This is a genomic window from Planococcus chinensis, assembly GCF_042681545.1.
Classification (GTDB): Bacteria; Bacillota; Bacilli; order Bacillales_A; family Planococcaceae; genus Planococcus; species Planococcus chinensis.
The window spans coordinates 1-51380 of sequence record NZ_JBHUFW010000023.1 but is presented as its reverse complement, the minus strand read 5'-3'; the positions used below and the strand labels follow the sequence as shown (position 1 = coordinate 51380).

Here is a 51380-nt window from a genome sequence, read left to right as displayed (position 1 = left end):
GGTAGTTGGGGGTTTCCCCCTGTGAGAGTAGGACGCCGCTGGGCACATCGAAAGCCGTTACCTGAAAAGGTAGCGGCTTTTTTTGTGTTGTTCTTTATAAGTCGGCCGAATTTCGGCAAACGCACGCCGCTCTTTATTCATGAAGAGGGGTTATTTTCGATATAATGAATTTAAGTAAAAATGTGAGGGTGGAATATATGACATACCGAAGACCTTTAGTGGATGCCTTGATCCATTTTCAGCAGCAGCAGCCGATTTCGTTCCACGTGCCCGGCCATAAGAATGGGCAGCTGTCGGCTTTGCCGGAAGCCATCAAATCCGCCATGGCTTACGACGTCACTGAACTTTCCGGCCTGGATGATCTGCATTACCCGGAAGAAGTGATCGGGGAAGCGCAGCAGCTCCTGGCAGAAGCGTACGGCGCGGACGAAAGCTTCTTCCTGGTCAATGGCTCGACTTCAGGAAATCTGGCGATGATCCTGGCTGCTTGCGAGGAAGGAGATGCGGTTCTCGTCCAGCGCAATTCCCATAAGTCGGTTTTCCATGCCCTTGAACTGGCCAAAGTACGCCCGATCTACGTAGCGCCTGAATGGGACCGGGCTTCGTTGACGGCAACGGCCTTGCGCTTGGAAGACGTTGAGGCAGCATATGCGGCGTATCCGGAAGCGAAAGTGCTGGTCGTGACATACCCCAATTATTACGGCATGGCTGGCGCTGATCTGGAAGCAATCATTTCATTTTGCCACGATAAGGGAATTGTTGTGCTTGTCGATGAAGCGCACGGCGCCCATTTTGTATTGGGCTCCCCGTATCCGCCGTCTGCGCTGGGTCTTGGAGCAGACGCAGTTGTACAGTCTGCACACAAAAGCCTGCCGGCGATGACCATGGGATCATTTTTGCATGTGCAGGGACAGCTGCTGGACGCCGGGAAAATTAGAAAGTATTTGCGGATGCTGCAGTCGAGTAGCCCTTCCTACCTTATAATGGCCTCGCTTGATGATGCACGGTCATTTGTGCAGACTTATTCCCAGCCCGATAAGCGGAGCTTTGAAGACAAGCGCAGGCAGTTTCTCAGCGGGTTGAAGACCATTCCGAAACTGGAAGTGTTCGAACCGGATGATCCGTTGAAACTGATGCTCCGCGTCGGCCATCACAGCGGCCCGCAATTAAAAAAGCAGCTTGAAGAAACCGGAATCCATGCCGAATTGGCCGACCCCCATCAAGTGCTGCTGATTTTGCCGTTGCTGAAGCATGTGCATTCCTATCCGTTCGCGGAAATCCGCAGCCGCATCAAAGAAGGGGTGCGGGGGGTCCTGCAGGAAGAGCGGCTGTCGGTGGACATCAAGGTGCCCGTGCAGCAAATGATTGAAATGCCAGAGCTCTCCTTTGAAGAGCTGGAAGTCGGGGAATTTGAATGGCTGCCGTATCCGAAAGCCTACGGGCGGATTTCGGCAGGCACGGTGGTGCCGTATCCGCCTGGAATTCCACTGATATTGCCCGGCGAAAAGTGGACGCTTGAAAAATTGGAGAACTTGGCGGACTGCCTTGCCACGAATGCCCAGATCCAAGGAGACCATCGCTTGAGCGAAAAATTAATCCGCGTGCTGCCTCGGGGTAGATAACTTCGGGAAAAAGGGTATGGTAGGAGTATGTTGAAATTTATAGTGTCAGGATGTGGGGAATTATGATGAATCAGGAGAAATATGCCATTGTCGATATCGGTTCGAATACCATGCGGCTCGTGGTCTATAGCCGCGACAAGAGCGGCAGGCTGACCGAAGCTGAAAACGTGAAAGCAGTCGCGCGCTTGCGCAGTTATTTATCGGCATCGGGCCGGCTCGAGGACGAAGGGATCGATATTCTGGTCGAGACCTTGCAGAGCTTCCAGGAAATTACGCGGCACCATCAGCTTGAAGAAGTGAAATGCGTCGCTACGGCAGCCATCCGCCAAGCCAATAACCAGCAGGAGATCTTGGACCGGGTGGCAGAAGAGACCGATTTCAAAGTGCGGATTTTATCGGAATATGAAGAAGCGTATTACGGCTATTTGGCCGTCGTTAACTCTACGCCGTTTTCGAGCGGCATCACGGTGGATATCGGGGGAGGGAGTACGGAACTTACCCTTTTTGAAGATCGTAAACTGGTCTATTTCCATAGTTTTCCTTTCGGGGCATTGTCGCTGAAGGAGCAATTCATCAAAAATGACATGCCGACTCCGCAAGAATTGAAGACGCTTCGCACCTTTTTGAGCAGCCAATTCCAGACGCTCCCATGGCTGAAAGGCAAGGGGCTGCCGCTCATCGGAATCGGAGGGAGCGCCCGGAACATGGCACAGATTCATCAGGAATTCATCGAGTATCCGCTTGCGGGAATCCATCAATACAAGATGACTGCGAACGACGTCAAAGAAATCGATTCAATGCTGCTGTCCATGGATTTTCAGGAGGTGCAGCGCGTTGAAGGGTTGTCAAAAGATCGGGCAGACATCATCATCCCGGCGATTGAAGTGTTCGCGAACCTGATGGGCCTTATCGGGACAGAGGTGTTCGCATTGAGCCGCAAAGGCTTGCGGGACGGCGTATTTTATGAGGAACTGACAAAGGACTTTGAACTGTCGGTGTTTCCGAATGTCGTAGAAGAGAGTTTCTACGAACTTGCCATCGACTATGATATCAATCTGACCCATGCAGCCCAAGTAAGCACGAATGCCATGATGATTTTGCATGAGCTCGAAAAGCAGGGGATCTTGAATGTGACGCCGAAAGACGAGAAGTTCATCCGGCTTGGGAGTGCCGTCTATAACCTAGGCACCTATATCGATGCAGAAGCAAGCCACCAGCATACATTCTATCTATTGGCCAACCGGACGATTGACGGACTTTTGCACAAGGAGCGCCTGATTCTTGCGCTGATCGCTTCTTTCAAAAACAAGGAATTGTTCAAGCGGAACACGGCGCTTTACCAGGAATGGTTCACGAAAGAAGAAATCGCTAAATATAGCCTGTTCGGTGCAATTGTCAAATTGGCCTATAGCTTGAATGCCACAAAACGGAATGTCATTGATTGGATTGGGCTCGAACTTGAAGGCGATGCACTGAAGTTTAATATTTATTGCCGGGGGGACTGGAAACCCGAGCAGTACCAAGCGGAAAAGCAGAAAAAGCATCTTGAAAAGCAATTAAAGAAACCGATTCAGCTTCATTTTATCGAACAGGAATAGAGATGGGAAATTGCATGTAAAAGGTGGCGGAAACGTTGAATACAAAGATGAAGCATGCCGTTGAACTGAATAATCCTTCTTTTTACAATAATAGGGAACTGAGCTGGCTCGCGTTCAACGAGCGGGTCTTGCAGGAAGCGCTCGACGAACGGAATCCGCTCCTGGAACGCATGAAATTCCTGGCGATTTTCAGTTCCAATTTAGATGAATTTTTCATGGTGCGCGTTGCCGGGCTGCAGGATCAAGTGAAGGTGGGGTTCAACAAGCCGGAAAACAAAGCTGGGATGACGCCTGCCAGGCAATTGAAGGAAATCGCCAACAAGACCCACCAATTAGTGGAACAGCAGTACCGGGCGCTGCAAGACGAATTGCTGCCGCAAATGAAACAGGAAGGCGTCAGGTTCCTGAAGATGGAGGATTTGAATCCGGCCGAATTGAAGGAAGTGGAAGCGCATTTTGATGAGCAGATTTTCCCCGTATTAACGCCCATGGCTATCGATGCCTACCGCCCTTTCCCGATGCTGCTCAATAAAAGCATCAATTTGGCAGTCGTGCTGCGGGATAATGATGAAGAGGCGGAAAACCCGTTCAAGACGGCCATTGTCCAGATGCCTTCGGTTCTCGAACGGCTCTTCGTGCTGCAAGGGAAGTCCGGAAAAGAACGGATTGTTTTGCTCGAGGACATCATCAGTTATTTCATCAGCAAGCTGTTCCACGGCTTTTCTGTCGTCTCAGTAGCAGTGTTTCGCATCACCCGCAATGCTGATATGACGATCCATGAAGAAGGTGCCCGTGATTTATTGAAGGAAATCGAAAAAGAACTGAGGAAACGGAAGTGGGGAGCGGCTGTCCGTCTCGAGGTCCAGAAAGAGGGGCTCGATCCTCAAGTGCTAGCGTATTTGATGGATGAGCTGGAAGTCCTCAAGAAAGATGTCTATGAAATCGAAGGCCCGATCGATTTGACACTGTTTTTCGGGTTTTACAAGCGTATGGCCAAACCACATGCCAAATTGGTTTATGAAAGCCGCATATCTCAGCCGCCGCGGAGCCTAGCGTTCCATGAAGACATTTTCGAAAAAGTGATGGATCAGGACATTTTTCTGCATCATCCGTATGAATCCTTTGAGCCGGTGGTCGAATTCGTGTCCGAAGCGGCAGATGATCCCGAAGTGCTGGCCATCAAGCAGACGCTCTACAGGGTCAGCGGAGACTCGCCGATCATCAAAGCCCTGAAACGGGCGGCGGAAAAAGGCAAACAAGTCACCGTGCTGGTGGAGTTGAAAGCGCGTTTCGATGAAGAGAACAACGTCCAATGGGCAAAAGAGCTGGAACAGGCCGGCTGCCACGTGATTTACGGCATGACCCATTTGAAAACCCACAGTAAAATCACGCTGATTGTCCGGAAAAAGGCGGATCATATCGACCGCTTTGTCCATTTGGGTACAGGGAATTACAATGACCAGACAGCGAAGCTATATACGGATATGAGTCTCTTCACATCCAAAAAGGAATTTGGCGTCGACGCCACCAATTTCTTCAATTACTTGAGCGGCTATACGGAAAAACCGGAATTCCACCATTTGTCCGTTGCCCCTTTCACCATCCGGAGAGATTTCATCAACCTTATTGAAGCGGAAATCGACTGCCAGAAAAAGTTCGGCAACGGCCGCATCATTGCAAAAATGAATTCTTTGACCGACAAAGCAATTATCCGGCGGCTGTATGAAGCTTCGATTGCCGGCGTCCAGATTGATTTGATTGTGCGCGGCATCTGCTGCTTGCGTCCGGGCATCAAAGACGTCAGTGAAAACATACGCGTCCGGAGCATCGTCGGGCGGCTGCTAGAACATAGCCGAATCTATTACTTCCACCATAACGGCGAGGAAAGGACATTCTTGTCTTCGGCAGACATGATGACACGAAATATGGAAAACCGCATCGAAATCCTGTTCCCGATTTACGACAATGCCATCAAAAAACAAGTGAAGCACACGCTGGAGCTGGCACTCGAAGACAATGTCAAAGCGAGGGAACAGGACGCCAAAGGACAGTACCATTACGTGAAAAGAAAAGAAGGCGACCCCGAGATCAACAGCCAGCTGGTGCTGTATAACGAAGCATACCAAGTGGCCGAAGATGAGGATTAGGTTAGATAAAAGCACCTGAGGGGCGCTTTTACTCAATTCGCTGAGAAAACTAAAATCAACACAGAAACAATACTGTTCTTTTTACTGATTTGTTCCATATCTCAGATAGGACAAGGAAGATAATAGGTGCTGCCTGTAGTCAATGAGCTAGCTAGAGACGAAGCTAGCGAAGCGATGCAAGAGCAGGAAGGTTTTATAAAGAGGCGGGTGTTCTTTTAGGCTCCTGACGGAAGCCATGACCAAAGCGGCCAAGCGGCGTAAAAGGTTCGCTTCTTTTATTAAATTATTTAGAAGGATTCTCGAAAGCCAGGATAAAAGCGCCTTGATGGGCGCTTTTATTGTGGGTTCGCGGGCGCAAAAAGGGCCGGAATCCTGTATAGTAAAAGGAGTTTACAACACTAAGAAAACAGGTGAATGAGAAATGGGTTATTTGATTACATTAGAAGGCGGGGAAGGGTCGGGCAAAACCAGCGTCCTGAAACTGGTCGCTGATGCGCTCAAACAGCAGGGCCATTCCGTCGTCTGCACGAGGGAACCGGGAGGCATTGATATTGCCGAACAGATCCGGGAAGTTATCCTGGACCGCAGCAACACCAACATGGACCCCCGGACCGAAGCGCTGCTGTACGCGGCAGCCCGCCGCCAGCATTTGGTTGAAAAAATCGTGCCGGCGCTTGAAGCAGGGGAAATCGTGCTGTGCGACCGCTATATCGACAGCAGCCTGGCTTATCAAGGGCATGCCCGCGGGCTCGGCATCGATGAAATCTTTACGGTCAATAAATTCGCAATCGATCATTATATGCCGGATATGACGTTGTATTTTGATGTGGAACCGGCAATCGGGCTTTCACGCATCGAAAAGGATGCCGGGCGGGAAGTGAACCGCTTGGATATCGAATCGGTCAAGTTTCATGAAACCGTCCGGGAAGGCTATAAGCTGCTTGTCAGCCGCTATCCGGAGCGCATCCGGGTCATCGATGCCTCAGACAGCCTGGCTGCCGTATTCGAGAGCGCAATGGCTGAAATCACCGGTTTTATTGAACAAATGAAGAAATGAGGCATTGGAAAGATATACAATATGCGCCTTTATTCATGGTATACTTATATAGAAGAAACAATGAAAAGGGAGTGAGTGCTGATGAAACTCGTCGTAGCAGTCGTGCAGGATCAAGATAGCAACCGTTTATCCAATGCGTTAACAAAAAATGATTTCCGGGCTACCAAGCTTGCCAGTACGGGAGGGTTTTTGCGCTCAGGAAATACCACTTTCTTAATCGGGATCGAAGACGGCCTGGTGCCGAAACTGATGGATTTAATCCGTGATAACTGCCGGGCGCGCGAGCAGATGGTGGCCCCTGTTTCACCGATGGGCGGGAATGCCGATTCGTATATTCCTTATCCGGTGGAAGTTGAAGTCGGCGGCGCGACGATTTTTGTCTTGCCGATCGAGCAATTCCATCATTTCTGATAAACGCAGCAATCCCAGACATATGATGCATTAACTGCCCGTGTTCCGCTATGGATCACGGGGTTTTTTACAAAGGCTGATTGAAGGTGAAAACATGCAAAAAACAACCCAACAACTCCAGGAGCTGCAGCCGGTCGTCATGAAGCGGCTGCAAGGCGCATTTAAAAAAGACCGGCTTGCCCATGCCTATTTATTTGAAGGGCCGGCGGGGGCAGGCCTGACGGAGATTACTCACTTTTTCGTCAAGCTGCTGCTCTGTGAGAATCCTTCGGAAAATGTTCCATGTGAAACATGCCGGAGCTGTCATCTCTATAATACAGGGAACCATCCGGGCATCGTTTTTATCGAGCCCGATGGTCAGAACATCAAAATCGACCAGATCCGCGAGTTGATTTTTACGATGAATAAAACCGGTTTCAGTTCAGGCCGGAAAATATATGTGATTGAAGAAGCTGACCGGATGAACAATTCGTCCGCCAATGCATTGCTGAAGTTCCTCGAAGAGCCGGAGGTTAATGTCACCGCCATCCTGCTGACGGAACGGCTCAATGCCATTATGACGACCATCCGCTCACGCTGCCAAATCGTCTCTTTCCAGCCGCTGTCGCGTCCGCAAATGATTGATACGTTATTGGCCGGGGGCATGACGGCCTCTATGGCCAACACCGTCAGCATGTTGACGCAAAGCGTGGATGAGGCTGTGCTGTTGAGTGCCGATGAAGCTTTTCTTCAACAGCGCAAAATTGTGTTAAAATTGGTAGAGGCGGTCAGCAGCAATGTCCACGAAGCGCTTTTGCTGATCCAAGCCGAGTGGCTGCCAATATTTAAAGAAAAAGAAGATGCCGAAAGAGGGCTCGACATGTTATTATTTGCATATCGGGACATCGCTTCGGCAAAAGCAGGCCTTGAGACTGCACGAACGTATCCGGATATGGAACAAACTTGGAAGCAGATGGCGCTTCATCGTTCTTTTGCGGTGCTTTCGAAGCAATTGCAGGCGATATTACAGGCCAAACAGCAATTGCCCCGCAATATGAACCGAACGCTGCTGATGGAGCAGTTAATGCTGAATCTGCAGGAGGGGTAGACGAGTGTATAATGTCATAGGTGTCCGCTTTAAAAAAGCGGGTAAAATATATTATTTCGACCCGGGCGAGTTTGCAATCGAGAAAGACGATTACGTCATTGTCGAAACAGCCAGAGGAGTCGAATACGGAAAAGTTGTTGTGCCGGTGAAGGCGGTCGATGAGAACGATGTGGTTCTGCCGCTGAAGCAAGTGCTGCGCGTAGCAAACGACCGCGACCGCCAACAGGTGGAAGAAAACCGGCTTGAAGCCGGGCGTGCTTTTGAAATGGGTACGGACAAGATCGAAGAACACCGGTTGGAAATGAAACTGGTGGATGTGGAATATACATTTGACCGCAATAAAGTCATTTTCTATTTCACGGCGGAAGGGCGCGTCGATTTCCGCAACTTGGTAAAAGACTTGGCGTCGATTTTCCGGACGCGCATCGAGCTTCGCCAGATCGGCGTGCGCGATGAAGCGAAAATGCTCGGCGGCATCGGTCCATGCGGGCGCATGCTTTGCTGTTCAACGTTTTTAGGCGATTTTGAACCGGTATCGATCAAGATGGCAAAAGACCAGAACTTGTCGCTGAATCCTTCGAAGATTTCAGGCTTGTGCGGACGGCTTATGTGCTGCCTGAAATACGAGAATGACGAATACGAAACCGCCAAGAAAGAGATGCCGGATGTCGGCACACGCGTATCGACGCCGGACGGCGACGGGCGTGTCGTCAGCATGAATATCCTGGAGCGTGTCTTGAAAGTACGGCTGGCTGAGCAGGAACAGACACTTGAATACGCATTAAGTGAGATAATGGACCAAGGAACGAGAGCGTGAGGTGGTTTAATTGAAGGATAAGAACTTTTTAGACACGGTGATGGATTTTGAACAGCAATTGGAGTCCATGCAAGAGCAATTCCGGGAACTGAAAGCGGTCGTGGCCCATACGATGGAAGAGCATCATGCGCTCCAGTTGGAAAATCACCATTTGCGTGCGCGCTTGGATGAGCTCCATCAGAAAGTCCCGGAAGCGGTGGCAGCCGATCCGGTGAAGCTGAAGAAAGCTGTAATGGACATCGGCGAAGGCTATGACAACTTGGCGCGCCTGTACCATGAAGGCTATCATGTATGCAATGTTCATTTCGGCAGCTCGAGAAAAGGCGACGATTGCCTGTTCTGCCTGTCATTCCTGAACAAACAGAATTGAAAAGCAGCAGAGGCCGTTTCACCGTCCATCAGCCAGCCTTATGGAAGGGCCTGATGGGCCGGGATTTCGGCAGCTGCAATTAAGAATAAAGGCTTCCGACACTCCGTGTGGCGGCGGCCTTTTGTTATGTAAGAGGAGTTGAAACCATGTTATTGGACGATGAACGTTTGGATTATTTGCTGGCGGAAGATTTGCGGATCATCCAGAGCCCGTCGGTATTTTCGTTTTCACTGGATGCCGTGCTGCTCGCCCGGTTTGCCTATGTACCGCTGAAACGCGGGAAGATTGTCGATCTGTGTACAGGCAACGGCGCCATTCCGCTGTTCCTCAGTGCCCGCACCGAAGTTCCCATCATCGGGGTGGAGCTGCAGGAGCGCCTCGCACAGATGGCCACGCGGAGCATTGCATACAACAACCTCAGCGACCGCATTTCTGTCATTCAAGGCGACGTCAAAGAAATCCCGGCGCAGCTCGGTTTTGAAAAATACGATGTCGTGACATGCAATCCGCCTTATTTTCCTGCCCACGAAATGAGCGATAAAAACATCAGCGAGCATATGGCGATTGCCCGGCATGAACTCCATTTGACGCTCGATGAATCGGTGGAAGCGGCGAGCAAGCTATTGAAGCAGGGCGGCAAGGCGGCATTTGTCCACCGGGCAGGCCGGCTGATCGACATCATCACCGCGATGCGCGCCAACCGCCTCGAGCCGAAACGGGTCCGCCTTGTCTATCCGAAGGCCGGCAAAGAGGCGAATACGCTGCTGATCGAAGGCATCAAAGACGGCAAACCGGATCTGAAAATCCTGCCGCCGCTGATTGTCTACGGCGATGACGGGGAATACACAGAAGAAGTGAGAGCGCTGCTTTATGGAAACAGCTAAGCATTTCTTCTATGTGCTCGAATGCGCAGACGGCTCTTATTACGCCGGGTATACCAACGATCTCGGCAAGCGCCTCGATGCCCATAACGCCGGGAAAGGTGCAAAGTATACCCGCGCCAGGGGACCTGTCGAATTGATCTATCAGGAAACCTTCCCTACGAAACCCGCAGCAATGAAGGCGGAATATGCTTTCAAACAATTGTCCAAACCCCAGAAAATCCGCTATATTGCTGAAGGAAAGGAAGATGGCGAATGAAATCGCAAAAAAGCTTTCAGGAACAAGGAGCGACGCTGTATCTGGTGGCGACGCCGATCGGCAATCTCGAAGACATGACCGTCCGGGCCATCCGGATCTTGAACGAAGTGGATGTCATTGCAGCGGAAGACACCCGCAATACGAAAAACCTCTGCAATTATTTCGACATCCAGACGAAACTGGTCAGCTACCATGAACACAACCAGGAAAGCGGCGGCTACAAGATTCTGTCGTACCTGCAGGACGGAAAATCCGTAGCGCTGGTCAGCGATGCCGGCATGCCCTGCATTTCCGATCCCGGCGAAGACATCGTCAAAAAGGTGTTGGCGGAAGGCTTTCCGGTCGTGCCGATTCCAGGGGCGAACGCGGCGCTGAGCGCATTGATCGCTTCGGGGATCACCCCGCAGCCGTTCCTGTTTTTCGGCTTTCTGCCGCGCGGCAAGAAAGAACGGCAAAGCGAACTTGATGTGCTCAGCCAGAAGCAGGAGACACTGATTTTCTACGAGGCGCCACACCGCCTGAAGGACAGCTTGAAAAGCATGCAAAAAGCGTTCGGGGCGGAGCGGCAGATCGTCCTCGCACGGGAAATTACGAAAAAATTCGAAGAATTCCTGCGCGGAACGGTGGAGGAAGCGGCCGCATGGGCAGACGCCAATACGATCCGCGGCGAATTTTGCATTGTGGTGGAAGGGAATGCGTCCCCAGATCCGGTAGAAGCCGAAACCTGGTGGGAGCACCTGTCGATTGCTGAGCACATAGAGGCCGTGATGGAAAAAAAGAACCTGTCCTCCAAAGAAGCGATCAAAGAAGTAGCGAAAGAGCGCGGCTTGCCGAAGCGCGACGTCTATCAGGAATACCATGTATAAAAAAAGCGCCAGCGCCCGTTAAAGCCGGAAGCCTGCGCTTGTGCAGAAAAAACCCCGGAACGCCATGGCGCTCCGGGGTTAAACTATATCAGAATTTATTTTTTTAGGTTGCTTTGAATTTCTTTTACGAGCATCTCTGCGCCTTCTGGGCTTAGAATCAATTTACCGCCGACAAGCTGCATGTTTTCATCCGAAACTTCTCCGGTTACTGCACATGTCATGTTCGGCAAGTATTTTTTCAAGATAATTTTATCGTCGTCTACGTAAATTTCCAATGCATCTTTTTCTGCAATTCCCAATGTACGGCGTAATTCGATTGGAATTACCACACGGCCCAATTCGTCGACTTTACGGACAATACCTGTTGATTTCATATTCATTCTCTCCCCTCAAATTTGTCGGATGTTTTCGTCAAAATTCGACAATTACCACTTCCTGTCATAAATCATACCAAGTACTGGCAATTAGGTCAATAAAAAACTATCCCATTCATAATATTTTTTGCGAATTTGTGACATCAATCTGCTATTAATATTGATTTTCTCCTTCTAATTCCCAATGACACTAAAAATAGGGAGGGAATATACAGAAAATAACTATTCCGAATAATGAGATTTTGTCGAAAACCATCTTGTGAATTGAAAGATTGTACAAAAAGGGGGACTTCGTTAAAATAAGAACTATACCAAAAAACTGGAGGAATTTTTCGTGACTGCTAAAACCAATACTTTCTATTTAACGACTCCGATTTATTATCCAAGCGGAAAATTCCATATCGGAACGGCTTATACGACTGTGGCTTCTGATGCGATGGCACGTTACAAGCGGCTGAAAGGCTTTGATGTCCGGTTCTTGACGGGCATGGATGAACATGGCCAGAAAATCGAGGAAAAAGCGCAGGAAGCCGGAAAGGATCCGCAAACATATGTTGATGAAATGGCAGAAGCTGCGAAAAGCGTCTGGTCGGTCATGGACATTACGTATGACGATTTTATCCGTACAACAGAAGAGCGCCATAAAAAGAGCGTCGAAAAGATTTTCCAGACGTTTCTGGACAATGGCGATATCTATAAAGGGGAGTACGAGGGCTGGTATTGCACCCCTTGTGAATCGTTCTATACGGAAGGCCAGCTCGTGGACGGCAATTGCCCGGACTGCGGCCGCCCTGTGCATAAAGTGAAAGAAGAGTCGTATTTCTTCAATATGAAGAAATATGCCGGCCGCCTGCTCGATTATTACGAGAACCATGCCGAGTTCATCGAACCGGAATCGCGCAAAAACGAGATGATCAACAACTTCATCAAGCCGGGGCTGGAAGATCTTTCGGTATCCCGTACATCATTCGATTGGGGAATTCCGGTCCCTGGAGATCCGAAACACGTCATCTATGTGTGGGTCGATGCATTGTCGAATTACATTACGGCCCTCGGATATGGATCGGAAAACGAAGAGCTGTTCAACCGGTACTGGCCGGCGGATGTCCATGTCGTCGGCAAGGACATCGTCCGTTTCCACACCATCTACTGGCCGATTTTCCTGATGGCGCTTGATTTGCCGCTGCCGAAGAAAATCTTCGCCCACGGCTTTATCATGATGAAAGACGGCAAGATGTCGAAATCGAAAGGCAATGTCGTCTATCCGGAAATGCTGGTGGAACGTTACGGCTTGGATGCGACGCGTTATTTCCTATTGCGCGAGCTGCCATTCGGTTCAGATGGCGTATTCTCGCCGGAATCCTTTATCGAGCGCACGAACTATGATTTGGCCAATGACCTCGGGAATTTATTGAACCGGACGGTTTCGATGATCAATAAATACTTCGGCGGAGAAATCCCGCAAATCGACGGATATGTGACTGAATTTGATGAGACACTCCAGAAAGTGGCGAAGCAAACAGTCGAAGTGTACGAAGAGCATATGGAAAAAATGCAGTTCAGCATCGTCTTGAGTGAATTATGGACGCTGATTTCACGGACCAATAAATACATCGATGAAACGCAGCCGTGGGTGCTTGCAAAAGATGAGGAACTGAAAGGCCACTTGGCTTCCGTGATGGGGCATCTGGCAGAAAGCTTGCGCATGACAGCGGTTATGCTCCAGCCATTCTTGCCGAATGCGCCGAAGCAGATTGTTGAGCAGCTTGGCCTGACGCAGGATGCGCTTGCATGGGAGACGCTCGGGCGCTTTGGCCAGATTCCTGCTGGCACTAAGGTAGCAGCGAAAGGGACGCCGATTTTCCCGCGCTTGGAAGTAGAGCCGGAAGTGGCATATATCCGCGATCAGATGCGCGGGACACCAGAACCTGCGGAAACCGAGAAAGCGGAGAAGGCGGCGCCTGCGAAACCAGACGTGCCGGAAATCTCCATCGAAGAATTTATGAACGTCGACCTTCGCGTGGCAACCGTAACCGCGTGTGAAGCGGTGCCGAAAACCTCGAAGCTGCTGAAGCTCCAGCTGGATATGGGCTATGAGGAGCGGCAGGTCGTCTCCGGAATCGCCGAGCATTACAAGCCGGATGAGCTGATCGGAAAGAAAGTGGTGGTTGTCGCCAACTTGAAACCGGTCAAGCTGCGCGGGGAATTATCGCAAGGGATGATTCTTGCGGGTGAACAAGACGGGTATCTGACGCTTGCCGCTGTGGATGAAAAATTGCCGAACGGCGCAAAAATAAAATAAAGCAAGGCTTAAGCCGTCCTCCTTTTTAAAGGAAGGGCGGTTTTTTAATTGGATTTTTTTGGACTAAATATGACCGCGTGCAGGAAAAATGATATACAAAAAACATGTTTTGTTATGTAACTGTAATGTAGGTGTGAAGAAAGACACGGAATAAAACATTAAAATAAGGATTAATGTGAGGAGAATGCGTAATGTTCATAGATACCCATGTACATTTAAATGCAGACCAGTACGATGAAGACTTAAACGAGGTTATCGACAGAGCTTTAGAAAACAATGTTACAAAAATGATTGTCATTGGGTTTGATCGCAAAACGATCCAACGGGCCATGGAGCTTGCCGAGAAATACGAGTTTATATACGCAGTGGTCGGATGGCACCCGGTGGATGCCATCGACTGCACAGAGGAAGACCTGAAATGGATTGAAGAGCTGGCAGCCCATAAGAAAGTGGTCGCCATCGGGGAAACCGGATTGGATTACCACTGGGACAAATCGCCGAAAGAAGTTCAGCAGGAAGTGTTCCGCAAGCAGATCCGCTTGGCGAAAAAAGTGAAATTGCCGATTATCATACATAATCGAGACGCAACAGAAGACGTCCTCCGCATTTTGAAAGAAGAAGATGCAAAGGAAGTCGGCGGCGTAATGCATTGCTTCGGCGGCAGTGTAGAAACAGCGCGTGAAAGCATCGCCATGAACTTCATGATTTCACTTGGCGGACCGGTCACATTCAAGAATGCCAAAAAGCCGAAAGAAGTGGCGGAAGCCATCGGCCTTGAACATCTTTTGATTGAAACGGACGCACCTTATCTTGCTCCCCACCCTTATCGGGGCAAGCGAAATGAGCCATCTTATGTTCCCCTTGTCGCGGAAGAAATTGCTCGGCTGAAAAACATTTCAGTGGAAGAAGTGGCAGAAGCCACTACACGAAATGCAGAACAGTTTTTCAAGTTAACAGACAACGCAGCAGAATAACCGCAATCGTTTGGTTTGACACCTTGAATTCGAGACTTTATAATCACTCAAGTGAATGAGGAGGAGTTATTTTTGACAAAATTAACAAATAATAGAAAGTCTATTATCGTTACAATCGCAACTGTATTGATGTTCGCAGCGGTTTTGACGTTTGCAATTTATGAAGGTACGAAAAATACCGTCACAATGACAGCCAATGGAGAAAAGACCGAAGTGAAGACGCATGCTGAAACGGTCGGAGACTTTTTGGAAGAGCAGGAAATTGAAGTTTCCGAGCATGATTTCCTGAGCCAACCTGCAGATGCTGCGATTGAGGAAGATGTCGCGCTCGAATGGGAAAAGGCCAAAGAATATACGATCAATATTGACGGCAAAAAGACTGCTGCTTGGACGACAGACGACCAAGTGAAGGATATCCTGGCCAAAGCGGATATCAAAACAACGGAACATGATAAAGTATCACCTGGATTAGACGAAAAAGTAGATGCGGATACAGCCATTTCTGTAGAAAAAGCATACGAGGTAACAATCTTGGATGGTTTGAAAAAGAAAAAGGTATGGTCCACTTCGACTACGGTCGCTGACTTTTTAAAGCAGAACAAGATTTCTTTAGGCGAACTTGACCGGGTTGAAAATGGAATGGATGAAATGGTCGTTCCAAATTCCGAAGTAAAAGTGGTTCGTGTAGAAAAGGTCACCGATGTAGTTGAGGATTCTGTAAAATTCGCTGAAGTAACGAAGAAGGATTCTTCGATTCTTAAAGGGAAAGAAAAACTTGTCCAAAAAGGTGAAAACGGCGTTGTTGCCAAAACTTTCGAAGTGGTGAAAGAAAACGGCAAAGAAGTAAAACGTGAATTGAAAAGCGAAAAAACAGTGAAAGAAGCAAAGAAACAAGTGAAAGCTGTCGGCACAAAAGTAGTCGTAGCAAGCGTATCGCGCGGAGCGAAACAACCGGCTCCGAAAGCGGCGACGGCATCAACCAGCAAAGCGGCGCCAGCGCCGCAGCAGGCAGCAGCACCTAAACAAGCAGCACCGGCTCCGAAAGCGGCGGCAGCACCAGCAGGGGAGCCGGCAGGCAGAGAACTTTACGTGTCCGCTACGGCATACACAGCATTCTGTGCAGGGTGTTCAGGCATTACGGCAACCGGCATCAACTTGAAAGCGAATCCGGGCCTTAAAGTCATCGCCGTGGATCCAAGCGTCATTCCGCTCGGCTCGAAAGTATGGGTGGAAGGTTACGGCTATGCAGTAGCCGGAGACACTGGCGGAGCGATCAAAGGCAACAAAATCGATTTGTTCATGCCGAATAAATCGGATGCTCTCGCATTCGGACGCAAACAAGTAAAAGTCAAGATTCTTAATTGATAAGAGGCGCGAAAGGCTTTCTTGGGGATTCCCGGGAAAGCCTTTTACATATTTGCCGCCCGGCGTGTAGAATGAAACAAGAAGTGCGTGAAATGAGGAAGACAGATGAAAATAAGCGAAATTATAGTAGTTGAAGGAAAAGACGACACGGTGGCAGTCAAACGCGCCGTCGAAGCGGACACGATTGAAACGAACGGATCGGCGATATCCAAGTCGACGCTCGAACAAATCGCCCATGCCCAGCAGAAGCGGGGCGTCATTGTTTTTACCGATCCCGATTATCCCGGCCAGCGGATCCGTGCTATTATTGAAGAACATGTGCCGGCCGTCAAGCATGCCTTTTTGGCGAAAGAAAAAACGATCGCCAAAAACGGCAAAGGGCTGGGCATCGAACATGCAGCAGATGAGGACATCCGGGAAGCGCTGGCGTCCGTCTATACGCCACTCCAAAGGGAGCGCGAAGTGGACATTACGATGGAAGACTTGATCGATGCGGCGCTTGTAGCGCATCCTCAGGCGAAACAGCGGCGATCCCGTTTGGGCGAAATGCTCCAAATCGGCTACACCAACGGCAAACAGCTGCAGAAGAGACTCCATATGTTCGGCATCTCGAAACAGCAATTCATAGAAGCAGTAATGGCTTTAAATCAGGAGGAACAGCAATGAACAAAGATATAGCCACACCGATCCGCACACAGCAGATCATGGCGAAACACGGGTTGACGGTGAAAAAAAGCCTCGGGCAGAACTTTTTGATCGACCCGAATATATTAAGGAAAATTGTCGGCAAAGCGAACCTGACAAAGCAGTCGGCAGCCATTGAAATCGGCCCAGGAATCGGCGCTTTGACGGAACATTTGGCGCGGGATGCGGGAAAAGTGCTGGCCTTTGAAATCGACCAGCGGCTTTTGCCCGTCCTGGCCGATACCCTATCCCCATACGATAATGTTTCAATCATCCATTCGGACATCTTAAAGGCTGACGTACGGGCAGCCATTGAAAGCGAACTTGCCGGCTATGACGACATTATGGTCGTGGCGAACCTGCCTTATTATGTGACCACGCCGATCATCATGAAGCTGCTCCTTGAAAAGCTGCCGATCCGTGGATTGGTGGTCATGCTGCAGAAGGAAGTGGCAGAGCGCATTACCGCAAAACCCGGCACAAAAGCATACGGTTCATTGTCCATCGCGATTCAGTACTATACAGAAGCCGAGATGGCGCTGACCGTGCCGAAGACCGTCTTTATGCCGCAGCCGAACGTCGATTCTGCCGTCATCCGCATGATCAAGCGCACCGAGCCGATCGTCAAAGTCATCGATGAAGATTTCTTCTTCACCGTCACGCGCGGGTCGTTCGTCCAGCGGCGGAAAACCATTTTGAACAATCTGCAAAGCGCCATGCCGAACGGCAAAGAAAAGAAAGAACTGATCTTAAAAGCGCTGAAAGAAGCGGGCATCGACCCGGCAAGACGCGGCGAAACCCTGTCCATCCAGGAGTTCGGGCTGTTGTCCGATAAATTGCATCCTTATTTTAAGGAATAAAGCAATTTTTGTAACAAAAGTGGCACATCTTGCTTTGTTTCGCTGTTATTTCGAATAAAAAAATATTGACATTAGCCTAAGAACGCTGATAAAATTAGAAATTTGCTTGACGAAATGGTCAAATTCTGTTAAACTTTGTCTATAGTGAGGTGTAGACAAATGCCCAAAACTTTGGCGGATATTAAAAAATCGTTAGACCTGCATTTAGGAAAGCGATTGCTTTTGAAGGCAAATGGAGGACGCAAGAAAACGGTCGAACGTGCCGGAATCCTGCGCGAAACGTACCACTCCGTGTTCGTGATCGAGCTTGACCAAGATGAGCATGCATTTGAACGCGTGTCTTACAGCTACGCAGACATCTTAACAGAAGCAGTAGAAATTACTGTGTATGAAGGAACAGAAGACGCACTTGTTGTTAAATAATGAACTATATTGATATTCTTAGTTGAAAAACTCACCGCCTGTACCCACAGACGGTGAGTTTTTTGGTTTCTGCAGAACGGCAGCTGTGTTAGCTTGAATGCTTGGCTGTCGAACCGGTACGGCCGTTTCCGCTTTTCTTGATGTCCAGCTCCGGCGCCTAGGCCCTCGAGTCGCTTCGGTCTTGACCCGAATGGCAAAGAGCGCCATTCACGCCAAGCCCTCCAGCGCTTGTCGGGCCTATCAAGGCGCCTGCGCTTTTCTATTGTCCAGACTCCGGCAGCCAGCCCCTCGAGGTCGCTTCGGACCTGCTGCGAACGGCAAAAAGCGCCGTTCACTGCAGATCCTCCAGCGCTTGTCGGGGCTAGATGGCTGCCTGCGCTTTTCTTCTTTATATTGCGCCATTCGTCCCGCGGCGGCTGTCGTGTGTTAAAATAGTTTTCATTAGACTATAAAAGGAGGCAGTGGGATGCTCTACGTAAAAGCACCTGCCAAAATCAATTTAACTTTGGATGTTTTATATAAGAGGCCGGACAACTATCATGAAATCGAAATGATCATGACAACTGTGGACTTGGCTGACCGCATCGGCCTGAAGGCCACAGAAAGCGGCATACATATTGAATCGGCCGACCGTTTCGTGCCGAATGATTCCCGCAACCTAGCTTATCAGGCGGCCAAGCTCTTGAAAGATACTTTCGGCATCAAATCCGGAGTCATCATTTCATTGGAGAAGCAGATTCCTGTGGCCGCAGGGCTTGCCGGAGGGAGCAGCGATGCAGCAGCGACTTTGAAAGGCTTAAACCAGCTGTGGCAGTTGAATCTGTCTTTGGATGAACTGGCCGAGCTCGGCGCGAAAATCGGCTCTGATGTATCATTCTGTGTATACGGGGGGACGGCGCTTGCAAAAGGGCGCGGTGAAATCATCCAGGAGCTTCCGGCACCGCCAAACTGCTGGGTCATTTTGGCGAAGCCGACCATCGGCGTCTCGACCGCGGATGTGTACGGAGCTTTTGATGCTGCTAAAGCGCATCATCCGAACACGGCGGGGATGATCAAAGCGCTCGAAGATGGAGACTATCAGGCGATGTGCGATAATCTGGGGAACGCCCTTGAAAGCGTGACGTTGGGGATGCATCCCGAAGTGGCACAGATCAAGGACCAGATGAAGAAGTTCGGAGCGGATGCCGTGCTGATGAGCGGCAGCGGCCCGACCGTCTTTGGGCTGGTGCAGCAAGAAGCACGGATTCCCCGGATCTACAATGGCTTACGCGGATTTTGCGGAGAAGTCTATGTGGTCCGCCTGATCGGGGAACGGGAGATACTTGCCTAAAAGCGTACATTTATGGTAAGTTTTCTATAAATTATTCGTGTTTAGGAGAGTGTACAATGAAGTGGAAGCGCAGTGAACGGTTAGTTGATATGACGCATTATTTATTGGAACATCCACATAAGCTGATCCCGCTTACATATTTTGCCGATATCTATGATTCCGCAAAGTCTTCCATCAGCGAAGATTTGGGGATTGTCAAAGAGACGTTTGAAGACCGGGGAATCGGGTTATTGATGACTGTGCCGGGAGCCGCTGGAGGAGTCAAATATGTTCCGAAGCTGCACGAGGATGAAATCAGGGAAATCATGGGCGAATTGATTGAAGAACTGAGCCATTCCGACCGGCTGCTGCCGGGCGGCTATCTGTACATGACGGATGTCCTCGGCAATCCAGGCATGATGAACCGGGTCGGCAAGGTATTCGCCACGGCATTTGCAGATGAGAAAATCGATGTCATCATGACGGTCGCCACCAAAGGGATCCCGATCGCCCATGCCATCGCCCGCCACCTGAATGTCCCGGTCGTCATTGTGCGGCGGGACAGCAAAGTGACGGAAGGATCTACAGTCAGCATCAATTATGTATCGGGCTCCTCGCGCCGCATCCAGACAATGGTGCTGTCGAAACGGAGCATGAAGAGCGGGCAGCGCGTGCTGATCACCGACGACTTCATGAAAGTCGGCGGGACCATGAACGGCATGAAAAACCTGCTCGAGGAATTCGACTGCACCCTCGCCGGCGTTGCGGTGCTTGTGGAAGCGGAACATGCCGACGAGCGGCTTGTCGAAAAATATTTATCTCTTGTCAAATTGCATGAAGTCAGCGAAAAAGAACGGACCATTGCGTTAGAAGAAGGAAACTACTTTACTAATGGAGGTTTTTGATATGAAATTCGTAGCAACAGACCAAGCAGCAGCGGCAATCGGGCCTTACTCACAAGGTGTCATTGCAGGCAATATGTTTTATAGTTCCGGCCAGATTCCTTTGACTCCTGCCGGTGAACTTGTCGAAGGGACGATCGAAGAGCAGGCGCATCAAGTTTTCGCCAATCTGAAAGCGGTCCTCGCAGAGGCGGGTTCTTCGCTTGGCCAAGTGGTCAAGACGACCGTGTTCATCAAAGATATGAACGACTTCGCCGCTTTGAATGAAGTATATGCTTCATATTTCGGCGACCACAAGCCGGCGCGTTCAACTGTTGAAGTGGCACGCTTGCCGAAAGATGCAAAAGTTGAAATCGAAGTTATCGCCTTGATCTCGCAATAAGGCTGTCATTGAATAATTGGAAAGAACGCCATGGCCAAAGAGCCATGGCGTTCTTTTCGCGTTTAAGCTATCCCGAACAGGCTCTTTTTCCTTGAAAAACTGAAAGAAACCCAGAACTTCTGCAACTAAAGATAGATTAAGGAAGCGTTGATTTAATTTTCTAATAAATAACTAAATTCTTTGAAGGAGTCTGGGGATTGGAAGCGAATTACATAAATAGCATCAATTATTACATCTTAGATGAGAGGTGGTGAGAGAATGGAAGTAACCGATGTAAGGCTGCGGCGCGTTCAAACCGAAGGGCGGATGCGGGCGATCGCTTCCATCACGCTGGACAACGAATTTGTGGTGCATGATATCCGGGTGATTGACGGCAACGACGGGCTTTTTGTAGCAATGCCCAGCAAACGGACGCCGGACGGCGAGTTCCGGGATATTGCACACCCGATCAACTCGGGCACACGCAATAAACTGCAAGAAGCGATTTTAACAGCATACGCACAGAGCGAGGATGAACCGGTTTTGGAAGAAGCCGGAGCATAAACGCGCCACCTCATGAGCCTTCTTCATCAGATAAGGCTCTTTTTTCTTGCCCCTTTTTTTGTCATCGTATTGTCATGCCTTGAAACCTTGAATTATCAAGGTTTTTCAGCTATAGTCAATAAGGAAATGTGAAAAGACCTACTAAAAAAATATGATAAATAGTAAATTTTGGGAACGGAGGAACCTCTAAATGACAAGTACATACGCAGTGATTTTAGCAGCCGGGCAAGGGACGCGCATGAAGTCCAAGCTTTACAAAGTGCTGCATCCAGTATGCGGCATGCCGATGGTGGAACACGTCGCCAATAATGTGCAGCAGGTCGGCGTTGAAAAGATCGTTACGATCGTCGGCCACGGAGCGGAAAAAGTACAGGAACAGCTTGGTTCGAAAAGCGAGTACGCATTGCAGGAGGAACAGCTGGGAACGGCTCACGCTGTCCAGCAGGCCGCATCGCTGATTGAAGGATTGCCTGGCACGACGCTTGTTGTTTGTGGCGATACGCCGCTAATCCGCCCGGAAACGATGGAAGCGCTTCTTGCACACCATAACGAATCCGCAGCGAAAGCGACCATCCTTACAGCAATTGCCGTTGATCCGGCAGGCTATGGCCGCATTATCCGTGACAGCGAAGGAAGCGTCGCGAAGATCGTCGAGCAGAAGGATGCATCAGCTGACGAGCAGCAAGTGAAGGAAATCAACACCGGAACGTATTGCTTTGACAATGTAGCGCTTTTTGAAGCGCTGAAAAATGTCTCCAATAATAATGCCCAAGGCGAATATTATTTGCCGGACGTCATCGAGATCCTCCAGAAACAAGGCGAAGTGGTTGCGGCTTTCGCAACAGACAGCTTCGATGAAACCCTTGGCGTCAATGACCGTGTCGCTTTGAGCGAAGCGGAACGGACGATGCGCCGCCGCATTGCAGAAAAGCATATGCGCAATGGTGTATCGATCATCGATCCTGCCACGGCCTATATCAGTGCCCAAGCGGAAATCGGACGCGATACAGTGCTTCAGCCGAACGTTATCATCGAAGGAAATACGAAGATCGGGGAAGACTGCTTTATTTCTTCCGGCTCGACAATTTCCAACAGCACCATCGGCGACCGGACAAACATCCGAACTTCGCACATCTACGACAGCATTGTCGGAAACGATGCCGCAGTCGGGCCGTTTGCACACCTGCGCCCGGAATCGCATCTCGGCCATGAAGTGAAGATCGGTAATTTTGTGGAAGTGAAGAAAGCGGAAATCGGCAATGCCAGCAAAGTCTCCCACTTGAGCTATATCGGCGACGCCCATGTCGGAACGAACGTCAATATTGGCTGCGGCACGATTACGGTCAATTATGACGGAAAAAATAAGCATTTGACGACCATTGAAGATGACTCGTTTATCGGGTGCAATTCAAACCTGATTGCCCCGGTCACCGTTGGAAAAGGCTCTTATGTGGCTGCGGGATCGACCATTTCAAAAGATGTGCCGGAAGATTCACTGGCCATCGCCCGTGCCCGCCAGGAAAATAAAGAAGGCTATGTGAACAAACTAAACCTTAAAAAATAGGAGGCTACACACGAAATGAGTTATCGAATTGATCCAGCAACCACGAAAATGAAGATTTTTGCATTGAATTCCAACCAGGGATTAGCAGAGGAAATTGCCAAGGAAGTCGGCCTGCCGCTCGGCAAAAGTTCTGTAACCCATTTCAGCGACGGCGAAATCCAGATCAATATCGAAGAAAGCATCCGCGGCTATGACGTCTTTATCGTTCAATCGACATCCCAGCCAGTCAATGAAAACTTGATGGAGCTTTTGATTATGATCGATGCGGTCAAGCGTGCATCAGCGCGTACGGTAAACGTGGTCATGCCTTATTACGGCTATGCCCGCCAAGATCGTAAAGCGCGTTCGCGCGAGCCGATCACTGCAAAACTGGTAGCGAATTTGCTGGAAACAGCTGGAGCGACGCGTGTCATCGCATTGGATCTCCATGCGCCGCAAATCCAAGGATTCTTTGACATCCTGATCGATCATTTATTGGCTGTGCCCCTTATCTCGGATTATTTCCTGAAAGAAAGCGGCATCGATTTAGAAAACGTGATTGTAGTATCTCCTGACCACGGCGGCGTGACGCGCGCCCGGAAAATGGCGGACCGCCTGAAAGCGCCGATTGCCATCATCGACAAGCGCCGTCCACGTCCGAACGTTGCAGAAGTCATGAACATTGTCGGGAACGTCGAAGGCAAAACGGCCATCATCATCGATGACATCATCGATACGGCCGGTACGATTTCCATTGCGGCAAGCGCATTGATTGAAAGCGGCGCCAAAGAAGTCTATGCATGCTGTACGCATCCGGTCCTATCCGGCCCGGCGGTTCAGCGCATCAACGATTCGGTCATCAAGGAATTGATCGTGACGAATTCGATTGCATTGCCGGAAGAAAAGCGTTCGCCGAAAATCAAGCAGCTTTCTGTTGCGAAGTTATTGGCTGAAACGATCATCCGCGTCCATGAACAAAAATCCGTCAGCACCTTGTTTGATTGATAAAGAGCAGCGCCCATTAGTTTTCCAGGTTTGATTTTGCGGAAGCAGGGTATTCCATAACTATGCATATATATTTTAGTAGGAAGAACCTGAAGCAAAATGCAAAATTGAAACTGGAGGATGAGGATATATGAGTACAAAAATTTCTGCACAAAAAAGAGAAGCTGGAACACCACACTCGACATTGACAAACTTACGCGGGAAAGGCGATGTACCGGGAGTCGTTTACGGCTACCAGACAGAAACCATCTCTGTGTCTGTTTCTGAAACCGATTTGATCAAGACATTGCGCGAATCAGGGCGCAATGGCGTCATCAACTTGGAAGTGGAAGGCAAAACATTGAACGTCGTGTTGAGCGACTTCCAGCGTGATGCTTTAAAAGGAAGCTTTAAGCATGTGGACTTTTTAGCAGTCAATATGGCTGAAGAACTTGAAGTGTCCGTGGCTGTCCATACGACGGGCGAAGCTGCAGGCGAAAAAGAGGGCGGCGTGGTTAACCAGCCGAACCGTGAAGTGACGATTAAAGTGAAGCCTTCGGATATTCCGGATTCATTGGACATCGATGTTTCTGAATTGGCGATCGGCGATCATATTTCTGTCGGCGATATCCGCGGAACCGTGTCTTATGAAATTTTGGATGAAGACGACTTCCTATTGGTATCCGTGACAGCTCCAACCGTAGAAGCAGAACCTGAAGAAACGGATGAAGAAGCGGAACCAGAAGTGATCGGCAGCAAAGAAGAGTCTGAGGAATCAGAAGAAGCATAAGAACCACTGCACCATGAATTAAAGGGGCTGTCATCTGACAGCCCCTATTTTTCTGTTTTGCGGGCCCTTTATGATAAAATGGAAGACAGTGAACTTGCAAAGGAAGATGGATGATGAAATTAATTATTGGCTTGGGGAATCCCGGCAAAGCATATGAACAGACGCGGCACAACATCGGCTTCAAGGTGATCGATTACCTGGCGATGAAATGGAATGCCCCGTTGACGCAGTCGAAGTTCAAAGGGATGTATTCGGTCATCCACCGGCCGGAAGGCAAAGTGATGCTATTGAAGCCGCTGACTTTCATGAACTTGTCCGGCGAGAGCGTCGGGGCGTTGATGGATTATTACGACATCGCTGTGGAAGATATCGTTGTCATCTACGATGACCTGGATCTTCCGACGGGCCAGCTGCGGCTGCGCCAAAAAGGCAGTGCGGGCGGCCATAACGGCATCAAGTCGTTGATCCAGCACCTCGGGACGCAGGAATTCAACCGCATGCGCATCGGCATCAGCCGGCCGCCAAGCGGCATGAAGGTTCCGGATTATGTGCTGTCGCGCTTTTCGGAAGGCGAGATTCCGGACATGGCGCAGGCTGTCGAGAAAAGTGCGGAAGCATGCGAGCTGTGGCTGTCTAAACCGTACTTGGAAGTCATGAACCAGTTTAACGGAGCATAAAAGAATCCGCTTTGGCGCAAAAGGCGTCCAGAGCTTTTTTCCGTTTTACGGAAACGGCATATTCGTACATCGAAAGGAGGAATCTTCATGGAACCCATTTTGCAGGTATTTTCAGAGGATTCGCATACACAAGGTTTTATTTCAGATTTGCAAAAGGGCCAGGACCACCAGCTGATCTCCGGCCTTTCCGGGAGCGCCCGGCCGATTTTCTACCAGACGGTCTGGGCGAAGACTGAGGCGCCGCTCCTGATTGTTACGCCGAACTTGCTGCATGCGCAGCGGGTCTATGATGATCTGGTGAAGCTGATGGGCGAGGACTTGGTCCATCTATATCCAGCGGATGAGTTGATCGCGGCGGATGTCTCTTTTTCGGGTCCTGAGCTTCGGGCCCACCGCATCGATACGCTCGACCATATGGCAGGCACCGGCAAAGGCATCTACATCACGCCGGTCGCCGGTATGCGCAAACTGATGCCTTCCCATGCCCAGTGGGCGTATTCAACGCTCCGCACAGAGGCGGGGGCTGAACTGGACACGGAAGAGTGGCTGTCGAAATTAGTGGCAATGGGCTATTCGCGCACGCCGATGGTCACGACGCCGGGGGAATTCGCGCTGCGCGGCGGGATTCTCGATATTTACCCATTGAACTTCGAGCATCCGGTCCGCATCGAGCTGTTCGATACGGAAGTGGATTCCATCCGCCTGTTTTCAGCGGATGACCAGCGCTCGCTCGAGAAAATCACTTCGTTATGCATCCTGCCGGCGACCGAATTGGTGCTGTCAAGGGGACAGCGCCTTGAACTGGCCGACAAGATCGAAGAGCAGCTTGCGAAATCGTTGAAGAAAGTAAAAGCGGACGATACGAAAGAAGCGCTGCTGCAGCACATCCAGCATGACATCACAATGCTGCGGGAAGGCAATATGCCGGACCAGGCGGCGAAATACGCTGCGCTTGCCGAGAGCCAGTCGGATTTCCTGGCCGATTATTTCCCGAAGGACGGGTTCATCTTTTTCGATGAACTCGGCCGCATCCAGGAAATGACGGAGACGCTGGAGCGCGAAGAAGGGGACTGGATCGTTTCACTGCTGGAAGAAGGCAAATTCCTGCAGGATCTCCGCCTCTCCTACACGTTCCGGGAAGTGCTTCAGAAAACCAAACAGAAAGTGGCTTTTCTGTCTTTATTCGTCCGGACTTTCCCGATGGTCCAGGTCAAGAAGTCGATTGCGTATTCCTGCAAGCCGATGCAATCGTTCCATGGCCAGATGAATCTGCTGAAGGCGGAAGCGGAGCGCTGGCAGCTTGCGAAATTCAAGGTCTACATCATTGCAGAGGGCGAGGAGCGTCTCCGGAAAGTCCAGTCGGTGCTTGAGGATTACGGCATGGATGCGGAACTCCATACCCCTGAGACCGAAACGCAAGGCGGCAAAATGTATTTGGTGGACGGGGACCTGTCCGGCGGTTTTGAAATGCCGCTGCAGCGGGTCGCGATCATCACGGATGCCGAGATGTTCAAAAAGCAGGCCAAGAAAAAGACGCGCCCGCAGAAACTGACGAACGCGGAACGCATCAAGAGCTATTCGGAAATCAAGCCCGGCGATTACGTCGTCCATGTCCATCACGGCATCGGCCGCTATGTCGGCATCGAGACGCTCGAAATCGGCGGCGTCCATAAAGATTACCTTCACATCGTCTACAAGGCGGATGATAAATTATTCGTTCCGGTCGACCAGATCGACCTGATCCAGAAATACATCGCTTCGGAGGAAAAAGAGCCGAAGCTCCATAAGATGGGCGGCGCGGAATGGAAGAAGACGCGCAAGAAAGTATCAGCGGCGGTTCAGGACATTGCGGACGACCTGATCAAATTGTATGCGGAGCGTGAAGCGCTGAAAGGTTACGCGTTTTCGGAAGAGCAGGACATGCAGCGCCAGTTTGAAGCGGAATTCCAGTATGAGGAGACGGTCGACCAGCTGCGCTCGATCAATGAAGTGAAGCGCGACATGGAGAAAGAACGGCCGATGGACCGCCTGATTTGCGGCGACGTCGGCTACGGCAAAACCGAAGTGGCCATCCGCGCCGCGTTCAAAGCGGTGCTCGACGGCAAGCAAGTGGCGTTTTTGGTGCCGACGACAATCTTGGCGCAACAGCATTTCGAGACGATGGTGGAGCGGTTCAAAGATTACCCGATCACCGTCGGCCTCATGAGCCGCTTCCGTTCGAAAAAGCAGCAGACCGAAACCGCGAAAGGCCTGAAAAACGGCTCGGTCGATATTGTTGTCGGGACGCACCGGATCCTGTCGAAAGACATCGCCTATAAAGATTTGGGCTTGCTCATCATCGACGAAGAACAGCGATTCGGCGTTACGCATAAAGAGAAGATCAAGCAGATGAAGACCAATGTCGACGTCCTGACGCTAACGGCGACGCCGATTCCACGGACGCTTCACATGTCAATGATCGGCGTGCGCGATCTGTCGGTCATCGAAACGCCGCCGGCCAACCGCTTCCCGGTGCAGAGCTATGTCATGGAGCATAACGGGGCGCTGGTCCGCGAAGCGATCGAACGCGAAATGGCCCGGGGCGGCCAGGTATTCTACCTTTACAACCGGGTGGACGACATGACTCGCAAAGTGGAAGAGATCCAGGCGCTCGTGCCGGAAGCGCGCGTCGGCTATGCGCACGGCCAGATGTCGGAAAGCGAACTCGAGTCGGTCATCCTGAGTTTCCTCGACGGGGAGTATGACGTGCTCGTCACCACGACGATCATCGAGACCGGCATCGACATCCCGAACGTCAATACGCTCATCGTCTACAACGCAGACCGCATGGGCTTGTCGCAGCTGTATCAATTGCGCGGCCGCGTCGGCCGGTCGAACCGGGTAGCCTACGCGTACTTCATGTACCAGCGCGACAAGGTGCTGACAGATGTTGCGGAAAAACGCCTGATGGCGATCAAGGAATTCACCGAACTCGGCTCCGGCTTCAAGATCGCCATGCGCGATTTGTCGATCCGGGGCGCCGGGAACCTGCTCGGTTCCCAGCAGCACGGCTTTATCGATTCGGTCGGCTTCGACCTGTATTCGCAGATGCTCGAACAGGCAATCGAAGAGCGGCGCACCGGCATCAAGAAAGAAGAGATCCCGGAAATCGAGATTTCACTCGACGTCGACGCCTATATACCGGACAGCTATATCCACGACGGCTACCAGAAAATTCAGATGTACAAGCGGGTCAAAGGCATTGACGAAGCGGAGGAAGTCACCGAGCTGCAAGACGAGCTCATCGACCGTTTCGGCGATATGCCGATCGAGACGGACCGCCTGCTGCGCATTGCCCGCATGAAAGTATGGGGGCGCACAGCCGGGGTGGAATCGATCAAACAAACCGGCAAGATCACGACCGTCAAACTCTCCGAGACCGGCACGTCATCCGTCAATGGCGGAAAGCTCGTGGAAGAATCGGCGGCATTCGGCCGCGCTGTCGGCTTCAGCATGGCCGGGCAGCAGCTGGTCATGAGCATCGATGCGAATAAAACCGGCAAACACCATCCGTTTGATGTGCTCGAAGGCATGATGAAACTCTTGCCGGAATCGCTGCGCGAAGAAAAACCGGTCGGTTAATTTGGACGAGGAATGGGTGGACCCGTTGAACAATGAAGGAACAATGAAAACATTTATGAAAGGCGCGGTGCTCCTGACCATGGCGGGGCTCATTGTGAAATTGCTGAGCGCCGTCTACCGCGTGCCGTTCCAGAACATGGTCGGCGACCAAGGCTTCTATATCTATCAGCAGGTCTATCCGTTCATCGGGATCTTCAGCACCTGGACGTCGTACGGGTTTGCGGTCGCGGTGTCAAAGGTCATGGCGGATTCCGAGGAGCGGGACCATGGATCCATCCTGCGCATCGCGTTCGGTTTTATCGCGGCGGTGTCGACCTTATTCTTCTTGCTGCTGTATGCCGGCTCGGGGCTGTTGGCGGATTGGATGGGCGATGCAAAGCTTGCGCCGCTTCTGAAAGTCGGTGCATTCACCGTGCTGCTCATGCCGGTCCTTGCGGTATTGAAAGGCTTGTTCCAGTCCTATAACGATATGGCGCCGGTCGCCTATGCCCAAGTCGCCGAACAAGCGGTGCGTGTATCCGTCATCCTCTTGGGCACCTGGTTTGTCATCTCCAGCGGCTTGTCGCTTTATGCAGCCGGGCAGACCGCCATGTTTGGCGCGTTTATCGGTGAAATGGCGGGTGTTGCCCTCCTGGTGGCGTTTTACCGGAAGCGGCTCTTCAAGTTCAGCCCCTCGCCGGGGTTCCGAAAATGGCCAGCCATCAAGACGCTGGTCGCAGTTTCCTTGAGCGTCAGCATGAGCTCCTTGATCCTGCTGTTTTTCCAGCTGGCCGATTCGTTCACCGTGTTCCAGCTGCTTGCAGACAGCGGGTTGGGGCGCATGGAGGCGATGGAGCAAAAAGGCGTCTATGACCGCGGCCAGCCGCTCGTCCAGTTCGGCCTATTGATTGCAACGTCGCTTGCGCTGACGATCGTGCCGCTGGTCGCCCATATGGCGAAAAAAGACAGCGGCCGTTCGGCGGAAGTCTACGCCCAGCTTGCTTTCCGCATTTCGTTTTTATTCGCTTTTGCGTCTGCAGCCGGCTTGACGTTCGTCATGCCGTACGTCAACGAAATGCTGTTCCAGACACGGGAAGGTTCCTTGGCGTTGATCATTTTCAGCTGGCAGGTCGTCTGGATGTCGCTTGTCCTCGTCCTGGCAGCGATGCTCCACGGCCTTGGCAAAGTAAAGGTGACCGCCATCCTGCTTGCGCTCGGGCTTGGGGTGAAAATCATCGGCAATGCGTTCCTGGTTCCGCTTTGGGGAATCACAGGCGCCGCGGCAGCCGGCAATATCGGCCTAGCGGTGATCGTCTTCGGCCTGTTTGCGTATTTCAAGCGCGTGTGGCCGGTGCGTTTTGCGCCCATCCGCTATTACGGCTGGATTCTCGCGGCAACAGCCCTTATGGGTTCCGTTGTTTGGAGCTGGGAGCTGCTTTCGGACATCGTGCTGTTCGACGGCTTTGAAAGCCGCATCGGGGCGATGTTGACTGCGTTGACCGCCGTGCCGCTTGGAGCCGCTGTGTTTTTGGCGGTGATTGCGAAAAGCCGCATCATCACCGAAAAGCAATGGTACATCATCCCGTTCGGACGAAAACTGGCGGGGCTTCAATTACTGATCAGAAAACAGAAAAGGTGATGCAGATGAACACCATACATGTAATCGGCCTCGGCGCAGGGGATTTGGACCAGCTGCCGTTCGGCGTTTATAAAAAATTGAAACAGGCAACGGATCTCTATGTCCGGACGGCCGACCATCCCGTCTTGGCGGAATTGGCGGAAGAAGGGCTCGCGTATACGTCGTTCGATGTGGTGTATGAAAAGCACGACCACTTCGAACCTGTCTATGCCGAGATTGCGGCAACGCTCATCGGATTGGCGGAGCGGCAGGACGTCATCTACGCAGTGCCGGGGCATCCATTGGTTGCCGAACAAACCGTGCAGAATTTGATCGAAGCGGAAAAGAACGGCGAATGCCAATTGTCGATCGAAGGCGGACAGAGTTTTCTGGATGCGATCTTCGGCGCACTCCGCATCGATCCGATTGAAGGGTTCCAGCTGCTGGATGGCACTTCTATGCACAGCGACCAAGTGAATATGGTGCAGCACGTTTTGATTGCCCAGGTCTACGACTCCTTCAGTGCATCCGAAGTGAAGCTCACATTGATGGAGAAGTACCCGGAAGAATATCCGGTGACGATCGTGACAGCAGCGGGATCAAGAGATGAAGTGCTCCGCACTGTCCCGCTGTATGAACTGGACCGGGCAGCGGAGGTCAATAACCTGACGACAATCTATGTGCCGCCGGCAACGGAACGGCTGGACCGCGTGAAGGAATGGCAGACATTCCGCAGCATCGTGGCCCAGCTGCGAAGCCCGGAAGGCTGCCCGTGGGACCGTGAGCAGACACATGAATCCTTGCGCCCGTTCTTGCTGGAAGAAGCGCACGAACTGCTGCAGGCGATTGAAGACCAGGACGATGAAGCGATTGCCGAAGAATTGGGCGATGTTTTATTGCAAGTGTTCCTGCACGCACAGATCGGCCAGGACAACGGCTATTTCCAGCTTGAGGACGTCCTGGCCGCTGTCAGCAGCAAAATGATCCGCCGCCATCCGCATGTTTTCGGAGACGTGGAAGTTGGCGGTTCAGACGAAGTGGTGGCGAACTGGCAAAGCATCAAGGCGGAGGAAAAGCCGGCAACGGAATCCATTCTGGACGGCCAGGAACGCTATAGCTCTTCCTTGACCACGTCGTATAATTACCAGAAGAAAGCGGCGAAAGTCGGCTTTACCTGGGCGGATGCAGACGGTGCATGGGAAAAGCTCCAGGAAGAATTAAAGGAGTTCCAGGAAGAGGCGGCGAAAGGGTCAAGTGAGCGCCAGCTCGATGAATTGGGGGATCTCCTGTTCACGCTCGTGAACATTGCCCGGTTCTATGAATTGTCGCCGGAACAGGCCATGGCAGGAGCCAACCGGAAATTCCGCGAGCGCTTCGCGCATGTCGAGCAGCGGGTAAAGGAAGGCACAGGCAATTTCAGCGATTACAGCCTTGAGCAGCTCGATCAGTTTTGGAATGAAGCCAAAAAGATGGCAAGAAAAGGGGATTGACTATGCGACTCGATAAATTTTTGAAAGTCTCACGTTTGATCAAACGCCGCACGTTGGCGAAAGAAGTGGCCGACCAAGGCCGTATTACCGTTAATGGATCAAAAGCGAAAGCAAGTTCAACTATCAAAGAAAACGACGAACTGCAGATTCGCTTCGGCCAGAAAGTCGTGACCGTGCGTGTCGATCAGTTGAAAGAAAACGCTAAGAAAGACGAAACAGCAAATATGTACACGATTCTGAAAGAAGAAAAGCTCGATAAAGTCGAACCGCAATTCATCGATGACGAAGCGTGAGGGTTTAAAAATGAAAAAGCTGCACTGGAGCCGAGGGCTCAGGGTGCAGCTTTTTGTTTGGTTGCATGGCGAATCCCGCAAAACCTTTAAAGAAGCAGAAATCGGAATAAAGAATTATAGAACGCCAATTCAGCTTTTGTTTCCCATCAAGGCGACGAGCAGCGCTTTTTGCGCATGCAAGCGGTTTTCCGCTTCCTGAAACACCACCGAATTCGGCCCTTCAAGAATGCCGGTCGTCACTTCTTCTTCGCGGTGGGCCGGCAGGCAGTGCATGAAAATGTAATTCGGATGGGCGTGCTGCACAAGTCCTTCATTGACCTGGAAGCCTTTGAAATGCTCCATGCGTTCGAGCGCTTCCGCTTCCTGCCCCATGCTCGCCCAGACATCGGTGTAAATGACGTCGCAGCCGGAAACGGCTTCCACCGGGTCTGCAGTAACGTGAATGTTGGCGCCGGTATGGACGGCAATGCTTTTCGCGAGTTCCATCATCTCCGGTTTCGGTGCGTATTTCGCCGGGCAGGCGATGGTGATGTCCATTCCGACTTTCGCTGCGCCGATCATCAAGGAGTTCGACATGTTATTGGCATCGCCGATATACGCCATCTTCTTGCCCGCGAACGTGCCGAAATGCTCCTGGATCGTCAGCAGATCCGCCAGTACCTGGCAAGGGTGGAAGTCATCGGTCAATCCGTTGATAACCGGCACGCTGCTATGGAGGGCAAGCTCTTCGACCGTCGCTTGATGGAACGTGCGGATCATGATGCCATCGAGGTAGCCTGACAGCACCTGGGCGGTATCGGCGATGGTTTCGCCGCGGCCCATCTGGATATCGCGCGTGCTCAAGTACATCGCATGGCCGCCGAGCTGGAGCATGCCGGCTTCAAACGACACACGTGTGCGGGTCGAAGACTTCTCGAAGATCATGCCGAGCACTTTTCCCTGAAGCAGCGGCAAGTGCTTGTTCTCCGGTTTTTTCAACTCAGCCGCCAAGGACAGCAAGTCCAGAATCTCCGAAGAGCTGTAATCTTTCAGCGACAGTAAATGGGATTGGGCAATTTGCGGGGCATACGGCAACGTCGTGGTCATTTCGCAAGCACTCCTTTTTGGTTTGTAATGAATTTCACTGGCTCTTCAAAAGCGTTGACGGTTTCAGCGCGCGTCCATACGTGCAGCCGGTGGATGGCAGCCTGTGACGCCTGGAGCTTGTCCGGGTCCGGCATCAAATCTATATAGATTTTCTTGGAATCCGTTTTCAGCCATTCTGCGAAAGGCAGCGTTCTTTCTGTATGGAAAGCAAAGCCGTGGGACCGCCAGAATTCAGGATCGATCAGCGGCAAGGAGGCTTCGGTAATGAAAATCGTTCCGCCGTCCAACCGGGCCAATTGCTGGGAAGCGCCGATCAAGGCTTTTTGCATTGCGATCGCGGCATCAGAGCTTTGGCCGATCACTTCGCCGGTCGACATCATTTCAGGCGACAGGACGGGAGACAAGCCAGGCAGCTTGATATGTGAAAATACCGGCGCTTTGACGGTGTATTCGGGCTGTCCATTGTACAGGCCATCGATGCCAAGTTCACTGTAAGGAGTGCCGAGCATGAGTGCCGTTGCCAGCTGCACAAGCGGCACGTCCGTCACTTTCGAGCTGATCGGCGCTGTGCGCGATGCCCGCGGATTGATTTCCATGACATACAACCGGCCGTCCTCGTAGACAAATTGGATGTTGAACAAGCCCGTGTATTCCATATGGCGGGCGATGTGCTTGGCAGTTGCCGCCACATCGTCCAGTTCCGCCGCTGTCAGGGAAACGGGGGGTGTGATGGAAATGCTGTCGCCTGAATGGACGCCAGTTCCTTCAATGTGCTCGAAAATCGCCGAGACCCAGACGTTTTCGCCGTCGGTCAGAATATCCGCTTCCACTTCTTTGCCGGTGATGAAATGGTCGACGAGCACTGGGAATATGGCGTCGGTCTGCGCAAGCCAGTTTTCCAGTTCCTGCGCATTGTGCAGCACGTCCATTCCTTTGCCGCCGATGACATAAGAGGGGCGCAGCAGGACCGGGTAGCCAAGCTTCTCGGCCAATGGCGCCACTTCTTCAGGGCTTCCGGCTGTAAAGCTTGGAATTGCCGATAGGCCGATCGACTCCAAGAATGAATAAAACCGGTCGCGGTCTTCCATCTGGTCGAGCAGGTCAGCGGTCGAGCCGAGGACGGTGATGCCGGCCTCTTCAAGCGCTGCTGCGACATTGAGCGACGTCTGGCCTCCGAACTGGACGATGACATCCGTAATGCCTTCGAAATCGAGCACATTCAAGATGTCTTCAGCTGTCATCGGCTCAAAATAGAGGGCATCGGCAATTTCGTAGTCCGTGCTGACCGTTTCGGGATTGTTGTTGATCATCACCGCTTCATAGCCGAGCTTCTGGAGCGCCATGACGCTGTGCACGCAGCAATAGTCGAACTCGATGCCCTGGCCGATGCGGATCGGCCCGGAACCGATCACGGCCACTTTCTTGCGGCTTGCCGACCGCACATCCGAATCGCCGTTCCAAGTGGAATAATAATAATTCGTCTGCGAACGGAATTCTGCCGCGCATGTATCGATGACGCGGTAAGCGGGCAGCAGATTCCAGCTCTTGCGCTGTCCCCAGATTTCAGAGGCCGGGACATCCCATAGCACTGCCAGCTGCTGGTCGCTGAAGCCGAGCGTCTTCGCCTGCAGCAGGCGTTCATGCGTCATGCTCTGCCAGGACAAGGACTGGAGTTCCTGCCATTCGTTGACGATACGCTTCAGCACATAAAGGAAATAGGGTGTGATGGCAGTCAGTTCATGCAAGTCGCTGATGCTTTTCCCTTGAACCAGCAATTCGAAAAGCACAAACAGCCGGCGGTCGTCCGCTTCTGCCGCCATCTTTTCCAATTCGGCTGTCGGCATTCCGGAAAGTGCCGGAAGGCGGAAGCCGTCGAGCGGGATATCGAGTGAGCGGACCGCTTTTTGGAAAGCGGCTTCCATGCTTCGTTCAATCGCCATTACTTCGCCGGTCGCTTTCATTTGGGTGCCGAGCAGGCGGTTTGCATCCTGGAACTGGTCGAACGGCCAGCGCGGAATTTTCACAACGGCATAATCGAGTGCCGGCTCAAAGCTGGCGAATGTTGTGCCGGTCACCGGATTTTTCAATTCGGCGAGGAGATAGCCGATGGCAAGCTTCGCCGCGATTTTCGCAATCGGATAGCCGGTCGCTTTGGATGCGAGCGCCGAGGAGCGGCTGACGCGCGGGTTCACTTCAATGAGATAATAAGCTGATGTTTCCGGATGGAGGGCGAACTGGACATTGCAAGCGCCGATGATGCCGAGCGCTTCGATGATGTTGATCGAAGCGGTGCGCAGCAGATGGTACTCCCGGTCGTCCATCGTCTGGCTCGGGGCGACAACGATCGAGTCGCCGGTATGGACGCCGACCGGATCCATATTTTCCATATTGCAGACGGTGATGCAGGTGCCGGCAGCATCACGCATCACTTCGTATTCGATTTCCTTGTAGCCGGCGATGCTTTTCTCGACGAGGCATTGCTTGATCGGGCTCGCGCTGAGGCCTTGTGCGACAAGCGAGACGTAAGCTGTTTCGTCTTGGGCGATGCCGCCTCCGAAGCCGCCAAGCGTGTAGGCCGGACGGACGATCAGCGGGTAGCCTGCAAGCGCTGCGAAGTCGAGTGCACTTTCGATGGAATAGACGATTTCGCTTTGCGGCACCGGTTCGCCGAGTTCGTTCATCAAGGCCCGGAATTGTTCGCGGTCTTCTGCTTGTTTGATCGATGCGATATTCGTTCCAAGGAGCTTGATGCCGAATTTATCAAGGATGCCCGCATCCGACAGCGCCATCGCCAAATTCAGGCCGGTCTGACCGCCTACGGTTGCCAGCAGGCCGTCAGGGCGCTCCTTTTCGATGATCGCCACGAGGCTTTCAAGTGTGAGCGGTTCAAAATAAACGGTATCGGAAACCGATTTGTCTGTCATGATCGTTGCCGGATTGTTGTTGACAAGGACAACCTGGATGCCTTCTTCCTTCAATGCCAGGCAGGCCTGGGTGCCGGAATAGTCGAATTCTGCAGCTTGGCCGATGACAATCGCGCCGGAGCCGATGACCAGTACTTTTTGGATGTTTTGCTGTTTAGGCATAGATTTTCACCTTCTTTTTCTCGAGTGCTGCAGCCAGGAAATGGCTGAACAACTCCAAATGGTCCGCCGGGCCGGGTGCGGCTTCCGGATGGAATTGCACGGTCATGATCGGCAGCTCCGGGTGGCAAAGCCCTTCGATGCTGCCGTCATTGACATTTTGATAAAGGACAGTGAGCGGGGTGGCGTCGATGCTCCCCGCTTCGACTACATAGCTGTGGTTCTGCGAACTCATGGAAACGCGGCGGGTCTTCAAATTGACGACCGGATGATTCGCTCCGCGGTGCCCGAATGGCAATTTGGCTGTCTTGGCGCCGAATGCGGAAGCGAGCACCTGGTGGCCCAGGCAAATGCCGAATGACGGATAACGTTCCGCCCAATCGCGGTAGACCCCGAACCATTGAGCCAAAGCGGCCGGATCTCCCGGGCCGTTTGAAAAAAGCAAGCCGTCGAGCTGCAGGGCGTCCAATTGCTCAGAAGACAAGGTGTGGGGAATAACGCTGACTCTGCACTCCCGCTTCAGCAATTCCGATAAGATGGAAGATTTGTAATGGAAGTCGATCAAGCCGATATGGAGCGCGCCTTCGCCATATGTTGCAATAGCGGACTCTTCACGTTGGCCTGTGAAGAAATCGTTTGTTGCCGGCGGCAAGTGAACCGGCGGAGTGGAGGCCTCGGCCATTCTTGCCTGCATGGTGCCTGATTCACGGATTGCCTGAATCAGGGAGCGGGTATCGATGCCGCTCAACACAGGCACATCTGCGCTTTTTGCAAATTGGGCCAATGTCTGTGCGCCTTTGCGGACCGGTCCATCGTAGAGCTCGGCGACTACAATGCCTGCCGCCTGGATGTTGTCAGATTGGACATGCGCCGCTCTGACGCCGTACTGCCCGATCAACGGATAAGAAAAAACAACGATCTGCCCTTTATAAGAGGGATCGGTTAACACTTCCTCATAACCCGTCATGCCGGTGAAAAAGACGATTTCGCCATGCGCCGGTGCAGTTCCCCCGTGCCAACGCCCTTTAAAAGAATCTCCATTTGCTAATGACAGCATTCCCGCCATATTTCCGCCTCCTTCTAATTTATTCACATTTAATGCATATTTATTAGTGCAGAAAATTTGAATTTCAATAAAACTCAATGGAATTAAAGAATTCTATATAGTATCTATTAGTATAGTGTGCATAAAAATTAAGTCAATAGTATTTTTATTAATTTACACGAATGAAATATTCGGTTTTTACCAACAAAACAAGAAAGTTGGCAAAGAATTGTAAAAAAATCTTATAAAATTTTAAGAATATCGTGTATAATGGCATCAAAGTGAGTGGAAGGAGGGAAAGTCATGGGTTTGAAGAAAGATAAGTCAGCGGCGACTAGCGAAGTCACTTCAATTCGAAATGACTACGTCCGCTCGGTGGAACGGCAGGAAAAGCGCCAGCAGGCACATAAAGTCCGGCTGTTCAGACGGTTGACAGTTTTCGGGCTGCTGGTGTTGATGGCGAGCGTCTGGATCGGGATAACGGTATATAACCAGTCGCAGACCATTGCAGAGAAAGAACAGGCGCGTGCAGAGTCGCTCGCGGCCCTCGAGCAAGTCGAAAAAGAACAGGCGCAGCTCCAAGAGCAGATCATGCTATTGAACGATGAAGAGTACATAGCAAAATTGGCGCGCAAAGAATACTTCCTATCAGATGAAGGCGAAATCATTTTCACGCTTCCGAAAGAAGAAGGGGAAAATAAAGAAAAAGCAGCAGAAAAAGAGTAGTCGGTTGACACTCTTTTTTTGCTGATTATAATAAAAAGTGTTATACTTATCGCTAGGGGAAAACCCCGCAATAACGAGTTTTTTGGCCCAGAGAGCGGTCATCTTAATTTTTAAGGAGGAGCATTTTTTTTATGTCGATTGAAGTAGGCAGCAAGTTAGAAGGTAAAGTAACAGGTATTACAAATTTCGGAGCATTCGTTCAGCTACCGACTGGTGCAACAGGCCTCGTGCATATCAGTGAAGTCGCAGACAACTACGTCAAGGACATCAACGACCATCTTAAAGTCGGCGAAATGGTGGAAGTCAAAGTGATGAACGTGGAAGCAGACGGCAAAATCGGTCTGTCTATCCGCAAAGCGAAACCGCAGCCGGAAGGTGCACCGCAGCGTCCAGAACGCCCGCAGCGCCCACGTCCAAGCGGCAACCGCTCGTTTGACCGCGCACCAAAAGAAAACTTTGAAACAAAAATGGCGAAATTCTTGAAGGAAAGTGAAGAGAACATGACTTCATTGAAACGTGCTACAGAATCGAAGCGTGGCGGCCGCGGTGCAAAAAGAGGCTAACTTGCTAGCTGTTTTAATAGCATAGGAAAATGCTTCAATACAGCTTAACAATTGAAATTGAAACGCTTCTCGCATTTGGGGAGCGTTTTTTTTATCATCTGCCGAGGGGTGAACGGCTTGGAAAAAGGCGAAGTGGTAAAAGCTTATAAGGAATATGAACAGTATTTATCCGCTTTGGCGGTTTCCTGCCGTTCAGTGGAAGATGTGCATGCCCCGATAGCAGAAGGAAAGTGGTCGGTCGCTGAAATTGTCATGCATCTGGCAGAATGGGACCGGTATATCCGGGAGCAGCGGCTTCCCGGCATGATAGAAAGCGCCCGGCTCGAAGGAGCTCCGGACGTTGGCCGGTTCAACGAAGCTGCCGCCGCGAAAGCCGTTTCCCTGGAATTTGAGGAAGTCGTTTCCTACGCACAGCGCGAGCGGGCATTGCTGCGAAAAGCGGTCGAAGCCTTCTCTCCCAAGGAATGGAAAGCCCGATTTTACATAGGGGAGCGAGCGACAACTGCGGAAGATTATTTAGGCAGCCTGCTCGGCCATGACACACATCACCGACAGCAGATCGACGATTTTTTGCCATAAAAAAAAGCAGCATCCCGGATAGGATGCTGCTTTTGGTCACAATGATGGCGGCAGAGGGGATCGAACCCCCGACCTTACGGGTATGAACCGTACGCTCTAGCCAGCTGAGCTACGCCGCCTTGTTCAAACGAACATTTTCTATAATACTACCGAACCCGCAAGGTGTCAATGGAATTCGGAAAAAATAAAACCGCCAGTCAGAAGGAGGATGCCCCATGGGAAACTACGAAGCAAAAATGGCGGCCTACCTGAAAAAGCAGCCGCTTTTGCAAACGGGTGACCGGGTCCTGCTCGGATGTTCAGGCGGGATCGATTCGCTCGTGCTGCTGCATTATTTGAAAGCGCATGAAATTCAATACGGCATTGCAGTGGAAGCTGTCCATGTCAATCATATGCTGCGGGGAGAAGAGTCCGTGGCAGACCGGCTGTTCACGGAAGAAACGTGCCGCAGTTGGCAGATCCCTTGCTCTAGCCGGGACATCCCCATCCCTGACCTCTGGCAAGCAGCCGGCGGCAACAAGCAGCAAATCTGCCGCAACGAACGCTATGCCTATTTTGAAGAAGTGATGGAAAAAACCGGAGCAGAAAAAGTCGCTACGGCCCATCATGCAGATGACCAATTGGAGACGCTCCTGATGTCCGGTCTTCGGGGATCGCTGGGATCCGGGGCGGTCGGCATGCCGGCCAGGCGCCGGTTCGGCAAAGGGGAGCTGGTCCGCCCCCAATTGGGGGTCTGCAAAACGGACATTGCCGATTATGCAGCACGGCACGGCATCGTCCACCGGGAAGACTCCAGCAATGCAGAAACGGTCTACACCCGGAACCGCATCCGCCAGTCCATCATTCCGCTAATGAAAGAGGAAAATTCCGCGGCTGCCGAACAATTTGCAGCTTTTGCCGATGAAATCCAGCAGGACCGGCGCTTTATCGAAGCCCTCGCTGCGGAGAAAATCGCCGGAATGGTGATTCAGGAAGGAAATGGAATCCGGATATCGGCAGAAAGTTTCAGGCGGGAAGCACTTGCTTTACAAAAAAGAATGGTTCTAATACTATTAAACTATCTATATAATGGGCAGCACGTGTCGATTACAAGGCAGTTGGCCGAAAAAGTGCAGGAAGTGTTGCTGCATCCGGAAGGAACTGTCCATCTGCATTTGCCGCAAAATTATAGGATGATCCGTGAGTACGACACGGTACGGTTTTTCCGCGAAACGGAAAAATCCCCTGTGCACGCGGAGACAGCGGTCATTTCGCAAGAATGGTCGAAGAAAGTGAAAGGTTTTCGGTATAAAGCCGTTCCTCTAACTGAAGTTCCACAAACTGATGATGCAGTGTTTTGGTATTTTTCTGCGCCTGCTGAAGGCAGGCTGGTCATAAGGAACCGCAAGCCGGGCGACCGCATCCGGCTGAAAGGAATGGACCAGCCGAAAAAAGTGGCGCGCTTGATGATTGATGAAAAAGTGCCGGCTCCTGAAAGGGACGATTGGCCGGTCATTGCAGCGGAAACGGATGAAGTGGTCCTGATTCCCGGGCTGCGCCCTTCCAGTTTCTTCAGCCGCCGAAAGCGAGCGGAAGATGACTGGATTTTATTGGAACAACGTGTATAGATTGCAAAATGCGGATTATTAGGAGGTCCACCATGCTACAAAAAGACATTGAAGAAGTATTGATCACTGAAGAAAAACTGCAAGAGAAAGCGCGTGAACTCGGAGAAATCCTGACGCGCGACTACCAGGACAAATACCCGTTGGCGATCGGCGTACTAAAAGGCGCAATGCCATTCATGGGCGATTTGATGAAGCGCATTGACGGCTATATCGAAATGGATTTCATGGACGTTTCAAGCTACGGCAATGCCACGGTTTCTTCAGGGGAAGTAAAAATCATCAAGGATTTGAATGCCAGCGTGGAAGGCCGCGACCTTTTGATCATCGAAGATATCATTGACAGCGGATTGACGCTCAGCTATTTGGTGGACCTGTTCAAATACCGTAAAGCTAATTCAATCAAAATCGTTACCCTGTTGGACAAGCCAACTGGCCGGAAAGTGGATTTGAAAGCGGATTACATCGGATTTGAAGTGCCGGATGCATTTGTTGTCGGATACGGATTGGATTATGCTGAAAAATACCGCAACTTGCCATATATTGGAATTTTAAAGCCTTCTGTTTATAGTGAAGATCAAGAATAGTCAAAAGTCGTTCACAGACTGCTAATTCACCCACGGACCTAAGGGCTTTTCGTTGTATGCGCAAAAGCTCGTATGTTAGTATTTAGTATAGTTTTGGGAAACATTATGAGGAGGCTTGGGATGAATCGAATATTTCGGTACACCATATTTTACTTACTGATCTTCCTAGTTATTATCGGTATTTTGGGTACTTTCAACAATAGTGGCCAACCGACAAAAAATATAGGATACGACGAATTTTTGGATGCGCTGGAAAATGGGACGATCGATGAAGTCACCATCCAGCCGAACGCTAGCGTTTACGAAGTGACAGGGACGTTGGACGGCTATGACGAAGGCGAGTCGTTCGTCACGAACATCCCGCTTGAAAACGAAGCGCTTTTGACGCAGATTGATGAAGTTGCGAAATCCCAGGAAGGCGTGCAGTTCAATTTCATGAAAGCACCCCAGACGAGCGGATGGGTTCAATTCTTCACAGGCATCATTCCCTTCATCATCATCTTCATCCTCTTCTTCTTCTTGCTTAACCAGTCACAAGGCGGCGGAGGCGGCCGTGTGATGAACTTCGGCAAAAGTAAAGCGAAGCTGTATGATGACCAGAAACATAAAGTCCGCTTCAACGATGTTGCTGGAGCAGACGAAGAAAAGCAGGAACTTGTCGAAGTGGTCGACTTCCTGAAAGACCCTCGCCGTTTTGCGGACATTGGTGCCCGCATTCCAAAAGGGATTTTGCTAGTCGGACCTCCGGGTACCGGTAAAACTTTGCTGGCCCGTGCAGTTGCCGGTGAAGCAGGCGTACCGTTCTTCTCGATCAGTGGATCGGATTTCGTTGAGATGTTTGTCGGCGTCGGGGCATCCCGCGTACGCGACCTTTTCGAAAATGCCAAGAAAAATTCTCCGTGTATCATTTTCATCGATGAAATCGATGCGGTTGGACGCCAGCGTGGCGCAGGCCTCGGCGGCGGACACGATGAGCGCGAACAGACATTGAACCAATTGCTTGTTGAAATGGATGGTTTCGGCGCGAACGAAGGCGTCATCATCATCGCTGCAACAAACCGTCCGGACATTCTGGATCCAGCCCTTCTGCGTCCTGGCCGTTTTGACCGCCAGATTACAGTAGGCCGTCCGGATGTCAAAGGACGCGAAGAAGTATTGCGCGTGCACGCACGCAACAAGCCGCTTGAGCCGACAGTCGACCTTAAGGCGATTGCCCAGCGCACCCCTGGATTCTCAGGAGCGGATCTTGAAAACTTACTGAACGAAGCAGCCTTGGTGGCAGCACGCCGCAATAAACTCAAAATCGACATGTCCGATATCGACGAAGCGACAGACCGTGTTATTGCGGGCCCAGCTAAGAAGAACCGCGTCATCTCGAAAAAAGAGCGCAACATTGTCGCTTTCCACGAAGCGGGCCATACAGTAGTCGGCTTGATGCTGGATGATGCGGAAACGGTCCATAAAGTAACGATTGTCCCTCGCGGACAAGCAGGCGGCTATGCTGTCATGCTTCCGAAAGAAGACCGTTACTTCATGACGAAGCCGGAATTGCTTGATAAGATTTCAGGCTTGCTTGGCGGACGTGTGGCAGAAGATCTTGTGTTCGGCGAAGTTTCAACAGGCGCCCACAACGACTTCCAGCGTGCGACAGCTATTGCACGAAGCATGGTGACTGAGTACGGAATGAGCGATAAGATCGGACCGATCCAATTCGGACAGGGGCAAGGCGGAAATGTATTCCTTGGCCGCGACTTCAACTCAGACCAGAATTACTCGGATGCGATCGCTTTTGAAATCGATCAGGAAATTCAGCGCATCATCAAAGAGCAGTACTTGCGCACAAAAGAGATTCTTACTGAAAAGAAAGATCTTCTGACATTGATCGCAACGACGTTGCTTGAAGTGGAAACGTTGGATGCTGGCCAGATCCTTCATTTGAAAGATCATGGAACATTGCCTGAACGATCTTACGAAGCATTGAACGGCGATTTTGAAAAAGACGCTGTCGATCTAGAGAAAAAAGACGAGACTCCTGATGCAATCGGAGCGCCGAACGACCCATCAGCCGGCGATTTGCCGAAAGAAGGCCGGACTGGCGAGGCTACTGGCCCGATCCAGGAAGACCGCAAATAAGCTGTATTCATGCCAATTGGCCTTTCCTTCCCGGAACGGCCGGTTGGTTTTTTTATTGTCCGGTTTCTGGCCCTTTTCTAATTTCTCTGAGAATATGGTATGATGTGTTGGAAAAATGCTCATAAGAGAGGGTTTATGTATGATCTTAGTTATGGATGTCGGCAACACGAATATTGTCCTGGGCGTTTACGGGAGCGAGCGCCTACTCCACCACTGGCGGCTGGAGACGGACCGCCATAAGACCGAGGATGAATTCGGCATGCAGATCAAAATGCTGCTGAACGATGTCGGTTTGGGATTCCAAGCGATTGATGGGATTATCATGTCCTCTGTTGTTCCGCCGATCATGTTTGCGCTTGAGCGCATGTGCCAGAAATACTTTCGCATCAAGCCGCAAATAGTCGGTCCGGGCGTCAAAACCGGCCTGAACATCAAGTATGACAATCCCCGCGAGGTCGGAGCGGACCGGATCGTCAATGCGGTGGCTGCCATCCATGAATACGGGGCTCCGCTCATCATTGTGGATTTCGGCACGGCGACTACCTATTGCTATATCGATGAGCGCGAGCAATATATGGGCGGAGCGATTGCACCGGGCATCGGTATTTCTACGGAAGCGCTCTATGACCGTGCATCCAAACTGCCGCGCATCGAAATCGCCCGCCCGCCAAGCGTGGTCGGAAAAAATACGGTTTCAGCCATGCAATCCGGCATCGTCTACGGTTATGTGGGGCAAGCGGAAGGCATCATTGCCCGGATGAAAGCGCAGAGCAAAGGGGTGCCGACGGTCATTGCAACCGGCGGAATGGCTTCCTTGATTGCTGCTGAGTCTTCGGCAGTGGACCATGTGGACCCGTTTTTGACGCTCAAAGGGCTTTACTTAATATACAAACGCAATCAAGCGTAAGAAAGGGACGATCAATGTGGGAGATTATTTAGTACGCGGCTTGGGGTTTGGCGGCAACGTCCGTGCCTTTGCAGTTGATGCGACGGATACTGTAGCTGAGGCGCAGCGCCGCCACGGGACCTGGCCGACAGCTTCAGCTGCACTCGGACGCGCCATGACTGGCGGCGTTATGCTGGGGGCAATGCTGAAAGGCGACAACAAAGTGACATTGAAGATTGAAGGCGGCGGCCCGATCGGCGCAATTCTGGTGGACAGCGATGCCGACGGACGTGTCCGCGGCTATGTCACCAATCCGCAGACGCAAGTCGACTCGGATATCAAAGGCAAACTGAACGTCAAAGGGGCAGTAGGGACAACGGGCATGCTGTCGATTGTAAAAGATTTAGGGATGAAGGAAAATTTCACGGGACAAAGCCCGATCGTCTCCGGGGAAATTGCAGAAGACCTGACTTATTATTTTGCTGTCTCGGAACAAGTGCCTTCTTCTGTCGGCCTTGGTGTACTGGTCGATACCGACAACTCGATCCTTGCCGCCGGGGGCTTTATTATCCAGCTGATGCCGGATACCGACGAAGAAACAATCACGAAAATCGAGAAGCAGCTTGGAAGCATCGAACCCGTGTCAACGATGATCCAGCGCGGCTTATCGCCTGAGGAAGTTCTGGAAGAAGTTCTTGGTAAAGGGAATGTACAGATTTTGGACAAAATGCCGGTGAAGTTTGAATGCAATTGCTCGAAAGAACGTTTTGCAGAAGGAATTTTGGGCCTTGGGGAAAAAGAAATCCGCGACATGATCGATGAGCAGGGGATGGCAGAAGCGCAATGCCATTTCTGCTTGGAAACGTATCATTATTCAAAAGAAGAGTTGGAAGCATTGATCGATGAGCTACACGCGTGACCCGCGGCGCCCTGTCCCTTCACCGGCGAAAGCAGGGCGACCGAGAAGAAAACTGAAAACCGGGCCATTACTGGCCCTCTTGCTACTCTTGTTCATCGGGAATTTGCTGTGGTTTATCGCCTGGCTTGTTCCGAACGGCTCAGGCGGCAATGAAGAAGTCGCTTCCGTCCAGGGCGACGCCATCACCCGCGAAGAATGGATGGCTGCAATGGAAGATCAGCATGGTCGCGACACGCTGCTCGGATTGGTCAATCAAAAAGTGATGGCTACAGCAGCAAAAGAATATGAAATTAAGGTAACCGATAAAGAAATCGATCTGGAAATAGCGATGCTGCGGACAGCGCAGGATGGCACGGACGGCTCGCTGTTTGCTGAAGACACCGAAAGCCTTCGGAAGCAAGTGGAGGCCCAGTTGATCCTGGAAAAAGTGCTGACAAAAGACATTGTTGTGGAAGATGCTGAAGTTGAAGCCTTCTATGAAGAAAACCGCTCTTTGTATGACGTGGAAGACGCTTACCGCACACGCATGATCGTAGTGGGATCCCGAAAAGAGGCGGAAGAAACGGTTAAGGAACTGGAAAATGGTTCCTCGTTTGAAGCATTGGCGAGAGAACGTTCCATCGACACCGCTTCTGGCAGCCTAGGCGGCGATATCGGCTACATTTCACCTGGCCAGCCTTCCGTGGAGCCGGCAATTGCTGAAGCGGCAGCTTCCCTCAAAGAAGGTACGTGGTCAGAACCGCTGCAGATGAAAGATGGCCGTCTTGCCATCGTTTCGGTCAGCGAGAAAGCAGAAGGCCAAACATTCACATTCAAAGAAGTCCAAGCGCATATTGGCCGTGAACTGGCGCTCGAACAATTGCCGCAATCGGTTACGCCTGAAGCGTTTTGGCAGGAATTCGACGCTGAATGGTTCTATGGAAAATAATAAAAAGACGTTTCCTCTTGGAAATGTCTTTTTATTTTGAATTCATATCGTTGACATGGTTCCAATAAGATTGATACGATGAGGAAAGATTAATGTAGATAAAATCACTAGGGATTAGGAGTGTTGAAAATGGCGCGTATTGGAAATTCCGTTACTGAATTGATAGGCCAGACACCAATTGTGAAATTGAACCGGCTGACAGGTCCCGAAGACGCAGAAGTATATTTGAAATTGGAATATTTCAATCCGGGGAGCAGCGTGAAAGACCGGATTGCCTTGGCAATGGTCGAAGCGGCTGAAAAAGAGGGCAATCTAAAAGAAGGCGACACCATCATTGAGCCGACAAGCGGCAACACCGGTATTGGGCTGGCGATGATCGCTGCTGCCAAAGGCTATAAATCTGTGCTGGTCATGCCGGAGACCATGAGCATGGAGCGGCGCAACCTGCTCCGCGCATATGGAGCCGAGCTGGTTCTGACGCCAGGGCCGGACGGGATGAACGGTCCGAACGGCGCCATCAAGACAGCTGAAAAATTGGCTGCAGAAAACGGCTGGTTTATGCCGCAGCAGTTCAAGAACGCTGCCAATCCGGAAATCCACCGATTGACGACAGGGCCTGAAATCGTTGAAACGATGGGCGAACAACTGGATGCTTTCATTTCCGGCATCGGGACAGGCGGTACCATTACCGGGGCAGGGCAAGTATTGAAGGAACATTACCCGAACATCCACTTGGTAGCGGTCGAGCCGACCGATTCGCCGGTGCTTTCCGGAGGCAAGCCGGGCCCGCATAAAATCCAGGGCATTGGCGCCGGTTTCGTGCCAGAAGTGCTGGATACGAAAATCTATGACGAAATCATCCAGGTGACGAATGACCAGTCTTACGAAACAGCCCGAAGAGCGGCACGCGAAGAAGGCATCCTTGGAGGCGTTTCTTCAGGGGCGGCTATCTACGCTGCCTTGGAAGTTGCAAAACGCCTTGGCAAAGGCAAGAAAGTGCTGGCCATCATCCCTTCCAACGGAGAGCGCTACTTGAGCACACCGCTTTACCAATTCGAAGAAAATTAAACCGACCTAAAAGAGTATGCTGCGTGCATGCTCTTTTATTGTGGCGGAAAAAACACCATTCGCGTTAAGATAAGGACAAACATTATTTCCCGGGCAATAAACCGAACGGATAGGAGCATGCATAAATGGACATCAACAAGAAAACATGGGTAATGGGCATACTGAATGTGACGCCGGATTCTTTCTCGGACGGCGGAAAATATACCACTGTGGACCAAGCGCTGGCGCAGGCGAAAAAAATGATTGCTGATGGAGCTGATATCATCGACGTAGGCGGCGAATCGACGCGTCCGGGCTATACGATGATTTCGGATGAAGAGGAAATTTCCCGCGTGGTGCCGGTCATCAAAGCTTTGGCGGAAGAGACCGATGCATTAATTTCCATTGATACCTATAAAGCGGCAGTTGCGGAAGCGGCGGTTGCGGCAGGGGCTCATATCATCAATGATATCTGGGGTGCTAAATACGAACCCGCTATTGCCAAGGTCGCAGCGAAATGGGATGTGCCAATTATATTAATGCACAACCGTAACGATACGTCATACAATGACTTCTGGAAAGAAGTGCAGGAAGATATGGATGAAAGCATAAGAATTGCACTGACGGCCGGGGTCCCTAAAGAGCGCATCTGGCTGGATCCGGGCATCGGGTTCGGCAAAACGACTGCCCACAATATCGAAATGATGCAGCATTTTAAAGAATTTGTAGAACTGGGTTATCCGGTGCTGCTCGGCGCTTCCCGCAAATCCTTAGTTGGAAAAGTGCTTAACCTGCCTGTTTCAGAGCGTCTTGAGGGTTCCTTGGCCACTGTATGCTTCGGGGTCGACCGTGGATGCCAGATCGTCCGGGTGCACGACGTCAAAGAAACAAGCCGGACGGTCAAGATGATGGACGTGCTGACAGGGAAAGTACAATATGAGGAGGCAGATTGATGGATTATATTCATGTGAACGATATAGAGTTTTACGGCTACCACGGTGTTTTTCCGGAAGAAACAAAACTCGGCCAACGTTTCCGTTTGACGGTCACGCTCGCGGTGGATTTGCAAAAAGCCGGAGAAACCGATGACCTCGCGCATACTGTAAATTATGGGGAAGTATACCAAGTGTGCCGTTCCGTCGTTGAAGGCGAACCGAAAAAATTGGTGGAAGCCGTGGCTGAAGAAGTCGCTTCCCGCCTTTTATCGGAATTCCAATTGGTGAAAGGGATCCGGGTGCTGATGATCAAGCCGGACCCGCCGATACCCGGCCATTACAAATCGGTAGCCATTGAATTGACGCGGGGAGAATTTTCATGAATGAAAGCTATCTGTCACTCGGCTCGAACATGGGCAACCGGCTCGATATGCTGAAGACGGCAGTCCGCCTATTGATGGAGCATCCTTCTGTGGAAGTGATGGCAATTTCCTCCCTCTATGAAACCGATCCGGTCGGCTTTACAGACCAAGAGCCGTTCCTTAATATGGTGGTCCGCCTCGAGACGCCTCTTCCGGCGCTTGAACTTTTAGATATCTGCCAGGAGATTGAACGGAAATTGAACCGGGAGCGGCTCGTCCGATGGGGCCCGCGGACAATAGACCTTGATATTTTGATTTATAATCGGGACAACGTGGAATCGGAAAGGTTGACCGTTCCGCATCCCCGAATGCATGAACGGGCGTTCGTCCTCATCCCGCTCTTGGAAGTGAATCCGGCGCTTGAGAATATGCCCGAGCCGCCGGAACAAGGCGTCCGGTTATGGAAAACCTATAGTGGAGCCGAAGCGTTCGTGGACGAAAAGTAGGCTTGCAGCTGTAGCTAAATAAAAATATCCGGGCAAGCAAGTTATCCCGGGAATGATAAAGAGCGGAAAATGCAGGCAACAGGACCGGCGGGACAGAAGGTTTCGAGCAGTTGTCCGTCATGGGCTGTCACAAGAACTGGAAGAACGTAAAGCTGCAGACAATGCGGTTTAATTTCGATATCCGGGCTGCCTTGATTTTGTGGCAGCTTTTTTATATGGCTAACGAATAGAAATTGTGTACAATAGAGAAATACACGAATGAGCGTGGTTTTTAAAGACAAAGGAGTGTAGGACATGTCAGAAGAGTTAAATGATCAAATATTGGTGAGACGCCAAAAAATGCAAACCTTCCGTGATAACGGAATGGATCCATTCGGTTCGCGTTTTGAACGCACTCATCTTTCGGAAGAAATTATAAACGAGTTCAGCGAACTTTCAAAAGAGGACCTTGAAGCCAACCCGCAAGAAGTTGTAATCGCGGGCCGGATTATGACAAAGCGCGGAAAAGGGAAAGCTGGATTCGCACATGTGCAAGATTTGAAAGGCCAAATCCAGATTTACGTCCGCAAAGATGCGATCGGCGACGAAGCTTACGAGTTTTTCAATACAGTCGACCTGGGTGATATCGTCGGCGTAAAAGGAACAGTTTTCAAAACAAACGTTGGAGAACTTTCGGTTAAAGCGAAAGAAGTGGTTTTCTTAACAAAAGCACTTCGTCCGCTGCCGGAAAAATTCCACGGGTTGAAAGATATTGAACAACGCTATCGCCAGCGCTACCTGGATCTGATCACGAGCGAAACAAGCAAAGAGACATTCATCCTGCGCAGCCGCATTATCCAGTCGATGCGCCGGTATCTGGATAACGAAGGATTTTTAGAAGTCGAAACACCGATGCTCCATTCAATTGCCGGGGGAGCTACAGCACGTCCGTTCATCACTTATCACAATGCCTTGGACATGGAAATGTTTATTCGGATTGCGATTGAATTGCATTTGAAGCGCCTTATTGTCGGGGGCTTAGAAAAAGTTTATGAAATTGGACGAGTATTCCGGAACGAAGGGGTGTCAACGCGGCACAATCCGGAATTCACAATGCTGGAACTTTATGAAGCCTACGCTGATTACAACGATGTTATGGCGCTAACTGAAAATCTGATTGCCCATATTGCTCAAGAAGTTCTTGGAACTACGACTGTTCAATACGGAGAAGATGAGATTAATTTGGCTCCTGGTTGGAGACGTCTCCATATGGCGGATGCCGTAAAAGAATACACAGGTGTAGACTTCTGGCAGCAGATGACGAAAGAAGAAGCTCACGCTCTAGCGAAAGAACACAATATTGAAGTGAAGCCAACCATGGAAGTCGGCCACATCTTAAATGAATTCTTTGAGCAAAAAGTGGAAGAAGAACTTGTTCAGCCGACTTTTGTCTTCGGACACCCGGTTGAAATTTCTCCGCTTGCTAAAAAGAATCCGGAGGACGAGCGCTTTACTGACCGTTTCGAGTTGTTCATTGTAAGACGTGAGCATGCCAATGCATTCACGGAGTTGAACGATCCGATCGATCAGCGTGAGCGTTTTGAAGCGCAGCTGGTTGAGAAAGCTGAAGGAAACGATGAGGCACATGAAATGGATGATGATTTCATCGAAGCTTTGGAATATGGAATGCCGCCAACTGGAGGACTAGGGATCGGGATTGACCGTCTAGTCATGCTGTTGACCAACTCCGCTTCTATTAGGGATGTACTTTTGTTCCCGCAAATGCGTCCGCGCGACTAATTTACCGGATGGAAGTTGCTAGTAAAATGCACGGCTCAAAGCTATTTTGCTTTGAGCCGTTTTAATTTCAAAAAAGTGCTTGCGTTGATTAAGAGCCGGTGCTATAATAATTGATGTCGTGTTTTTAGCGACTAAAAAGAGTGAAATAAAAGATGGACTTTGTTGTTGACTTCTTCCTGAGAAGCTGATAATATTGAAAAGTCGCCGTAAGAAAACGGCATACAACATGAACCTTGAAAACTGAACAGCAAAACGTCAACAAAAATTGTTGAGGCGTTCCGACGCCGAAACAAATTTCTGTGAGGGTCGCCGCAAGGCGATCGGAGCAAACTTACTGATCAGCTCACGCAGATCAAAGCGAGCCGCGCGTCTTTCGGGACGGCG

47 protein-coding genes and 1 tRNA gene are annotated in these 51380 nt (G+C 51.0%); 43 read left to right on the top strand and 5 right to left on the bottom strand.

What is annotated here, in order from left to right; translation table 11 throughout:
• Positions 1-197: 197 nt before the first annotated feature.
• The 11 genes from ACFSDB_RS17620 to rsmI all read left to right on the top strand — a co-directional run bounded on the left by ACFSDB_RS17620 (position 198) and on the right by rsmI (position 11115).
• Complete coding sequence (locus ACFSDB_RS17620) at positions 198-1622, top strand: aminotransferase class I/II-fold pyridoxal phosphate-dependent enzyme (protein ID WP_204893774.1); 1425 nt, start codon at positions 198-200, stop codon at positions 1620-1622.
• Between the two features lie 65 nt (positions 1623-1687).
• Entirely contained in the window at positions 1688-3220 is a 1533-nt protein-coding gene (gene ppx / locus ACFSDB_RS17615; RefSeq protein WP_204893778.1) for an exopolyphosphatase, read from the top strand.
• 47 nt (positions 3221-3267) lie between these two features.
• Positions 3268-5367: an RNA degradosome polyphosphate kinase gene (locus ACFSDB_RS17610; protein ID WP_204893777.1), complete on the top strand. Its 2100-nt coding sequence runs from the start codon at positions 3268-3270 to the stop codon at positions 5365-5367.
• A gap of 421 nt (positions 5368-5788) precedes the next feature.
• Positions 5789-6424, top strand: coding sequence for a dTMP kinase (gene tmk / locus ACFSDB_RS17605; protein ID WP_204893773.1), 636 nt, complete (start codon positions 5789-5791; stop codon positions 6422-6424).
• A gap of 81 nt (positions 6425-6505) precedes the next feature.
• Positions 6506-6835 carry a cyclic-di-AMP receptor gene (locus ACFSDB_RS17600; RefSeq protein ID WP_204893772.1) on the top strand — a complete coding sequence of 110 codons (330 nt, stop codon included), beginning with the start codon at positions 6506-6508 and terminating at the stop codon, positions 6833-6835.
• 94 nt (positions 6836-6929) lie between these two features.
• Entirely contained in the window at positions 6930-7922 is a 993-nt protein-coding gene (holB, locus tag ACFSDB_RS17595) for a DNA polymerase III subunit delta' (RefSeq protein ID WP_204893771.1), read from the top strand.
• Between the two features lie 4 nt (positions 7923-7926).
• The gene (locus ACFSDB_RS17590) at positions 7927-8739 is read left to right on the top strand and encodes a PSP1 domain-containing protein (RefSeq protein ID WP_204893770.1); all 813 of its coding nucleotides are present in this window, start codon (positions 7927-7929) and stop codon (positions 8737-8739) included.
• Between the two features lie 10 nt (positions 8740-8749).
• A complete protein-coding gene (gene yabA, locus ACFSDB_RS17585) occupies positions 8750-9109 on the top strand; it encodes a DNA replication initiation control protein YabA (protein ID WP_204893769.1) in 360 nt (119 codons plus the stop codon).
• Between the two features lie 146 nt (positions 9110-9255).
• On the top strand, positions 9256-9993 hold the full coding sequence (locus ACFSDB_RS17580) for a tRNA1(Val) (adenine(37)-N6)-methyltransferase (RefSeq protein ID WP_204893768.1): 738 nt from the start codon (positions 9256-9258) through the stop codon (positions 9991-9993).
• The gene (locus ACFSDB_RS17575; RefSeq protein WP_204893767.1) at positions 9980-10249 is read left to right on the top strand and encodes a GIY-YIG nuclease family protein; all 270 of its coding nucleotides are present in this window, start codon (positions 9980-9982) and stop codon (positions 10247-10249) included. Before ACFSDB_RS17580 ends, ACFSDB_RS17575 begins: the two co-directional genes overlap by 14 nt.
• On the top strand, positions 10246-11115 hold the full coding sequence (rsmI, locus tag ACFSDB_RS17570) for a 16S rRNA (cytidine(1402)-2'-O)-methyltransferase (protein ID WP_204893766.1): 870 nt from the start codon (positions 10246-10248) through the stop codon (positions 11113-11115). Before ACFSDB_RS17575 ends, rsmI begins: the two co-directional genes overlap by 4 nt.
• A gap of 95 nt (positions 11116-11210) precedes the next feature.
• On the opposite strand, the gene ACFSDB_RS17565 is transcribed toward rsmI, so the two are convergent.
• Positions 11211-11489, bottom strand: coding sequence for an AbrB/MazE/SpoVT family DNA-binding domain-containing protein (locus ACFSDB_RS17565; protein WP_377340805.1), 279 nt, complete (start codon positions 11487-11489; stop codon positions 11211-11213).
• Between the two features lie 334 nt (positions 11490-11823).
• Here ACFSDB_RS17565 and metG point away from each other — a divergent pair, with 334 nt between their 5' ends.
• The 18 genes from metG (at position 11824) to ACFSDB_RS17475 (ending at position 32228) form a co-directional block, all read left to right on the top strand.
• Complete coding sequence (metG, locus tag ACFSDB_RS17560; RefSeq protein WP_204893764.1) at positions 11824-13791, top strand: methionine--tRNA ligase; 1968 nt, start codon at positions 11824-11826, stop codon at positions 13789-13791.
• 191 nt (positions 13792-13982) lie between these two features.
• Complete coding sequence (locus ACFSDB_RS17555; protein WP_204893763.1) at positions 13983-14765, top strand: TatD family hydrolase; 783 nt, start codon at positions 13983-13985, stop codon at positions 14763-14765.
• Positions 14766-14807: 42 nt separating this feature from the next.
• A complete protein-coding gene (locus tag ACFSDB_RS17550) occupies positions 14808-16130 on the top strand; it encodes a ubiquitin-like domain-containing protein (RefSeq protein ID WP_377340811.1) in 1323 nt (440 codons plus the stop codon).
• A 105-nt stretch (positions 16131-16235) separates the two neighbouring features.
• Positions 16236-16796, top strand: coding sequence for a ribonuclease M5 (gene rnmV / locus ACFSDB_RS17545; RefSeq protein WP_204893762.1), 561 nt, complete (start codon positions 16236-16238; stop codon positions 16794-16796).
• Positions 16793-17674 (top strand): 16S rRNA (adenine(1518)-N(6)/adenine(1519)-N(6))-dimethyltransferase RsmA, encoded by an 882-nt coding sequence (gene rsmA / locus ACFSDB_RS17540; RefSeq protein WP_204893761.1) that lies wholly within the window; start codon positions 16793-16795, stop codon positions 17672-17674. The genes rnmV and rsmA overlap by 4 nt, the downstream gene beginning before the upstream one ends.
• A 159-nt stretch (positions 17675-17833) precedes the next feature.
• Complete coding sequence (veg, locus tag ACFSDB_RS17535; RefSeq protein ID WP_071152415.1) at positions 17834-18097, top strand: biofilm formation stimulator Veg; 264 nt, start codon at positions 17834-17836, stop codon at positions 18095-18097.
• Between the two features lie 466 nt (positions 18098-18563).
• Positions 18564-19427, top strand: coding sequence for a 4-(cytidine 5'-diphospho)-2-C-methyl-D-erythritol kinase (ispE, locus tag ACFSDB_RS17530; RefSeq protein WP_204893760.1), 864 nt, complete (start codon positions 18564-18566; stop codon positions 19425-19427).
• 56 nt (positions 19428-19483) lie between these two features.
• The gene (gene purR / locus ACFSDB_RS17525; RefSeq protein ID WP_204893759.1) at positions 19484-20311 is read left to right on the top strand and encodes a pur operon repressor; all 828 of its coding nucleotides are present in this window, start codon (positions 19484-19486) and stop codon (positions 20309-20311) included.
• A gap of 1 nt (position 20312) precedes the next feature.
• Entirely contained in the window at positions 20313-20690 is a 378-nt protein-coding gene (locus tag ACFSDB_RS17520) for a RidA family protein (RefSeq protein WP_204893758.1), read from the top strand.
• Positions 20691-20948: 258 nt separating this feature from the next.
• Positions 20949-21233: a septation regulator SpoVG gene (gene spoVG, locus ACFSDB_RS17515; protein ID WP_204893757.1), complete on the top strand. Its 285-nt coding sequence runs from the start codon at positions 20949-20951 to the stop codon at positions 21231-21233.
• Positions 21234-21423: 190 nt separating this feature from the next.
• Positions 21424-22797 (top strand): bifunctional UDP-N-acetylglucosamine diphosphorylase/glucosamine-1-phosphate N-acetyltransferase GlmU, encoded by a 1374-nt coding sequence (glmU, locus tag ACFSDB_RS17510; protein ID WP_204893756.1) that lies wholly within the window; start codon positions 21424-21426, stop codon positions 22795-22797.
• A gap of 15 nt (positions 22798-22812) precedes the next feature.
• Positions 22813-23781, top strand: coding sequence for a ribose-phosphate diphosphokinase (locus tag ACFSDB_RS17505; protein ID WP_204893755.1), 969 nt, complete (start codon positions 22813-22815; stop codon positions 23779-23781).
• Positions 23782-23911: 130 nt separating this feature from the next.
• Complete coding sequence (locus ACFSDB_RS17500; protein ID WP_204893754.1) at positions 23912-24550, top strand: 50S ribosomal protein L25/general stress protein Ctc; 639 nt, start codon at positions 23912-23914, stop codon at positions 24548-24550.
• Between the two features lie 113 nt (positions 24551-24663).
• Entirely contained in the window at positions 24664-25227 is a 564-nt protein-coding gene (pth, locus tag ACFSDB_RS17495) for an aminoacyl-tRNA hydrolase (protein WP_204893753.1), read from the top strand.
• A gap of 87 nt (positions 25228-25314) precedes the next feature.
• Positions 25315-28848 carry a transcription-repair coupling factor gene (gene mfd / locus ACFSDB_RS17490; protein WP_204893752.1) on the top strand — a complete coding sequence of 1178 codons (3534 nt, stop codon included), beginning with the start codon at positions 25315-25317 and terminating at the stop codon, positions 28846-28848.
• Between the two features lie 43 nt (positions 28849-28891).
• Positions 28892-30466: a putative polysaccharide biosynthesis protein gene (locus tag ACFSDB_RS17485; RefSeq protein WP_377340794.1), complete on the top strand. Its 1575-nt coding sequence runs from the start codon at positions 28892-28894 to the stop codon at positions 30464-30466.
• A gap of 5 nt (positions 30467-30471) precedes the next feature.
• Entirely contained in the window at positions 30472-31935 is a 1464-nt protein-coding gene (gene yabN / locus ACFSDB_RS17480) for a bifunctional methyltransferase/pyrophosphohydrolase YabN (RefSeq protein ID WP_204893751.1), read from the top strand.
• 2 nt (positions 31936-31937) lie between these two features.
• On the top strand, positions 31938-32228 hold the full coding sequence (locus ACFSDB_RS17475) for an RNA-binding S4 domain-containing protein (protein ID WP_204893750.1): 291 nt from the start codon (positions 31938-31940) through the stop codon (positions 32226-32228).
• A gap of 129 nt (positions 32229-32357) precedes the next feature.
• Here the strand turns inward: ACFSDB_RS17475 and argF are convergent, their stop codons facing one another.
• Genes argF through ACFSDB_RS17460 form a run of 3 tightly spaced genes read right to left on the bottom strand, consistent with a single transcriptional unit; the run spans position 32358 to position 37463 of the window.
• Positions 32358-33314, bottom strand: coding sequence for an ornithine carbamoyltransferase (argF, locus tag ACFSDB_RS17470; RefSeq protein WP_204893749.1), 957 nt, complete (start codon positions 33312-33314; stop codon positions 32358-32360).
• Complete coding sequence (gene carB, locus ACFSDB_RS17465) at positions 33311-36400, bottom strand: carbamoyl-phosphate synthase (glutamine-hydrolyzing) large subunit (RefSeq protein WP_204893748.1); 3090 nt, start codon at positions 36398-36400, stop codon at positions 33311-33313. Before carB ends, argF begins: the two co-directional genes overlap by 4 nt.
• Positions 36393-37463, bottom strand: coding sequence for a carbamoyl phosphate synthase small subunit (locus ACFSDB_RS17460; protein WP_204893747.1), 1071 nt, complete (start codon positions 37461-37463; stop codon positions 36393-36395). Before ACFSDB_RS17460 ends, carB begins: the two co-directional genes overlap by 8 nt.
• A gap of 282 nt (positions 37464-37745) precedes the next feature.
• On the opposite strand from ACFSDB_RS17460, the gene ACFSDB_RS17455 reads away from it, so the two are divergent.
• The 3 genes from ACFSDB_RS17455 to ACFSDB_RS17445 all read left to right on the top strand — a co-directional run bounded on the left by ACFSDB_RS17455 (position 37746) and on the right by ACFSDB_RS17445 (position 39310).
• Entirely contained in the window at positions 37746-38168 is a 423-nt protein-coding gene (locus ACFSDB_RS17455) for an FtsB family cell division protein (protein ID WP_204893746.1), read from the top strand.
• Between the two features lie 131 nt (positions 38169-38299).
• Positions 38300-38731: a S1 domain-containing RNA-binding protein gene (locus tag ACFSDB_RS17450; RefSeq protein WP_204893745.1), complete on the top strand. Its 432-nt coding sequence runs from the start codon at positions 38300-38302 to the stop codon at positions 38729-38731.
• Between the two features lie 117 nt (positions 38732-38848).
• Complete coding sequence (locus ACFSDB_RS17445) at positions 38849-39310, top strand: DinB family protein (protein ID WP_204893744.1); 462 nt, start codon at positions 38849-38851, stop codon at positions 39308-39310.
• 45 nt (positions 39311-39355) lie between these two features.
• On the opposite strand, the gene ACFSDB_RS17440 is transcribed toward ACFSDB_RS17445, so the two are convergent.
• Positions 39356-39429 (bottom strand) — tRNA-Met (locus ACFSDB_RS17440).
• A 96-nt stretch (positions 39430-39525) separates the two neighbouring features.
• Between ACFSDB_RS17440 and tilS the strand changes: the two genes are divergently transcribed.
• The 11 genes from tilS to lysS all read left to right on the top strand — a co-directional run bounded on the left by tilS (position 39526) and on the right by lysS (position 50996).
• Entirely contained in the window at positions 39526-40917 is a 1392-nt protein-coding gene (tilS, locus tag ACFSDB_RS17435; RefSeq protein WP_204893743.1) for a tRNA lysidine(34) synthetase TilS, read from the top strand.
• A gap of 32 nt (positions 40918-40949) precedes the next feature.
• On the top strand, positions 40950-41501 hold the full coding sequence (gene hpt / locus ACFSDB_RS17430; protein WP_204893742.1) for a hypoxanthine phosphoribosyltransferase: 552 nt from the start codon (positions 40950-40952) through the stop codon (positions 41499-41501).
• Between the two features lie 120 nt (positions 41502-41621).
• Positions 41622-43634, top strand: coding sequence for an ATP-dependent zinc metalloprotease FtsH (gene ftsH, locus ACFSDB_RS17425; protein WP_204893741.1), 2013 nt, complete (start codon positions 41622-41624; stop codon positions 43632-43634).
• 139 nt (positions 43635-43773) lie between these two features.
• Positions 43774-44541 (top strand): type III pantothenate kinase, encoded by a 768-nt coding sequence (locus tag ACFSDB_RS17420; RefSeq protein ID WP_204893740.1) that lies wholly within the window; start codon positions 43774-43776, stop codon positions 44539-44541.
• Positions 44542-44557: 16 nt separating this feature from the next.
• Entirely contained in the window at positions 44558-45439 is an 882-nt protein-coding gene (gene hslO / locus ACFSDB_RS17415; RefSeq protein ID WP_204893739.1) for an Hsp33 family molecular chaperone HslO, read from the top strand.
• Complete coding sequence (locus ACFSDB_RS17410) at positions 45423-46367, top strand: peptidyl-prolyl cis-trans isomerase (RefSeq protein ID WP_204893738.1); 945 nt, start codon at positions 45423-45425, stop codon at positions 46365-46367. The genes hslO and ACFSDB_RS17410 overlap by 17 nt, the downstream gene beginning before the upstream one ends.
• 129 nt (positions 46368-46496) lie before the next feature.
• The gene (cysK, locus tag ACFSDB_RS17405) at positions 46497-47435 is read left to right on the top strand and encodes a cysteine synthase A (RefSeq protein ID WP_204893737.1); all 939 of its coding nucleotides are present in this window, start codon (positions 46497-46499) and stop codon (positions 47433-47435) included.
• 125 nt (positions 47436-47560) lie between these two features.
• A complete protein-coding gene (folP, locus tag ACFSDB_RS17400) occupies positions 47561-48367 on the top strand; it encodes a dihydropteroate synthase (RefSeq protein ID WP_204893736.1) in 807 nt (268 codons plus the stop codon).
• Positions 48367-48732 carry a dihydroneopterin aldolase gene (gene folB / locus ACFSDB_RS17395; protein ID WP_204893735.1) on the top strand — a complete coding sequence of 122 codons (366 nt, stop codon included), beginning with the start codon at positions 48367-48369 and terminating at the stop codon, positions 48730-48732. Before folP ends, folB begins: the two co-directional genes overlap by 1 nt.
• Positions 48729-49217, top strand: coding sequence for a 2-amino-4-hydroxy-6-hydroxymethyldihydropteridine diphosphokinase (gene folK / locus ACFSDB_RS17390; RefSeq protein WP_204893734.1), 489 nt, complete (start codon positions 48729-48731; stop codon positions 49215-49217). Before folB ends, folK begins: the two co-directional genes overlap by 4 nt.
• A gap of 294 nt (positions 49218-49511) precedes the next feature.
• On the top strand, positions 49512-50996 hold the full coding sequence (gene lysS / locus ACFSDB_RS17385; RefSeq protein ID WP_204893733.1) for a lysine--tRNA ligase: 1485 nt from the start codon (positions 49512-49514) through the stop codon (positions 50994-50996).
• Positions 50997-51380: the final 384 nt, after the last annotated feature.

Excerpts from the sequence above, each read along its gene's own strand:
- ACFSDB_RS17600 (WP_204893772.1), top strand. The coding sequence starts at position 6,506 with ATGAAACTCGTCGTAGCAGTCGTGCAGGATCAAGATAGCAACCGTTTA.
- ftsH (WP_204893741.1), top strand. The coding sequence starts at position 41,622 with ATGAATCGAATATTTCGGTACACCATATTTTACTTACTGATCTTCCTA.
- ACFSDB_RS17520 (WP_204893758.1), top strand. The coding sequence starts at position 20,313 with ATGAAATTCGTAGCAACAGACCAAGCAGCAGCGGCAATCGGGCCTTAC.
- pth (WP_204893753.1), top strand. The coding sequence starts at position 24,664 with ATGAAATTAATTATTGGCTTGGGGAATCCCGGCAAAGCATATGAACAG.
- ispE (WP_204893760.1), top strand. The coding sequence starts at position 18,564 with ATGCTCTACGTAAAAGCACCTGCCAAAATCAATTTAACTTTGGATGTT.
- hpt (WP_204893742.1), top strand. The coding sequence starts at position 40,950 with ATGCTACAAAAAGACATTGAAGAAGTATTGATCACTGAAGAAAAACTG.
- rsmA (WP_204893761.1), top strand. The coding sequence starts at position 16,793 with ATGAACAAAGATATAGCCACACCGATCCGCACACAGCAGATCATGGCG.
- tilS (WP_204893743.1), top strand. The coding sequence starts at position 39,526 with ATGGGAAACTACGAAGCAAAAATGGCGGCCTACCTGAAAAAGCAGCCG.
- ACFSDB_RS17455 (WP_204893746.1), top strand. The coding sequence starts at position 37,746 with ATGGGTTTGAAGAAAGATAAGTCAGCGGCGACTAGCGAAGTCACTTCA.
- veg (WP_071152415.1), top strand. The coding sequence starts at position 17,834 with ATGCCCAAAACTTTGGCGGATATTAAAAAATCGTTAGACCTGCATTTA.
- purR (WP_204893759.1), top strand. The coding sequence starts at position 19,484 with ATGAAGTGGAAGCGCAGTGAACGGTTAGTTGATATGACGCATTATTTA.
- tmk (WP_204893773.1), top strand. The coding sequence starts at position 5,789 with ATGGGTTATTTGATTACATTAGAAGGCGGGGAAGGGTCGGGCAAAACC.
- ACFSDB_RS17555 (WP_204893763.1), top strand. The coding sequence starts at position 13,983 with ATGTTCATAGATACCCATGTACATTTAAATGCAGACCAGTACGATGAA.
- glmU (WP_204893756.1), top strand. The coding sequence starts at position 21,424 with ATGACAAGTACATACGCAGTGATTTTAGCAGCCGGGCAAGGGACGCGC.
- ACFSDB_RS17620 (WP_204893774.1), top strand. The coding sequence starts at position 198 with ATGACATACCGAAGACCTTTAGTGGATGCCTTGATCCATTTTCAGCAG.
- folB (WP_204893735.1), top strand. The coding sequence starts at position 48,367 with ATGGATTATATTCATGTGAACGATATAGAGTTTTACGGCTACCACGGT.
- holB (WP_204893771.1), top strand. The coding sequence starts at position 6,930 with ATGCAAAAAACAACCCAACAACTCCAGGAGCTGCAGCCGGTCGTCATG.
- ppx (WP_204893778.1), top strand. The coding sequence starts at position 1,688 with ATGAATCAGGAGAAATATGCCATTGTCGATATCGGTTCGAATACCATG.
- mfd (WP_204893752.1), top strand. The coding sequence starts at position 25,315 with ATGGAACCCATTTTGCAGGTATTTTCAGAGGATTCGCATACACAAGGT.
- ACFSDB_RS17420 (WP_204893740.1), top strand. The coding sequence starts at position 43,774 with ATGATCTTAGTTATGGATGTCGGCAACACGAATATTGTCCTGGGCGTT.
- lysS (WP_204893733.1), top strand. The coding sequence starts at position 49,512 with ATGTCAGAAGAGTTAAATGATCAAATATTGGTGAGACGCCAAAAAATG.
- ACFSDB_RS17575 (WP_204893767.1), top strand. The coding sequence starts at position 9,980 with ATGGAAACAGCTAAGCATTTCTTCTATGTGCTCGAATGCGCAGACGGC.
- yabN (WP_204893751.1), top strand. The coding sequence starts at position 30,472 with ATGAACACCATACATGTAATCGGCCTCGGCGCAGGGGATTTGGACCAG.
- ACFSDB_RS17485 (WP_377340794.1), top strand. The coding sequence starts at position 28,892 with ATGAAAACATTTATGAAAGGCGCGGTGCTCCTGACCATGGCGGGGCTC.
- ACFSDB_RS17500 (WP_204893754.1), top strand. The coding sequence starts at position 23,912 with ATGAGTACAAAAATTTCTGCACAAAAAAGAGAAGCTGGAACACCACAC.
- ACFSDB_RS17505 (WP_204893755.1), top strand. The coding sequence starts at position 22,813 with ATGAGTTATCGAATTGATCCAGCAACCACGAAAATGAAGATTTTTGCA.
- ACFSDB_RS17580 (WP_204893768.1), top strand. The coding sequence starts at position 9,256 with ATGTTATTGGACGATGAACGTTTGGATTATTTGCTGGCGGAAGATTTG.
- rnmV (WP_204893762.1), top strand. The coding sequence starts at position 16,236 with ATGAAAATAAGCGAAATTATAGTAGTTGAAGGAAAAGACGACACGGTG.
- rsmI (WP_204893766.1), top strand. The coding sequence starts at position 10,246 with ATGAAATCGCAAAAAAGCTTTCAGGAACAAGGAGCGACGCTGTATCTG.
- ACFSDB_RS17450 (WP_204893745.1), top strand. The coding sequence starts at position 38,300 with ATGTCGATTGAAGTAGGCAGCAAGTTAGAAGGTAAAGTAACAGGTATT.
- folP (WP_204893736.1), top strand. The coding sequence starts at position 47,561 with ATGGACATCAACAAGAAAACATGGGTAATGGGCATACTGAATGTGACG.
- spoVG (WP_204893757.1), top strand. The coding sequence starts at position 20,949 with ATGGAAGTAACCGATGTAAGGCTGCGGCGCGTTCAAACCGAAGGGCGG.
- carB (WP_204893748.1), bottom strand. The coding sequence starts at position 36,400 with ATGCCTAAACAGCAAAACATCCAAAAAGTACTGGTCATCGGCTCCGGC.
- ACFSDB_RS17610 (WP_204893777.1), top strand. The coding sequence starts at position 3,268 with ATGAAGCATGCCGTTGAACTGAATAATCCTTCTTTTTACAATAATAGG.
- folK (WP_204893734.1), top strand. The coding sequence starts at position 48,729 with ATGAATGAAAGCTATCTGTCACTCGGCTCGAACATGGGCAACCGGCTC.
- ACFSDB_RS17565 (WP_377340805.1), bottom strand. The coding sequence starts at position 11,489 with ATGAAATCAACAGGTATTGTCCGTAAAGTCGACGAATTGGGCCGTGTG.
- argF (WP_204893749.1), bottom strand. The coding sequence starts at position 33,314 with ATGACCACGACGTTGCCGTATGCCCCGCAAATTGCCCAATCCCATTTA.
- ACFSDB_RS17475 (WP_204893750.1), top strand. The coding sequence starts at position 31,938 with ATGCGACTCGATAAATTTTTGAAAGTCTCACGTTTGATCAAACGCCGC.
- ACFSDB_RS17410 (WP_204893738.1), top strand. The coding sequence starts at position 45,423 with ATGAGCTACACGCGTGACCCGCGGCGCCCTGTCCCTTCACCGGCGAAA.
- ACFSDB_RS17460 (WP_204893747.1), bottom strand. The coding sequence starts at position 37,463 with ATGGCGGGAATGCTGTCATTAGCAAATGGAGATTCTTTTAAAGGGCGT.
- cysK (WP_204893737.1), top strand. The coding sequence starts at position 46,497 with ATGGCGCGTATTGGAAATTCCGTTACTGAATTGATAGGCCAGACACCA.